The organism is Sphingomonas sp. UYP23, assembly GCF_054059235.1.
Map to the genome: position 1 here is coordinate 3,952,756 of NZ_JBSSBX010000001.1, position 57,080 is coordinate 4,009,835.

Sequence of the window (57,080 nt, forward strand, 5' to 3'; positions counted from 1 at the left end):
TCGTCTAATCATACAGCAGCGCGGGCGCTACATGCTGGCCACCATCGAGCGAGGAGCGCAGCATGACGAGTATCGACAAGGCCGGGACGTATCGCCTGGGCGAGCGCCGGGTGAAGCGGTTGGGGTATGGCGCGATGCAACTGGCGGGGACGGGCGTATTCGGCCCGCCCAAGGATCGCGACGCGGCGATCGCGGTAGTACGCGCCGCCGCCGAGGCGGGGGTCGATCATATCGACACGAGCGATTTCTACGGCCCGCACATCACCAATCAGCTGATCCGCGAGGCGCTGGCCCCCTATCGCGACGATCTGACCCTCGTCACCAAGATCGGGGCACGGCGTGGTGCCGATGCGTCGTGGAACCCGGCCTTTTCCGAGGCCGACCTGACGCGGGCGGTCCACGACAATCTGCGCAACCTCGGGGTCGAAAGGCTCGACGTGGTCAATCTGCGCCTGATGCTAGGCGATGGGCATGGCCCGGCAGAAGGGTCGCTCGAGGCGCCGCTCACCGTGTTGGCCGAGCTGCAGCGGCAGGGGCTGGTGCGCCATATCGGGCTCAGCAATGCGACGGCGACCCAGATTGCCGAGGGCCGGCGGATCGCCGAGATCGTCTGCGTCCAGAACCAGTACAATCTCGCGCACCGCGAGGACGATGCGCTGATCGACGCGCTGGCGGCGGACGGGATCGCCTATGTTCCCTTCTTTCCGCTGGGCGGTTTCTCGCCGCTTCAGTCGAGCGCGCTCGACAGCGTGGCGCACGAATTGGGTGCGACGGCGATGCAGGTTGCGCTGGCCTGGCTGCTGCAGCGATCGCCGAACATTCTGTTGATCCCGGGCACCTCATCACGCGTGCATCTCGCGCAAAACCTCGCAGCCGCCGAAATTGACTTGCCCGAGACGGCGGTCGCGGCGCTCGATGCGATCGCGTCGACGGAGGCGTATTCCTAAGCGCGGATTCGCGCGGGCCGCAGCGTGAGGATCAACTACGCTGCGGCTTGCACGCAAGGCCGAAGTCGATGCATTGCTGCCGCATGGCCCATTTGCTTTCCTTCGGTGCGGCAGGCGTGAGTTTGCTCCTCGCGCTGCCGGCTGCGGCGCAGGACGCCGCGCCTGTGGCGATGAGCTTCGAGGCGGCATCGCAGGCGCTGGGCAAGGGCTCGCGCGCGCTGAGCGCGGCGGATCATGAGGTGCGCGCGGCACAGGCGACGGCCGATGCGCTCAAGGCATTGCGGCGGCCAGTCGTGTCGGCCTCGGCGAGTTTCGTCGAATATCAGAAGACGCTGGCGATCGACCTTTCGGGGACGAAGAACGATCTGACGGGCGTGACGAGCGATTTCCTTGCCGGTTTGCCCGGGCAATTCCCGCCGGGCTTTCAGGAGATCGTCACCCAGGTGACACAGCGCGTCGGCGCGGCGCTGCCCGGGCTTTTGTCGGCAATTCCCGATACGCTCCGCTTCCAGACGCGCGATTCGGCCTTTCGCCCGACGGTGACCGCCGCGCTGCCGCTCTACACCGGCGGCGCGATCCCCGCGATCCAGCGCGGCGCCCAGGCCGGGGTTGCCATCGCCGAGGCAACGCAGGCGCAGGGGCGCGATCTGTCGCAGCTCAATCTGGTACGCACCTATTTTGGGCAGCAAGTCGCCGAACAGCTCGCCGCCTCGACGCGTGCGACGCGCGAAGGTTTCGACCGCCACCTTTCCGACGCGCGCAAGCTGGAGCAGCAAGGCGTCCTGTCGCACGCCCGCGTGCTCGAAATCCAGGTAGCGCGCGATGCCGCCGACCGTGCCTATCTGCGCGCCGATCTCGAAGCGACGACTGCGCGCGATACGCTCGCGCGGTTGTTCGATGCCGAGGGCGGGGTGCAGCCGACCACGGCCTTGTTCGTCAACGCGCAGCCGCTGCCGCCCAAGGCCGAGTTTCTCGCCGCGACCGATCATCCGCAGGCGCGCGGCGCCGACGCGGCGCGCGCGGTCGCGGCGGCGGGGGTTGACCTGGCGCGCTCGCGCTATCGCCCGCAGGCGTTCGCGTTCGGCGAGTATAATTTTAACCGCAACGACGCGCTGCCGACCGAGCCCGACTGGATTGCAGGTGTCGCGGTGCGGATGACCTTGCTGTCGAACGTCGACCGCCGAAAGACGCTCGACGCGGCGCATGAACGCGAGCGCGCCGCCGCCGACAGCGCGGCCGAGATCCGCAAGACGATCGCGACGCAGACGATCCGCGCTTATGATCTGACCGAGACCGCGCGACGCACCTTCCTCTCGCTCGACAGCAGCGTTGCGGCTGCGGAGGAGAATCTGCGCGTCCAGGCGCTGTCGTTCCGCGAGGGCGAGGCGACGTCGGCGGCTGTCATCGATGCCCAAGCGGCGATCGCAACCGTCCGTACCCAGCGGATCGCGGCGGCGTATGAATATGATCTCGCGCTGGCGGGGCTGCTCGTTGCCAGCCACCAGCTCGACAGTTTCGGCGGCTATCTCGCGCGCGCCGACCACCGCCTGGGGCCAGTGACGCCATGACCGACAGTCCGCGTAGCAAACGCAACCTCCGGCCGCTGTTCTACGCCGCGTTGATCCTGGTCGCGATCCTGCTCGCGATCGGCCTGTGGCTCGCCAGTCGGCCCGCGCCCGAGCAGTTGCAGGGAATGGTCGATGCCGACGAGGTCAATGTCGCGACCAAGGCGCTGGCGCGCGTCGATCGACTGTTCGTCGACGAGGGCGCTCATGTCCGCGCCGGGCAGGTGCTCGCCGAGCTGTCGAGCCCCGAGATTGCCGGCGGGCAGGCGCAGGCCAAGGGCGCGTTGCAAAGCGCGCAGGCGGTGCAGTCGGAGACCGAGCAGGGCGCGCGCGCTGAAGACGTCGCGAGCGTCAAGGCGGTCTGGCTGGCGGCGCAATCGGTGGCCAATCTGGCGCAGGTCACCAGCCGCCGGTCCGAGACGCTCTATGCCGAGGGCGTGATCGCGGCGCAGCGGCGCGACGAAGCCGTCGCCGCTCGCGAAAGCAGCGCGCGCCAGGCCGAGGCCGCACGCCAGCAATATCTCAAGACGCTGGCGGGCGCGCGGCCGCAGAACAAGGCGGTCGCTGCGGCACAGGTCGATATCGCCCGCGCCGCGCTCAATACGGCGACCGCGCTTGGCGGAGAAACGCGGCTGGTCTCGCCGATCGCGGGCGAGGTTTCGCGCAAGCTCGTCCAGCCGGGTGAAGTGGTCAGCCCGATCGTTCCCGCCTATCAGGTGATCGACGTCGCGCATCCCTGGGTGTCGATGACGGTGCGGGAAGACCAGTATCGCGGCATCGCCATGGGCAAGATGCTGAGCGGCAAGGTCCCCGCCCTCGGGACGACCGCGACATTCCGCATCTACAGGATCGCACCACGCGCCGATTTCGCGACGTGGCGCGCGACGCGGCAATCTTCGGGCTATGACGTGCGCTCGTTCGAGGTGCGGCTGCGTCCCGTCGGCACGCTCGCCAACCTGCGGCCCGGCATGAGCGTGTTGTTCGACTGGCCGCAATGAGCGCGTTCGGGAGCGCGTTTGCCCGCGCGCTGTCGGCGGAGTTGGCGCATCTGCGCGGGTGCCGCTGGGACCTGGCGATGCTGACGCTGATGCCCGCCGCCCTGCTGTTCGCGATGGGGGCGATGCTCTTTGGAGGCGTCGCGCGCGACCTGCCGATCGCGGTGGTCGATCATGACGCGACCAGCGCGAGCCGGGCGCTGGTGCGCGCGGTGGATGCCTCGCCGGCGGTGCGGATCGTCTCGGTCGGGGGGGATCTGCCGGACGCGCTGACACTGGTCCGGCGCGAGCAGGCCTGGGCGATCGTCGAGATCCCGCGCGGCGTCGGGCGTGGGCTTGCGCGTGGCACCGCGCCGGCGATCCACATCCGCTATCAGGCGAGCTTCCTGTCGACCGGATCGCAAGCGGTGCGCGGCATCACGAGTGCCGTAACAGCGGAAAGCGCGGATCTCGTCGCCGCGCAGTTGAGCGCCCACGCGCTGCCGGTGATCCGGGTGACGCCGCTCACCGTCCAGGTCACCGCGCTCTACAACGCTGCGACGAGTTTCGAATGGTATCTGCTGTCGCTCATCAACCCGGCGGTGCTGCACCTGCTGACCGCCTGCGTGACGGTGATGGCGCTCGGCCGCGAGCTCCGCGACAAATCGCTCGCCGCCTGGGCGTACGCGAGCGGCGGGGTTGCGCCGGCACTGCTCGGCAAGATGCTGCCCTATGTCGCAGCGATGAGCCTGTGGGGCGTGGTCTGGCTGCTCTATCTGACGCTTGCGCGCGGATGGCGGGTCGAGGGTAGCATCGCGCTGATCGTCGCGGGGCAGTCGCTCTTCTATCTCGGCACCGCGGGCATTTCGGTGTTGCTCGTCGCGGTGACGCGCGAGACCGCGACCGGACTTTCGGCAAGCGCCGTCTATGCCGGCTCGGCGCTCGCTTTCTCGGGCGCGACCTTGCCGCTCGACGGCGGCAGCGGCTTTGCCCGTGTCGTCAGCGCGATCCTGCCGTTGACGCATTATCTCGCGCTGCAGATGGGGCAGTTCGTCGGCGATGCCGCGTCCTCCGCGGGTGGGCCGATGCTGACGCTGACCGCCTATGTCGGCCTTGCCGGAGGGATTGCGGTCCTGCTGATCGCGCGCAGCGCCCGGAGCGCGGCATGAGCTTTCGCGCAGGGTTCGAGGAAACCTGGCGTGCGGTGCTGACGTCGCGCACGCTGGTCAGCACGATGCTGCTCGCGGTCGTGCTCTACGCCTTTTACTATCCCGCGCCGTATGCGCACGAAGCGGCGCAACGCGTTCCCGTGCTCGTCGTCGACCAGGAGGATAGCGGGCTGACGCGCGACGTGCTGCGCGATCTCGCGGCGACGCGCGGGGTGCGGATCGTCGATACCGTCGCCGACATGCCCAGCGCGACCGCGCGGATGCGCGCGGGCGAGGCGGACGGGATCATCCTGCTGTCGCGCGGCGTGACGCGGTCGCTGTTGACCGGTGCGCCCGGCGGCGGGGTCGGCGTGTGGGTCAAGGCGGCGTATCTGCTGCGCGCGAGCGCGATCGGCGAGGCGGTGAGCGCGGCGCTCGCCGGTGCGGCCGAGCGTCGGCTTGGAAGCGCGGCGCGCGCCCTGGGTCTGCGCACCCCGGTCCGCGTTATCCAGGAGCCGCTGTTCAACACCAGCGCCGGCTATAAGGACTATGTCTTTCCCGCGGTGGCGAGCGTGATCCTCCAGCAGACGCTGCTGTTCGGCGTCGCGACCTTCGTCGCTGGACGGCGGGAGCATGGTGCCCCGCCGATGCGCCGCGCGGCATTTTTCGGGGCCTGGGCGGCGATGACACTGCTCGGCGTGTTCGCCGCCTTCTTCTATTTCGGCTTCATCTTCTGGCTGCAGGACGTGCCGCGCGGCGGCAACATTCCCGCCTTGCTGCTGACGGTGCCGCTCTTCGCCGCAGCGGTGGCGGCGCTCGGGCTGTTCCTCGGCGGGCTGTTCGATCGCTCGGAGCGCGCGATGGCGGTGCTGGTGCCAACGTCGGTGCCGCTCTTTTTCCTGACCGGTTCGGCCTGGCCGCTCGACCAGATGCCCGCCTGGCTGGCGGCGCTGGCGCATCTCGTGCCCTCGACGCTCGCAGTGCATATCTTCGTGCCGCTCAACCAGATGGGGGCGCGACTGAGCGACGTTGCGGGCGATGCCGTCGCGCTGGCGGCTGAGGCACTGGTCTATGGTGCGCTCGCCGCCTGGCTGCTGACGCGTTGCGCGGCGGCGACCGATCCCGAACGTTAGCGCGGCGCGACCGAGAAGCGGTAGACGATCACGTTACGATAGGTCTGCCCCGGGTCGAGCCGCGCCGACCCCAAAGTCGGCTGATTGGGCGTATCTGGAAACACCTGCGGCTCGAGCGCGATGCCGTCGCCCTGGCGATAGGCATGGCCCGACTTGCCAACCGCGGTTCCGTCGAGGAAGTTGCCGGTATAGAGTTGGACGCCCGGCTGGTTCGACAGGACTTCCATCGTGCGCCCGCTCACCGGATCGGAGACGCGCGCCGCAAGCCGCGGCGTCGCGCTGACGGTGCGGGCGAGCACGTAATTCTCATCATAGCCCTGGCCAAAGACAATCTGCGGATCGCGCGCGTCGCGGATCCGGCTGCCGATCACCATCGGCTTGCGGAAGTCGAACGGCGTCCCGGCGACTGGGCGAAAGCTGCCCGTCGGGATCAGCGTGGCATCGACCGGGGTCGTGGCATCGGCGGGGATCGTCAGCACCGCGTCGTAGATCGACCGCTGCGCCGCTTCGCCGCCGAGATTGAAGAAGCTGTGATTGGTGATGTTGACGACGGTCGGCTTGTTCGTCGTCGCGCGATAATCGACCGTGAGTTCGTTGGCGTCGTTGAGCGAATAGGTCGCAGTGACCTGAAGCTCGCCGGGATAGCCTTCCTCGCCATCGGCGCTGGTATAAGCGAGCGTCACGTGCGGGGTGGCGCCGCTCGCGACTTCGACGATCCGCCATGGACGCTTGTCGAACCCCTTCACGCCGCCATGCAGCGCGTTGGTCTTGTTGTTGAGCGCAAGCGTATAGCCTTTGCCGTCGAGCGTGAAACGCCCCGCCTTGATCCGGTTGGCATAGCGCCCGACCGTCGCGCCGAAATAGTTGGGCGCGGCAAGATAGCCCTGCATATCGGCATAGCCGAGCGTCACGTCGGCGAGCTTGCCGTCGCGGTCGGGAACATCGACCCCCTGCAGGATCGCGCCATAGCTCAGGATTCGCGCGCGCATCCCGTGGCTATTGGTCAGGGTAACCACCTCGACCGGGCTGCCGTCGGCAAGCGTTCCAAAGGGCGCGCGATCCGCACTTGCGGCAGTCGCCGCCGTGGGCGCGGCAAAGCCGAGCGCAAGCGCCGCGAGCGCAAAATTCCGAGGCATGGCAATCCCTTCCAGGAGTCTAGTGACGCGGGGCGGTCGATGCGAAATCGACGCGAACCCCTCGTGCTTATAGTCAGACAACAGAAGGCAAAGCGCAAGGCCTCGTTGGCGTCGGCGTTTGGAGACGGTGACGGCTACAGGACCGAACCGAGCGCGTCGCCGCGCCCGGCTTGGTACGCCCGATCAGCGCGTCAGCGCGATCTGTGTCGCCCGCACCGGCGCGGCGACGGTGAAGGCCAGCGTTCCCGCAGCGCCGTCCAACTGCCCGGCGATCGGCTTGCCATTCTGCGACACTTTGGCGACGCCGGTCCAGCCATGTACCGTAACGGCGATCTGCTTCCACCACGGGGTGAAGCTGCCCTCGCGCGCGTCGAACGCGATCGTCAGCCCGTTCGCGGTCGCGCTGCAACGGACGGTCTGGCGCAAATAGCCGCGGCGCTGATAGGCGAGCGTGGTGCCGTCATCCTCGTAGAGAGTGCCGACGCAATCCTCGCCCGGATAGAGATCGAGCATCAGCGGCCCCGACGGGGTCTGCGCGGTGCTCTGGACGAGCGGCTGGCGCGGAAGGATCGTGCCCGCGCGGACGAACACCGGCAGGCGATCGAGCCGCGGGGTTTCGCTGACGCGGTCGCCCTTGGCATGTTCGGTGGGCACAGCTTGCGTCGCCGACTGGATCGGGCCGGCGGTGGTCGGCTCGGGCGTGCCAGCGCGCTGGCCCGTCCAATAATCATACCAGCCGCCAGCGGGGAGGCAGACGTCGTAGCGCTGCGGTGATTCGGGGCTTGGCGGCGGTGCAATGAGCAGCGCCTTGCCGAGCGTGAACGCCATCGACTGATCGCAGCCCATGTTCGCCGCGCTTGGGTAATCGTAGAAGACGGGGCGCATGATCGGATCGCCCAGCCGGCTGTTCTGGTCCGCCAGCGCATAGAAATACGGCATGAGACGATAGCGCTCCTCGACGAAGCGGCGGCGGATCGCGAGATGATCGGGGCCGTCGACCCACGGCTCGACCCGCGGCGTGCCGGTTGCCGAGTGATCGCGGAAGACGGGGGTGAACGCGCCGATCTCGAACCAGCGGGTCAGCAAATCGGGGCTCGGACCACCGGCAAAGCCGCTGACGTCGGCGGCGCTGTAGGCGAAGCCTGACAGGCCGAGGTTGATGATCTGGTGGACCGAGAGTTTCAGATGGTCCCAGGTCGCGCTGTTGTCGCCGGTCCAGGTAACCGAATAGCGCTGCCCACCGGCATAGCTAGCGCGCGTCATCACGAATGGGCGCTCATTGGGGCGCAGCGCGAGCAGGCCGTCATAGGTCGCGCGCGTGTTCTGCATGCCGTAGACGTTGTGGATCTCGCGATGATCGCCGGTGCGGCCGGCGAAATCGTCGCTGGCGATGCGGTGCCGTGTGTCGAGCGGCATCGTCTTGGTCGGCGTGTTGAAGATCGCCGGTTCGTTCATGTCGTTCCAGAAGCCCGCGATACCGTCGTCGAGAAAGCCCTTGTAGAGTGTGCCCCACCACTTGCGCGATGTGGTTTGGGTAAAGTCGGGGAAGACCGACGGTCCGGGCCAGACCGGCGCGACATAGTCGCTGCCGTCGGGATTCTTGACGAAGGCGTCGGCCGCCTTGCCGCTGGCATAGGGCGCATAGCCGCTATCGACCTTGGCGATGTGGAGATCGGTGATCGCGACCAGCTTGATCCCCTCGGCCTTCATGTCGGCGACGAGCTTGGGCAGCTCGGGGAAGGTCTTGGGGTTGGTGGTGAAGGGGCGGTTGCGGTCCTGATAGTCGATGTCGAGCCAGATCACGTCGGTCGGCACGCGGTCGGCGCGCAGGTGTCGCGCGATCTCGCGCACCTCGTCGGCGGACATGTAGCTGTAGCGCGACTGCTGATAGCCGAGCGCCCATTTCGGCGCGAGCGGCGCGCGGCCAGTGAGCCCGGCATAGCGCCGCGTCACGTCGGCAAGCGTCGGCCCGGCGAGAAAATAATAGTCGATCGGGCCGTCGGGGCCGCCGAACGCGAGCGTCTCGGCATCCTTGTGGCCGAAATCGAACCAGGTGCGGTAGGTGTTGTCGAGCAGGATACCATAGCTGCCGCCCGCACCACCGGTCGCGGCGAAGAACGGGATCGACTTGTAGATCGGATCGTCCGAGCTCGAAAAGCCGAACGCGTCGGTGTTCCAGTCGACGAACGCCTTGCCGCGGCGGTCGAGCCCGCCGGTCTTGTCGCCGAGGCCGTAGAAATGCTCGGTGATCGGCAGCCTCTTGGTCAGCGTGAAGGCCTTGCCGTCGACGGTCGCTGGCGCCGCATCGGCGGAGATGATCTTGCCGTCGAGCGTCTCGAACGTCACCGCGCCCCCAGCGCCGATCCGCACGCGAAGCTTGTCGGTGGTGAAGCCGTCCGCGGTTGGCGTGACCGCCACGCGGGTCTTGCGCTCCGCGGGGAGGACCGCCCAGCTGGCGTCCTCGGGATAGACGCCGCCACGCGCGATGCGGACGCGGACGAGATCGTCGCCGAGCGCGATCAGCCGCATCTTCAGCGCGCCCGCGGTGACTTCGACGCCGTCTTTTGCCGGAGTGAGGGTCGGCGCGGGGGCAGCGCTCTGGGCGTGCGCGACGACGGTGGTGAGCGGCAGCGCGACGGTCGCGAGCAGCAGCGCGAGGGGGAGGCGTTTCATGACAGGTCTCTCAACAGATTACCGGGGGAGGTGGTCGGTATGGGGGCGGAAATTGAGTGCGCAGCGGCGCAGGAAGTCGTCGATCTTGGCCATGTCGATCCGCTCAATATCGGGGCCGGGGGGAACAAGCCGGGCGTCCTCTGGAAAGGTGCCGTAGCCCGCGAAGAGGCAGTGCCAGCTGATCGCGTTGTAATAGCGTGCGATGTCGCGCTGTTCGACCTCAACGGCGAGATCGGCGCCGGTGAACCAGGCCGACATCACGCACTTGAGCGTGTCGGACGGCTCGATCGCGCGCGCCGCCGCCCAATAGCCGTGCGGGTCCACCTGACGCTGGTTGAGACGATAATGCGCGACGATATAGTCGCGAACGCCGTCGTAGCGCGCGGCGATGCGCGCGTTGAAGGGGGCCCGCGCCTCGGGGGTGAAGCCGTCTGCGTCGACCGCGTCGAGGAATGCCTCGACCGTGGCGATGACGATGTGCAGCGCGGTCGCCTCGAGCGGCTCGAGGAAGCCCTGCGCGAGCCCGACCGCCAGCGCATTGTGCGACCAGCTTTCGGCGACACGCCCGACGCGCATCGAGAGATGCCGCGCGGTGCCTTCGTCGCCGACGTCGAGATACGCCCGCAATTCGGCCTCGGCCTGGTCGCGGCTGAGGTGGTGACCGGAATAGACGTAGCCGTTGCCAGTCCGGCTGGTCAGCGGGATACCCCACACCCAGCCGGCCGATAGCGCGGTGGCGCGCGTCTGGCTTGCCACCGGCGCCGCCGCATCGCGCGGGGTCGGCATGACCACCGCAGAATCGTTGAACAGCGAGTCGCCATAGCCGACGAACGGGACACCAAGCGTGCCCTCGAACACGAGGCTGCGAAAGCCGCTGCTGTCGAGGAAGACATCGCCTGCGATCCGCTCGCCGCCGCCACACAGCAACGCCGCGATGCCGCCATCTGCGCGGCGCTCGACGCCTTCGACGCGGTGCTGGAGGTGGGTGACGCAAAGCTTGGCCACCGCGTGCCGGCCGAGGAACGCGCCGACCTTGTAGGCATCGAAGTGATAGCCGTAGCTCACTTCGAACGGAAAGCTTTCGGCGGGCTGCGGCGCGCATCCCGCCGCCGCGAGCCGTGCCGGGAGCAGGAACTGGTCGGGGTGCGCCGCGACGTCGCGGCCGGTGCGGCGGGCGCGCGTGTTGTAGAAGAACGCGCTTGTCGTATGGCTGTTGAGCGCGGTCGGGAAGGGATGGAAATAGCGCTCGAACCCCTGACGATCGGACCAGCCGTCGAACCCGATGCCGAGCTTGTAGGTCGCATCGCACGCCGGCATCCACTCGGCTTCAGCGATGCCGAGTTGGTCAAAGAAAGCTTTCAGTTGCGGGGTCGAGCCTTCGCCGACGCCGACGATGCCGATCTCGGGGCTTTCGACGAGCGTCACTCGCGCGTTCGGCCAGCGATGCGCGATCAGGCACGCCGCGATCCAGCCCGCGGTTCCGCCGCCAAGGATCACGATCGCCGTGTCGCGCGCGAAGTCCTTGGGGGCAGGGCTCACAAGCGCAGCACCAACCCGGCAAAGGCGGGAAGGGTGGTTGCCGCGGGCTCGTCGGTGGCGAGCAAGGTCGTGCCGGGCTGCTCGACACCCGCCGGCCAGGCACGCGCGGAAGCGCTCATATTGAAGAGGCATAGCAACCGCTCGCCGTCGTCCTCGCGTTCGAACGCCAGTACCGCCGCGTCGCTGTAGCGCATGCGCAAATTGCCCGACCGCAACGCCGGATGCGCGTTGCGCGCGGCGATCACGCGGCGGGTCCAATTGAGCTGCGAGTCCGGATCGGCATCCTGCACGTCTACCGCGAGCGTAGCGTGATCACCACCGAAGGGCAGCCACGGCGTCGCGCTGCCGAAGCCGAGGTCGAGCGCTGCGCCCGTCCACGGCATCGGCGTGCGGGCCCCGTCGCGCGACAGCGTCATCGGCCAGTTGGCGATCGCCTCGGGATCGAGCAGATCCTCGAACGCGATGTCGACCTGCGTCAGACCGAGCTCCTCGCCCTGATACAGGAAGATGTTGCCGCGCAGGCACGCGAGCAGCAGCAGCTTCATCCGCGCGAACGCCCGTGCATGGTCGGGGCTGGTCCAGCGCGACACCGCGCGTGGCGCGTCGTGATTTTCGAACGCCCAGCTCGGCCAGCCGATCGTCGGATCGTTCGGCCAGCGCGCGAGCGAGTCCACGACGAGGTCTGGCGTCAGCGCTTCGGCATAGAGGAAATCGAAGCTGTACGCGCTGTCGAGCCGCTTGCCGCCCGCGGTGAACAGTTTCATCTCGCGATCGCTATCCTCGCCACCGATCTCGGCGACGGTAAAGCCCGCCCCATACTCGTCGAGCAACGCCCGGATCCGCTCGAGGAACGGCGGAATGTCCGAATGGCCTTGATTGTGGAGCTTGAGCTGGAAATCGAAAGGCCGTGTCCGTGCGCGGTTGGTGGCAGGGGCAGGCGGGTTATCCGTCAGCGCCGGATCGTGCATCGCAAAGTTGATCGCGTCGAGCCGGAAGCCGTCGACCCCGCGATCGAGCCAGAAGCGCGCGGTGTCGAGCAGTTCCTGCTGCACCGCCGGGTTGTGCCCGTTGAGCTGCGGCTGTTCCTTGAGGAAGTTGTGGAGATAATATTGCTGGCGCCGCGCGTCCCAGGTCCAGGCCGGGCCGCCGAAAACGGATTGCCAATTCGATGGCGGGCTGCCGTCGGGCTTGGCGTCGGCCCAGACGTACCAGTCGGCCTTGTCGCCCGATCGGCTCGCGCGGCTCGCCTCGAACCACGGGTGCGCGTTCGAGGTGTGCGAATAGACCTGGTCGATAATGATCCGCAGCCCGAGCGCATGCGCTCGCGCGATCAGCGCGTCGAAATCGGCGAGCGTGCCGAAGATCGGGTCGACATCGCGATAGTTCGCAACGTCATAGCCGAAATCCTTCATTGGCGAGGTGAAGAACGGCGACAGCCAGACCGCGTCCATTCCGAGCGAGGCGACGTGCTCCAGATGTGCGGTGATGCCGTTAAGGTCGCCGATCCCGTCGCCGTTCGAATCGGCGAAGCTGCGCGGATAGATCTGGTAGATGGCGGCGCCCTTCCACCAGGGGGCAGGGGCGGCGGGATCGGGCTGGACGGCAGGGGCGGGCATAGGACTCATTCGCTGGGGAGGCGGGCAGGAGTGGCGGCGCAGATGGCGTAGCCGAGCGGCGGGAGTGTGATCGCGGCCGAGCCGGGGGCGGTGACCTTGGCGGGGCAGGCGCCGGCCAGCGTGGCGAAGCCGGCCGAGCGCGCACCGACTTCGACATTGGCGGTGAGCGGCTGGCTTGCGGTGTTGAGCACGACGAGGATCTCGTGTCCGTCATCGTCGCCGCGCGTGAAGGCGAGCAGGCCGGGTTTGTCCGACGCGAAACGGACGACGGTGCGGCCGTGGCGCAACTTCGCATGGGTCTGCCGGATCTGCGACAGACGCGCGATCGTCCGGAAGATTGGATTGTCGGTGCCGAAATGCGGCGTCGCGGTCGTACTGGTGGTACCGATCAGGCGGTTGTCGTTATAGTTCGCGACCTGGCTCGCGAACAGGTCCTCGCGCGCATCCTGGTCACCGCCATGGCCGGTGAAGCCCTGCTCGTCGCCCGAATAGATCGTCGGCACGCCGCGCGCCGAGAGCAGCAGGACGTGCGCGAGTTCGAGCCGCTGGAGTCGCTCGGCGTCGGTCGCCTTGGGCCAGGCCAGATCGAGCATATGCCCCATCCGGCCCATGTCATGATTGCCGAGAAAGGTCGGCAGCCGCAGCGCGGTGGCGTCGCCGCCCTGATACAAAACGTCGCCGTCGATCAGCTTGGCGAAGACGTCGGTCCCCGCTTTGCCGCTCAGCATCGCGCGGGCAGCCGCCTGGAACGAGAAATCGAGCACTTCAGGATAGCCGTCGCGGCGCGTGAATTGCGCGGTGTAGCCGGGGTCGACGGCTTCCGAATAGACTTCGCCGAAGATCGGGAAGTTGGGGATACCGCGCGCGGCGGCGCGCGACTGCATCGCGGGGATGAACGCCTGCCAGAATTCGGGGTTCACGTGGCGCGCGGTGTCGATGCGGAAGCCGTCGACGCCGAAGCGATCGATCCAGCCGCCATAGATCGCGATGAACCCGGCGATGACGCGCGGATCCTCGGTCATCACGTCGTCGAGCCCGCTGAAATCGCCGTAGCGCGCGGATTCGCCGGCAAAGGTCGAGTCGCCGCGATTATGATAATAGCGCGGGTCGTTGAGCCAGGCCGGGACCTTCACGTTCGCTTCCGCCGCCGGAACGAACGGGGTGTAGGCATAGGCGGGATCGGTCAGCTTCGCGAAATTCTCGGGCGTCTGCACCGCATCGCCGGCAAAACCGGCGTTGATCGGTTTGCCCGTGACGCCAAGGCGGCGCTGGTATGGATAATCCGCCTTGCCGCGATACGCACAACTCTTGCCGACGCATTCGCGGTACTGGATCACGTCGGCAGTGTGGTTGGCGATGATGTCCATATAGACCTTCATCCCGCGCGCGTGCGCCGCGTCGACGAACGCCGCGAATTCGGCGTCGGTGCCGAAATGCGGATCGACGTGCGTGAATTCGGTGATCCAATAGCCGTGATAGCCGGCGCTCTCATGCCCAGCCGCGCCCTGTACGGGCTTGTTCTTGAACACGGGCGCGACCCAGATCGCGGTGACGCCGAGCGCCTTGATATAATCGAGCCGCCGCGTCAGCCCCTTGAGGTCGCCGCCATGATAGAAACCCTTGGCGGTCGGATCGTAGCCCGTCGTCAGCCGGTCGCCGGTCAGCCCGCCCTTGTCGTTGGCCGTGTCGCCATTGTCGAACCGGTCGGGCAGCACGAAATAGATGATCTCGTCCTCGGGCAGGCGCGCACGCACCTGCTCGACGGGGATCGCGGTCGTCGGGCCGGCAAGCGCGAACAGTAAGGCGGCGGCAAGGCTCATGCCGTCACCGGCGTCGGCGCGGCGCAGTAGCGCGCGATGAAGTCGGCATGGCTTGGCATCTGGGCAACCTCGCGGGCGTTGAGCTGGTCGATCGTATCGAGGAATTCGGCGAGATCGGTGGCCGGAATCGCGTCGGCGAGCGGGTGGTGGCCCGCCGGCATCACGCCCTGTCCCGCGAACACCTGAAGCCAGCCGACCTCGGTGAAGAGCTCTTCATGTTCGCGGGTGATGTGGCCGTTGCCGCGCCACAGGTCGATCTTGGCGGCAAGCGTTTCGGGCAGTTCCGCCTCGCGGCACATCCGCCAGAACGGCTCGCTCCGGTCATTGGCGTGATAATGCAGAATGATGAAGTCGCGGATCCGTTCGTACTCGAAATCGCTCTGGCGGTTGAATTCGTCGCGGTCGGCTTGCGGTATGGCGCGGCCGGGCAGCAGCTTCATCAGTCGCGCGATCGCCGACTGGATCAGATGGATGCTGGTCGATTCGAGCGGTTCCATGAAACCGCCCGAAAGGCCGATCGCGACGACGTTGCGGTTCCACATTTTCCGCCGTTTGCCGGTACGGAACTGGATCGGGCGCGGGTCGGCGAGCGCTTCGCCGTCAAGCCCGGCGAGCAACGTCGCGGTCGCCTCGTCGTCGCTCACATGCGCTGAGGAATAGACCAGCCCGTTGCCGGTGCGATGCTGCAGCGGGATGCGCCATTGCCAGCCCGCTGCCTTTGCGGTCGAGCGCGTATAGGGGGTGAACGTCTTGCTACGCTCAGACGGCACCGCGATCGCGCGGTCGGCCGGGAGCCAGTGTGTCCAATCGTCATAGCCGGTCTCGAGCGTCTGCTCGATCAGCAGCCCGCGGAAACCCGTGCAATCGATGAAGAGGTCGGCGCTGAGCGTAGTGCCGTCCTCGAGCAGCAGCGTCGAGATATCGCCGCTCTCGTCCTGATCGACGCGAACGACCTTGCCCTCGATCCGATTGATCCCGCGCGTTTCGCTGTATCTGCGCAGATGGCGCGCATAGAGGCCGGCGTCGAAATGGAAGGCCGACGGCATGTCGGGTAGCACCCGCGCGGTCCGCGCAGGTCCACGCTGCATCCGGTCGGCCAAGGCCGCCTGGTTGTTGAGCGAATAGGCGACCAGGTCTTTAGCGCTGCCGAGAGCTTTGGCGCGCAGCCAATATTGGTGGAACGGCAGCAAGCCGACATCGCGCCCGACCGCGCCGAACGCATGCATGTAGCGATGCCCTGGACGCAGCCAGTCGACGAACTCGATGCCAAGCTTGTAGGTGCCCTGCGTCGCGCGCAGGAATGCATCCTCGTCGAGCCCGAGCGCGTCGTTGAACAAGCGGATCTGCGGGATCGTCGCTTCGCCGACGCCGACGGTGCCGATCTCATCGGATTCGACCAGATCGATCTCGAACCCGGTCTCCAGGAAGCGTGCGAAGGTGGCCGCCGCCATCCAGCCTGCGGTGCCGCCACCGACGATGACGATCCGGATCGGCCCGGTCGGCTCGGATAGATTGACCATGGTCCGCGTCCCCGCTTCTTCAACACCCGACTCGCGGAACGGCGGACAGCGAAGGATGTCGCTGTCCGCCGTCGGTCGCGGTCAGAACTTGTAGGTTACGCCCAGGTAATAATCACGACCGTAGCGCTGGTAATCGATCACCTGGCGCGGGTCGTCATTCTGGTACGTTACGAACGGGCGGTCGGTCAGGTTCTTCGCCTGGGCGAGGATCGCGAAGTTCTTGAGGAACCCGCTCTGGAACTCATAGCCGATCTGCGCATCGAGAATGCCCTCCGACCGCGCGGTACGATAGGTCGGTGCCGCCGACAGACCCGCGACTTCGGCGAGGAACGACGAGCGGTAGCGATAGTTCACGCGCGCCTGGAAGCCGTGCTTCTCAAAATACACGGTGCCGCTGCCGGTCCATTTGGACAGGCCGGGCAGGGTGATCGCCTGAGTCGGGTTGCTCGCGAACTTGATCTCCGACTCGGTGTAGTTGCCCGAGACGAACATGCCGAAGCCGTCGAGCGCTTCACTGACCATCTTGAACGGGAGCGAGATCGTCCCTTCCACGCCGATCACGCTGCCGCGACCGGTATTGGCCGGCGCGCTGACATTGCCGATCGCCAGCTTGTTCGCCGTGACAATCGCCTGCTGCGCCGGCGACAGCGCGCCAAGCAGCGAGGAGAAGTCATAAGCATAGCTGTTGTTCGGATCGACGAAGTCGGTCAGGTGCTTGTAATACCCCGACAGTGCGACATAGCCGCCACCCCGGAAATACTGCTCGAACGACATGTCGATATTGGTCGACTGGTACGGCTTGAGCGCGACGTTGCCACCCGACGACGTGAAGACCGGATTGAGGCCGGGATTGAAATTGTTCGGCACGATATTGGCGATGTTGATCGCCACGTCCTGCGTGACGCGCTCCTGGTCGAGACGCGGGCGCACCATCGTTTGCGACGCGCCGAGCTTGACGTAACCCAGCGGCACCAGCTCGACCGCCATCGTCGCCGAGGGCAGGACGTTGGTGTAGCTGATCTTCTGCGAGGCCGGCGCAATCGTCACGACGCCGTTGACGACGCTCGCGATCTGGCCGGTCGACCGCTGCTCGCTATGCACGACCTGCGTGCCGATCGAGCCCTTGAGCGCCTTGCCGCCGACATCGCCGTCGATATTGATCTTGGCATAGCCGGTATAGACGTTCTCGGTCACGACGTTGTCGCGCACCAGCGACGACGGGCGGTTGTCGTAGAAGGTGTTGTAGCTGTTATTGTAGAGATACAGCGGATCGAGCGCGAGCACCGCGGGAACGCCGAGATAGTCGAGCGGGATCTTGCCGAGGATCGCCTGGGTCGGGATCGGTGCCGAAGTCGGCGTGCCGCTGGCGACGGTGCAGTTGCTGCCGGTGCCCTTGGGGCACAGGAAGAACGACTGGTACGCGCTGGTCTTCTCGCGGCGGCTGTAATTGGCGCCGGCTTCCCAGCTCTTGACGATGCTGTTGTCGAATTCGCCGTTGAGGTTCGCCCGGAGCGACTTGAGGTCGTCCTTGAAGCTCGGTCGGTTGAGGAACCCCGACTGTACGACGGCCTGCGTGCCGTTATAGCCCCAGCCCTGCGGATCAGTCAGCTTGAACACGCTGGTGTTGGTGTAGTCGAGCGTCGGCACGATCTTGTAGGTGCCGTTGCCCTGCTGCGAGACCCTCACCGTGTCGTCGGGCCCCGTGCCGCCGTACCCGACGCCGGTATAGGTCTCGAGCAGGAAGTCGGTGCGCGTCGCATGGCTCCAGCTCGCATCCACGTTGAGGTGGATCTTGTCGCTGAGCTTGAGATCGTTGTTCCAGCCGAGCGAGAAATTCTCGGCCTTGCGCTGGTTGTAGTCGTTACGCTGGATCGCATGGACGCCCGTGAAGGTCGTCGCGGTGGCGAAGCCGTTGGCGACGGTCACGCCGCTCTGCGTCGGGCTCGAGAAGCCGAGCGGGAATTCGATCCCGCGCAGATGCTGGGTTTCCTCGAAGTGCGAATAGAGCGCATCGAAGGTCGAATGGAACACGTCGGACGGACGCCATTCGATCGTCGCGACACCGCCATAGCGCTTGAGCTCGTTCGACTGGACGTAGGGCTTGGCGCCGCCGAGCACGAACGGGCTCGCCGCGGTGCCCGAGCCGGCATAGCCCCAGGCATTGTAGCGCTCGTCCTGCGACGGGGTGAGCGTCGCCGATGCGCCGAGCGCGATGCCGAGCGTGTCGCCCGCGAACTTGTCGACATAGGTCGCCGACGCGCGATAGCCGTAGCGTGAGCTGTCGGGGTTAAGGTTCTTGATACCGTTCATCTGACCGCGCGCGCTGACCGCGAGGACGCGCTTGGCCTGATCGAGCGGGCGCAGCATGCGCAGGTCGACCGTGCCCGAGATGCCGGCAGCGACGAGCGAGGCGTCGGCCGACTTGTAGACATTGACCGTCTTGAAGAATTCCGAGGGATACTGGTCGTATTCGACGCCGCGATTGTCACCGACGGTGACCTGTTCGCGGCCGTTGAGCAACGTGGTCGAGAAATCGGGGCCGAGGCCGCGGATCGACAGGCGCTGGTCGCGGCCTTCGAGGCGCTGTGCGGTGACGCCGGGAAGGCGCGCGAGCGAGTCGGCGATCGACACGTCGGGCAGCTTGCCGACGTCTTCGGCCGAGACCGAGTCGACGATCAGGACCGACTGGCGCTTGATCTTGGCCGAGGAGTCGAGGCCGGCGCGGATGCCGGTGACGACGATGTCGCCGTCGGGCGTGGCGCTCGCGGTGGGCGCAACATCGGCGGCGGTCACGGGTGCTGGCGTCGTCGGCTGCGGCGTGGGATCGGCCTGGGTCGGGATCGCCTCGGCCTGCGCCTTGGCGGTCGGATTGGCGTTCGGCGTGGTCGTCGCATCTTGCGCGAAGGCGGCCGACGGCAGCAGCAGCGCCGCGGTGATCGCGGCGGTGCTGGTGTACAGGCCAAGGCGTGCCGTCATCGAAATGCGGCGCAGCGGCGCGCACGCGCGATCCGCGCGGCTCGACTCGAAATCAGTCATGTGGTGTTCCCCATCAGGCGGGCCCGGCCCGCACATCCTCGCTTCAGTTTCCTCGACGTCGTGAAACAGCGTCGATTGGCCCGGCACGGCTATATTTCCGGCGGTAACATTCGGAAAGGATCGGGCATACGTATTCACGAATAGGCTGTCGTCAGCCGATCGCTTGGCGCAGTATCGCTGGTGCCAAGCAGCGCAGGACTCGCTTTTCCCGATGGCCAGACGACCGACCTCCCTTGATATCGCACAGCTGGCGGGCGTCTCGCAGCCGACAGTGTCGCGTGCGCTTCGCGGGGTGAAGTCCGTCAATCCGCAGACGCGCGCGCGGATCGAGGCGATCGCGCGCAGTCTGCATTATGCGGTCGACAAGAACGCCTCGAGCCTGCGCAGCCAATCGTCGAACACGCTCGCGCTGCTGTTCTTCGAGGAAGCGGCCGATGACGATGCCGCGATCAATCCGTTTTTTCTGTCGATGCTCGGCTCGATCACGCGTGCCTGTGCCAAAGCGGGGTATGACCTGCTGATCTCGTTTCAGCAGCTGTCGGGCGACTGGCACGTCGATTATCAGGACAGCCACAAGGCCGACGGGATCATCCTGCTCGGCTATGGCGATTACGAGGCGTATCGCGCGCGACTCGATCATCTCGTCGAACAGGGCACGCACGTCGTGCGCTGGGGCGCGGTCGGCACGGGGCCGGCGGGGATCACGGTCGGATCGGACAATCGCGGCGGCGGCGCGCAGGCGACCGCGCATCTCATCGCGCAGGGACGACGCCGGATCGCTTTTCTCGGATCGGCCGACAGCCGCTATCCCGAGCTCGAGGAGCGCTATCGCGGCTATCTCGATGCGCTGGCGGCGGCAGGGTTGGTGCCCGATGCCGCGCTGCGCGTCGATGCGACGACGGCGGAGGAGCCGGGGCAGGCGGCGGTCGAGACGCTCGCGCAACGGGGCGTGGCCTATGATGCAATTTTTGCGGCAAGCGACAGCATCGCGATCGGCGCGATGCGTGCTCTGGCGGCGGCAACGCGGCGCGTGCCCGACGATGTCGCGATCGTCGGGTTCGACGATATCCCCTCGGCGTCGCTGACCAGCCCGCCGTTGTCGAGCGTCGTGCAGGATACGCGGCGCGCGGGGGAAGTCCTGGTCGACACGCTGCTTGCGCAGTTGCGCGGTGGGACTGGCGAACCCGCGCCGCTCCCGACGCGGCTCGTGGTGCGGGCCAGCAGCGCGCGATAACAGGCGACGTCCGCCGCGCGCCTCAGTCGTCGAACAGGAACAGGTTGAGCGTCAACCGCCCCGCAAGCGGATCCGCGCTCAGCGCCACCTCGGGCGGGAGATAGGCGCAGTGCAGGGTGTTGCCGGGATAGACGAGCGCGCGGTTGTATGCGCCGGACTGCAGCGCGATCTGCTCATAAAGGGGCGTGTCGCCGGAGATGTAACTGGGCTCGGGCATCCCGTGGAGGCGCACATCGTCTTCGAGCGTCGCGGTAAAGCGTGCGAGCCGCTCGGCATCGACGCTCTCGAAACCCGTTTCGCGCTGGCGGTAGAATGCGGTGCCACCCTGCGCGCCATGACCGAGGAACAGCAGCACCGCGATCCGACGCGGCTCGACCCCGTCGAAATGCGGCAGCCGCTGGATCGGCGCGAGCGCCGTGGGCGGCGTGGTGACGAGCGAATAATAGGCCTCCGACACGCCGGGCGCAGGATCGAACCCGAAATGCTCGGCGAGCATCGGCGCGATCTTGCGGCGCATCGTCTCGGCGAGGCGGGCGGGCACTTCGACACGGACGCCGGGATAATGCGGGCCGATCGGCCCCATCCGCAACGCCGCGGCGTCTTCGCGCAGCATGGCGGGATCGGCCCAGAAATCGTCGATGACGAGCAACGGGCGGCCTTCCTTGCCCTGATGATGGACGCTGACACTCTTCATGACGGGCTTCATGGGACGCCCAACGGGGGCTCGGCAAGGCCTTGCACCGCTTTGCGCATTCGTATGCAGGCTTGTGCCGTCTTCGGCTTGGCGCCACGCAGCGGGACAAACACCCCGGGCCGATCGTCAGGCGCCGGGCGGGGGAGGCAGCGTTGAACGAAAAACCGGTGCAGGGCTTTGGCGGCCTGTGGAACATCAGCTTCGGCTTTTTCGGCATTCAGATCGGCTTTGCGCTGCAGAACGCCAATATGAGCCGAATCTTTCAGACGCTCGGCGGTTCGCTCGACGATCTGTCGTATCTGTGGGTCGCGGCCCCGCTGACCGGACTGCTGATCCAGCCGATCATCGGCCATTACAGCGACCGCACCTGGAACCGCCTCGGCCGGCGGCGCCCCTATTTCCTCGCCGGCGCGGTGCTCGCGGCGCTCGCTTTGTTCGTCATGCCCGAAGCCAAGATCCTGTGGTTCGCGGCGCTGACGCTGTGGGTGCTCGATGCTTCGGTCAACGTGTCGATGGAGCCGTTCCGCGCGTTCGTCGGCGACATGCTGCGTAAGGACCAGCACACCGCGGGGTATGCGCTGCAGACCGCGTTCATCGGAGCAGGCGCCGTGGTCGGGTCGATCTTCCCGTTCGTGCTGGCGCATCTCGGCGTGTCGGGCGCGGCGCTCGGTGGAGTGCCCGATACGGTGCGCTACAGCTTCTGGTTCGGGGGGGCGGCGCTGCTGCTGGCGGTGTTGTGGACGGTCGGCAACGTCAAGGAATATAGTCCGGCGCAAATGGCCGCGTTCGGCGAGCGCGATCCGGTCGAGGGTCTCGACGAACCGATGCGCGCGCTTGCCGCGCGCGGACTGGGGCGCAGCCTCGCGTGGATCGTCGGCGGGGTTGCGATCGTCGCAGGCGTTCCGCTGCTGGCCCTGCAGAAGGAAGTCTACCTGCTCGGCGCGCTGTTGATCGCTTATGGGGTGGCGAGCGTGGTTGCGATCCGGCTGGCGCGCGCCGGCAATACCGACAACGCGCTCAGCATGATTGTCGGCGATTTCGCAGGCATGCCGCTGGTGATGAAGCGGCTGGCGCTGGTGCAGTTCTTCAGCTGGTCGGCGCTGTTCATCATGTGGATCTTCACGACCCCCGTTGTTGCGCAATATATGTTCGGCGCGAACGACCCGAAAAGTACCGCGTACAATGTTGGCGGGGACTGGGTCGGCGTGCTGTTCGCCGTCTATAACGGCGTGGCGGCGCTGGCCGCCTTGCTCGTCCTGCCGCGGCTCGCGGCGCGGATCGGCAAGGTCAGGACGCATATCGCGTGCCTGCTGTCCGGGGCGGCCGCCTATGCCAGCTTCTTCGTGATCCGTGACCCCAACTGGCTGATCCTGAGCGAGGTCGGCGTCGGCATCGCTTGGGCATCGATCCTGGCAATGCCGTATGCGATCCTCGCTTCGAGCCTGCCGCAAGCCAAGCTCGGCATCTATATGGGGTTGTTCAACGTGTTCATCGTCGTCCCGCAATTGCTCGTCGCGACGGTGATGGGATCGGTGCTGAAAGCTTTCTTCCCGACCGAGCCGATCTGGACGATGGCGTTTGCTGCGATCGTGATGGCGCTGGCGGCGCTCGCCATGCTGCGCGTTCCGGAGACCGGAGAGCGCCGCGTCAGTTGAGCGCGATCGCGGCGATCAAATCGCCGTGGTGGACCGGTTTTTCGAGCACGGCGGCAAAGCCCGACGCGCGCGCGCAGCGTTCCTGCTCGAGCGATGGCGTGCCGGTGATCAAGACCGCGCGCCCCTCCCACCCGCGACTTTGCAGGATGCGCAGCACCGCGATGCCGTTACTGTCGGGCGGGGCATAATCGGTGATCAGGATGTCGGTGGCATCGCTGTAGCCGCCCTGCAGCACAGGCGCTGCCGTCCCGAACGAGCGAACGTCATAGCCGTGCCAGTCCAGCACCAATTGCAGCTGACGGCGGACGCCTTCATCGGCGTCGATCAGGAGGATACGGGGGCGGCGGCGCGGAACGGCAACGGAAAGGTAGGTCATAGGCACCCGGTGGATCAGAGCGTCGATACTGCTCGGACATGGTCGCGGCGTCGTTACGTAATGCTCCGGGGGTGGCTCCCCTCCGGCGCGTCGCGGACGGTAAAATGGAACGCTGCGCCACCTTTCGGGGAGGGCACGGCCCAGATCCGCCCGCCATGGGTTTCCACGATCGTCCGGCAGATCGAAAGCCCGAGGCCCATGCCGTTCTGCTTGCTGCTGGCAAAGGCCTGGAACAGCCGCGGCGCGACCGCCGGATCGATCCCCGGGCCGGTGTCGGCGACGATGATCTCGACCATCTCGGCAGGCGCCGCGCGGACCCGGATGGTCACGTCGCGCATCAGCGACGTCGCGACCGCTTCGACGGCGTTTCGGACCAGATTGACGACGACCTGCTGGATCTGCACGCGGTCGACCAGCGCGTGCGGGGCTTCGCTCTCAAACTCGAAAAACGCGCGGACGCCCCGTTCGCGTGCGCCGACCAGCGCCAGCGCACTCGCCTCCTCGATCAGCGGGCGTAGCGCCACGACGCGCCGGTCGACCTCGCCGCGCGTGACGAAATCGCGCAAGGCACGGACGATGTCGCCCGCCCGCAACGTCTCCTTGGCGGATTGATCGACCGCCTCGCGCAGATAGCCGAGCGTGTCGGCATCGGGCGCGTCGAGCAGATCGCGGCTCGCCTCCATGTAATTGGCGATCGCGGTGAGCGGCTGGTTGAGCTCGTGCGCGAGAGTCGAGGCCATCGTGCCCATCGCGCTCAGGCGCGAGACGTGGATCAGCTCCGACTGGAGCTCCTTCAGCCGCAATTCGCTGCGTTGCTGTTCGGTCAGGTCGCGGATGAAGCCGGTGAAGATGCGGCGGCCCCGACTGCTCGCCTCGCCGACCGCGAGTTCCATCGGGAAGACGCTGCCATCGCGCCGTGCGCCGACCACGACGCGGCCGATCCCGATGATGCGGCGTTCGCCCGTCGTCAGATAGTGGCCGAGATAGCTGTCATGGCGGTCGCGATCGGGGCTGGGCATCAGTGTGCTGACGTTGCGGCCGACCAATTCGGCCTCGGTATAGCCGAACAGCCGCTCGGCGGCGGTGCTGAACGACAGGATCCGGCCGCGCTCGTCGATCACGACCATCGAGTCGGGCACGGTTTCTAGGATCGAGCGGACGTGTTGCTCGCTATCGGCAAGCGCCGCCTCGGCCGCGCGGCGGGCGGTCACATCGTACACGCTTTGGCCATAGCCGAGCAACGCACCCGCCGGGTTGCGCAACGCGACGAGGGTCGAGTCGGCGAGAAATTCGGAACCGTCGCGCCGAATTCGCCACGCTTCCTTGCGTGTCGTCACATGCTCGCATGCCTGCGCCAGATCGGCGGCGGGAGCGCCGCGCTCTGCGTCGGCAGGCGGATAGAATACGGCGAGCGACTGGCCGAGGATCGCGTCGGCGCTCCAGTCGGTGAGGATCTCGGCCCCGCGGTTCCAGCTCGTCACCAGCCCGGCTGGATCGAGGAGGAATTGCGCGCGGTCGGTGGTGCTGTTCACGAACAGCGCAAAGGCATCGGCCAGCGGATCGGTCGCGGTTACCGGAATGTGCCTATCTCCCCTTCGACGAACCGGATTCGCCCGACCACCGCGAAGAAGAATGCGGTCGACCAGCCGAGCAGGATGACACCGTTCGCGCCTTCGATCGCGCCGATGATCCGCCAGCTACGGTCGAGCACGATATCGCCATAGCCTATCGTGGCGTAGGTCGATGTCGAGAAATACAAAGCGCTTTCGAAATCGGGCAGTGCGTGCGTCACGGTATAGAGCGCCGCATAGCTCCAGATCTCGATCGAATGGAGAACGAACAGCCCGATCGCGGCGCTGACGATGCCGAGCCCGTCGCGAACGACGACGCCGCCTTTCGGCTGGCTGCGCGCACGGTGATGACGCAGAACAGTCAGCAACAGCGCGATCCCTATGAGGTGGATGCCGACGGTCAACGCCACCATTCCGGTTGCGACCAGGAGTTCGAGGACGAGGTTCACGCGACAAGTGAAGGTCAGCCGGGCCAGCCGCGCAGTTGGGAAATGTACGTAGCAGGCGTAGCAGGCAAGGATATGCCGATCTCGCCGCACCAGTGCGATCGCGCAAGATCCGCTAGCGGATGTCCTGATAGCCCTTGGTGGCGGGTTTGCCGCGCAGCATGATCGAGGCGTAGTTCGCAAGATAGATGCCGGCGATCTTTGCGAACCCCTGCTTCTGCATCCGCCGGCCCGAGGTCGGCATGACGAAGCGCGGCGAGAACAGAACCTTACCCTGCTGCTTGGCGCGTTTCGCGATGTCGACGTCCTCGCCGTAGAATTCGATCGAGCTGTCGAAGCCGCCCATCTTCTCGAGAACGTGGCGCGGAATAGCAAAATTGCCGCCGACCATCAGATAGCCGGTGATCCCGTAAATCGACCGCGCTGCAACGAACCACGCGGTCGACACGCGGTTGCGCAGCCCGCTCAGGTCGTAAAAGCTGTAGGGGCCTGACAGGCAGGCGAGATCGCGGTTCGCGGCGAACTGCTCCCAGATCTGTTCGATCCACCCCGCCGGTGGATGCGTATCGGCATCGACATAGGCGAGGATATCGCCGGTCGATGCGGTAAAGCCGCGCTGCCGGGCGCGCGTGATGCCCTTGCTCGGCTCGAACACGTATGTGACCGAGGGGTAGCGCTCGACCACGGCCTTGGTGCCGTCGGTGCTGTTGTTATCGACGACGATGATCTCGAACGCCTTGCCCGCGACGTTGCGCATGACCGCGTCGAGACACGCGGGCAGATAGGCCTCCTCGTTATAGGCAGGAATGATGAGGCTGATTGTCGGCGTTCGAACATGGGGTAAGCCGGTCATGTCGGCGCAGGTGCCCGATTCTCGGCTTTAACGCCAGCGCGGATCTCGCGGAACGCGTTGGATTTGGGCAGGGATGGGACATTTTCCGTGCCGACGCGGGCGGCCGGTCGCGGCTTCCCCAGCGTTTGGTGGATCGGCGATTGCCCGATCCCGGTCGGGCAATTATATGATCGATCAGACATTACGGGCCATTGGCTCACGATCGGAGAGCATCTGTGCCGCAAAGTCGTTTGGTTTGGCCGATCGAGGCGACCCTGGGCGAGGGGCCGGCCTGGATCGATGAGGTGCTGTGGTTCGTCGACATCAAGGCGGGAGTGCTGCATCGCTACGATCCCGTAGCCGATGCACGCGACAGCTATGTCGTGGGCGGCGCGCCGAGTTTCGTCGTGCCGACGGTGGACGGCGCGCTGCTCGTCGGCAATCGCGATGGGCTCCATCTTTTCGAGGGCGAAGCGCTTGCGCCCCCGCTCGCGACGGTGTCGATGCCGGCGCATAATCGTACCAACGATGCGACGGTCGATGCGCTCGGGCGCCTCTGGTTCGGAACGATGGATGACGCGGAGTCGCGGGCGAGCGGCGCGGTGTATCTGTTCGACGGCTCCAGCATCAGCGCGGTCGGCGGCGAGTGCACGATCACCAATGGGCCCGCGATCAGTCCCGACGGGCGCCACCTCTATCATGTCGATACGTTGGCCGGGACGATCCACCGCTTCGACATCGCCGCCGACACGCTGTTGCGCGACGGCACGCTGTTCGCGACGATCGCATCCGAGGATGGCAACCCCGATGGCGTGACGGTCGATTCGGAAGGCTGCGTCTGGGTCGGGCTGTGGGGCGGCTGGGAGGCGCGCCGCTATGCGCCCGATGGCGAATTGCTGCTGCGTGTCGCCTTGCCCTGCGCCAATGTCACCAAAATAGCGTTTGGCGGGCCCGATCTGCGCACCGGCTATGTCACCACCGCGCGCGCCGGCCTGTCCGACGCCGCGCTGGCCGAACAGCCGCTCGCCGGCGGCCTGTTCGCGTTCGACGCGCCAGCGCCCGGGCTGCCGCTTGCCGGCGTGCGGATCGCGCGATGAGCTATCGCATCGTCGGCGATTGGGGCACCAGCCGGCTCCGTTTGTTCGGCATCGAAGCGGGCAGCGTCATCGCGCGGGTCGAGGCGGCGGGGATCGGCGCGCTCGAGGACACGCCCGAAGCGACGCTGCGCGCAGCGATCGCACCGTGGCGTGCCGATGGCGATCCGCAGGCCATCACGCTGTGCGGCATGGTCGGCTCGCGCAATGGCTGGATCGAGGTCCCCTATGCGGCGTGCCCGGCCGATGTGGCGGGTTGGGCGGCGGAGGCAGGGCGGATCACGCTCGACGGCGTGCCGGTCACGATCCTGGCGGGGCTCGCCTGTACCGCGCCGTCGGGCGGCCCGGACGTGATGCGCGGCGAGGAGACGCAGCTGTTCGGCGCGATCGCGCGCGATCCCGTGCTGCGCACCGGGCGGCATCGGCTCGCGCTACCGGGGACGCACAGCAAATGGGCGACGATCGAGGACGGGCGGATCATCGCCTTCCAGACCTTCTTCACCGGAGAGCTGTTCGCCCTGCTGCGCGATCGCTCGACGCTGTTGCGCGCCGCGGCCAGGAGCGACTCCGATCCCGCCGCCGAACAGGCGGGTTTCGCGCATGGCCTGATGCGCGCTGGCGATGGCGATCTGCTGCTCGGCGCGCTGTTCGAGGCGCGCAGCGCGCAGCTCATTGATGGCCGGTCGCCCGATTGGGCGGCGGGCTATCTGTCGGGCCTGCTGATCGGCCGCGAGATCGCCGAGCTCGCGCCTGTTCCGGGCGAGACGGTCGGGCTCATAGGGGATCCGGCGCTGTGCGATCGCTACGCCCGCGCGATAGCCGCGCGCGGGATCGATACGAATTTGCTCGACGGCGATGCCTGTGTGCTCGCCGGCCTGGCGCTGATGGAGACGGACCGATGACGATCGACGAATTGCTGGCCGGCGGCGCACCGCCCGTCGTCGCCATCCTGCGCGGGATCCGTCCCGACGAAGCGCTGCCGGTCGCCGAAGCCCTGATCGACGCCGGCGTACGCATCATCGAGGTGCCACTCAATTCGCCCGATCCGTTCACCAGTATTGCCGCGATCCAGCAGGCGTTCGGCGATACGGCTGCGATAGGCGCCGGCACGGTGCTCAACGTCGCTGCGGTCGAAGCACTCGCCGCGACCGGCGGCACGGTGATGGTCACCCCCAATACCGATCCCGCGGTGATCGCCCGCGCGGTCGAGCTCGGGCTCGAGCCGATGCCGGGTTTCGTGACGCCAAGCGAGGCGTTTCGCGCGATCGATGCCGGCGCGCGCCGGATCAAGCTGTTCCCTGCGGTTGCGCTCGGCCCGGACTATCTGAAAGCGATCCGCGAGGTGTTGCCGCGAGATGTTGCGGTGTGGGGCGTCGGTGGCACGGGTGCCGCCAACTTCGCCGACTGGCTCGCGGCCGGGGCGGAAGGGATCGGCGTCGGCGGCGGCGTCTATCGGCCGGGCGACGATGCCGCGGCGGTCGGCGCCAAAGCGCAGGCGCTGGTCGCGGCGTGGCAGGCGACGCGCCGAGCCTTGTGACCGACAGCGCGATGAGCGATCCTGCCGCCATGACACCCCTGCCGCCGCACGATGTCCGCAGCTCGCTTGGCCGCAACCTGACGCACGGGATGCTCGATGCGCTCGGCCGGGCGATCGTCACGGGCGTCTATACGGGCAAGCGCTTCCCGACCGAGGCGGATCTGACGCTGCAGCACGGCGTCAGCCGCTCGGTGACGCGCGAGGCGGTCAAGATGCTCACCGCCAAGGGTCTGCTCTCGGCGCGGCCGCGGCAGGGAACGATCGTCCAGCCCGCCGAATCATGGAACCTGTTCGATCCCGACGTGCTCGGGTGGCTGCTCGACCGGACCTTCTCGCTCGGGCTGTTGCGCCATTTCAACGAACTGCGGATCGCGATCGAGCCGGCTGCGGCGCAGCTGGCGGCCCGCAATGCGGGCGACGCCGGGCGCGCGGCGATCCGTGCCGGCTATGCGCGGATGGTGGCAGCCGAGGCAGGGGAGGACGATCCGCTCGATGCAGACATCGCCTTCCACGTCGCGATCCTGCGCGCCGCGGGCAATCCGTTCTACGCGCAATTCGAGGAGGTCGTGACGACCGCCTTGCGTTCGTCGATTCGCTTCACCAACCGCTTCAAGGGCCGCAGCGCCGATCTGGCGGCGCACGGCGCGGTACTCGCTGCAATCGAGGCGGCGGACGGGATCGCGGCGCACCGCGCTATGCAGCAGATCATCGCCGACGTCCTGGCGCTGATCGTCGAACGCGACCAACACGCTGAGCCATCCCCCGCCTAGGCGTCGCTCGCCGCCGCACCCGCCACGACGCTAGGCCGTGGGCGGCGGGGCTTGGGTACCCGCTCGAGCGCCTCACGCTCGATCTTCTCGAGTTCGGCGAGCGTTTCGGCGATCGCTTCCTGTTGCGCGGCGAGGCGGTCGATCCGCTGCCGACAGCGCCCCGCCAGCGCACGCATCTGTTCGACATGCTGCGGGTCGGCATCGTAGAGGTCGAGGAATTCGACGATGTCGCGCAACGTGAAGCCCAGGCGCTTGCCGCGCAGGATCAGCCGCATCCGTGCGATCTCGCGCCGGGTATAGACCCGTATCGCGCCGACCCGGCACGGCGTGATGAGGCCCTTGTCTTCGTAAAATCGCAATGTTCGCGGCGTGATGTCGAGCATTCGCGCGACTTCGTTGATACCCGTCAGGTCCTGCAACGCGTCTTTCATCCACATCCTCAATCCGGCGGCATCGACCCTGGCCGGACGACCGGCGAGCGACGGACACGCTCCTTTGTCGAATGCGTGCCGATCAACGTCTTGTCGCGAGTGTTGCGGATTTCGTCGCATTGGGGAAGCGCGATGTTGGTGTTGCCTCGGTTCGATGCGACCGAGCGCGGCCGACAAAGGCTTGACTTGTCGATAGACAAATCTACTGCGGGCCGAACTGCCGCATACGTCAACGCGCTCGCGATTAGGGCCGAAACGGAGCGACGATAGAACCGACCGTGCGGGCATATCCAAGCACGGCAAACGACTGCACCGTCGCGATGACGGTGCTTGGAGAGGAAAGACATGTCCCTGTTGCTCATCGGCGCCCTGCTGGCCGGCGCGACCCCCACCGCCGATACCGTGATCGGTCGGTGGAAAACCGAAACCCTCAACGCGATCGTCGAGATCAGCCATTGCGGATCGTCGATCTGCGGCAAGATTGTCACGTCCGACGCGTTACGCGCCAATCCCGCGCTCAAGGACGCCAACAATTCCGACGTCAAGCTGCGCATGCGCCCCGTTCAGGGGATGCTGATGCTGAGCGGCTTCGCGCCCGACAAGGACGGCGTCTGGGCCAACGGCCAAGTTTACAACGCTCAGGACGGCCGCACCTATAGCGGCCGCATCACGCCGCTCGGCAGCGACCAGCTCAAGCTGCGCGGCTGCGTCTTCTTCCCGCTCTGCAAGACGCAGACGTGGACCCGCGTGCGCTGATCGCCCGCGTCTTCTTCCCCTCGAAAAGTACATTCAGGAAATTATCATGGTAATCCGTTGCAAGGCCCCGTTGCTGGCCGCGTCCGCACTCGTATCGACCGTCGGCTTCGCCGGCGTCGCGCATGCCGATGCGTTCTACCTCCAGTCGCAGACCACGGTCGGCGCGGGCCGTTCGTTCTCGGGCGAAGTCGCCGACACCGGGCCGTCGTCGCTCTGGTGGAACCCGGCCGCGATCGCCGGGATCACCGATGCCGAGGTTCAGGTCAGCGCGACCGCGATCCTGCCCAAGGGTGACGTCGTCGACAACGGCACGCTGATCTCGCGTCCCGGCCAGCCCTTCACCGCGATCGGCGGACAGAGCCGCTCGCGCGACCCGATCAACAACGGCGTGCTGCCGAGCGGATCGTTCGCCTATCCGATCAACGACCGGATCGCGGTCGGCCTCGCGGTGACCTCGCCGTTCAGCTTCACCACCGATTACGACGCCAACAGCTGGACGCGCTACAGCGCGGACAAGACGCGGCTGCGCACGATCGATATACAGCCGTCGATCGGTGTGGTCCTGACCGACTGGCTGCGCGTCGGTGGCGCACTCAACGTCGAATATACCGATGCCTATCTTAGCAACGCGCTCCCCAATCTCTCGGCGGCGCTCCCCGATGGCAGCCAGACGCTGAAGGGCGACGGCTGGGACTTCGGCTGGACCGCGGGCGTGCAGCTTCACAACAAGCTCGTCTCGGTCGGCATCAGCTACAAGTCGAGCATCAAGCACACGCTCAAGGGCGATCTGACCGTTGCCGGGCTGGTCGGTCCGCTCGCGTCGCAGAACCGCTCGCTGTCGGGCGTGACTGCGCAGTTCAATACGCCGGGTCAGGTGATTGTCGGTGGCCGCCTGCGCGCGACCGAGGCGCTGACGCTCAATGCGCAGGTCGTCGCGTATAATTGGAGCAAGTTCGACGCGATCCGCCTCGGCGCACCGATCAACGTCGCGCTGCCCGAGAATTATCGCGACAGCTGGAGCCTCGCCGGCGGCTTCGATTACGCCGTCAGCCCCAAGGCGACGGTACGCGCCGGCGTGCAGCGCGCGGTGACGCCGACGCAGGACGGCCTGCGCGACGCGCGCGTGCCCGATTCGAACCGCTGGACCTATTCGGCAGGCGGCAGCTATCGCATGAGCAACCACATGACGATCGATGCCGCGGCGAGCTATGTCGACTTCAAGGACACGACGATCGACCGTGCGACCGCGGCCTATGCCGGCACCGCCGCGCAGACGGTGATCCTGACCAAGGGGCTGCTGCAGAACGCGCATGCCGTCGTGCTGTCGCTCGGCGGGCGCTTCAGCTTCTGATCGCAACCAACGGGGACCTTGCAATCCCCCGGGGCGTCACCATCTCCTTGTCATCGTTCAACAATGGAAAGGAGGTGGTCGAATGTCTCATTGTCTCACGCCGCAGTCGGCACAGGTTTTGGGTTCGGTCTTCCTCGTGGAGGGCGGTCTCGCCTGAATATTTTGCCGGCTTGAGGCCGACAATGGAAAGGCCGTCCCGCAAGGGGCGGCCTTTTGTCTTTGGATCGATGATGCTGGACCTGTTCGATACCCCGATCCTGCCCGGCCTGACCGCGGTCGAAGATTTCGTGTCCGAACTCGAGGCGGCGGCGCTGATCGCGGCGATCGATGCGACGGAGCTGGAACCGTTCCGCTTCCAGGGGTGGCTCGGCAAGCGGGTGACGCACAGTTTCGGCTGGCATTATGATTTCGACACCGGCGGGATGGGAGAGGCTGCGCCGATCCCGGAATGGCTCGATCCGCTTCGCTGCCGCGCGGAAGCGATGGCGGGGTTGGCGGAGGGATCCCTCGTCCAGGCACTGGTGATCCGGTACGATATCGGTGCCGGGATCGGCTGGCACCGGGACCGGCCACACTTCGAGCATGTCGTCGGCATTTCGCTCGGCGCGCCTGCGACGCTGCGCTTCCGCCGCCGGATCGGCGACGGCTTCGAGCGCGCCAAGGCGTCGCTGACCCCACGCGGTGCCTATCATCTGAGCGGCGCGGCGCGGCATGTGTGGGAGCACAGCATCGCTAAAATGGAAGCGCAGCGCTGGTCGATCACCTTTCGCAGCCTGTCCGACAAGGGCAAAGCGTCGATCGCGGCCCGGAGTCGCTAAGGCTGTGGACAAGGCCTGCCCGAAAACTGCTATGCGGGACGCCGTGTCGTCTGCCGAATTCCCATCCCCGCCGCCCGATTTCGTCGTGATCGACGTCGAGACCGCCTGTTCGCGCGCGAGCAGCATCTGCCAGATCGGCATTGTCGGGTTTCGAGATGGTCGCGAAGTCTTCGAGCATGAAACGCTGCTCGATCCCTGCGACGAGTTCAACATCTTCAACACCCGGATCCACGGGATCGCCGCGCACCATGTGGTCGGGCAACCGCGCTTCGGCGACGTCCATGCAATCGTCGAGCGGCATCTCGCCGGGCGGACGACGGTCGCGCATTCGTTCTTCGACAAAAGCGCGCTTGCCGCGGCGTGTCGCCAGCATGATCGGCGGATGATCGAGACGACATGGCTCGACAGCGTCCGCGTCGCCCAGCGCGCCTGGCCCGACCTCGAGAACCACAAGCTCGGTGGCCTCGCGCGCTATCTCGGGATCGAGCATCGCCATCACGACGCGCTGAGCGACGCGCGTGCGGCGGGCTGGGTGATCGTCAAGGCGATCGACCAGACCGGCATCTCGCTCGACCAATGGCTCGCGCCACCGCGCAAGCCTGGGCCGCCACCCACACCGGCAGAAGCGGGGCCGCTGCTCGGCGAGCGGATCGCGATCGTTGGCGAGCCGCGCGATGGGCTTTTGGCGCACCGGCTCGCTTCGCTCGGGGCCAAAGTGATGACTTCGGTAGGTACGAGCACGAACGTCCTCGTCGTCGCCGGGGGGGATCGCTTCACGCGCGCGACGCTGACGAGCCCGGCATATGGCAAGGCCGAGGCGCTGCGCCGCGCGGGCAAACCGATCCGGATCGTGTCGGAACAAACGCTGCTCGCCGCGATCGGCTGATCAGAGCATCGCGAGCGGCGTGCGCGACCGCGGCGGCGGGAAGGCGGCGTCGAGCGCCGCCAGCGTTTCCGCGTCGAGTTCGAGATCGAGCGCAGCGCGATTGTCGCGGACGTGTTCGACGCTGCCCGCCTTGGGGATCGCGATCACATCGTCACGCCGCAGCGTCCAGGCCAGCGCGAGCTGCGCCGGGGTGGCGTCGCGCTCGGCAGCGATCGCCGCCAACGCGCGGTGGGCGAGCAAGCGGCCTTGCTCGACCGGGCTGTACGCCATGACCGGGATACGCCGTGCCGCGAGCCACGGGAACAGATCATGCTCGGGCCCGCGTCGCGTGAGATTGTAGAGGACCTGGTCGGTCGCGCAGCCTTCGCCGCCCGCTTCGATCAGCTCTTCCATATCGTCGGTGTCGAGATTGCTGACGCCCCAGCGCGCGATCAGGCCAGCATCGCGGAGTGCCTCCATTGCCCCGACCGTCTCGGCCAGCGGGACAGAGCCCCGCCAGTGGAGCAGATAGAGATCGAGCCGGTCGGTCCCGAGTCGTTTGAGGCTCGCCTCGCACGCCGCGCGCAGCCGCGCCCGCCCGGCATTCTGCGGATACGCCTTGCTGACGAGGAACACCTGGTCGCGCAGGCCCGCGATCGCTTCGCCAACCAAGGCTTCGGAGTCGCCATCGCCATACATCTCAGCGGTGTCGATCAGCGTCATGCCGAGCGCAATCCCCTCGCGCAAAGCCGCGATCTCGGCGCTGCGTTTCGAACGGTCTTCGCCCATCATCCACGTGCCTTGGCCGAGCGCGGGCACGCTCGTGCCATCGGGAAGGGAAACCTGTTGCATCATCGCTCCTGCCGGCGTGTCAGGACTGCCAGCCCCCGCCAAGGGCTTTGAACACATCGACTTGCCGATCGACCAACAACGCGTTCGAGGCGGCAAGGTTCGCCCGCGCCGTGGTGAGCGCCGCCTGTGCGCTGAGCAGCGACAGGAAGTCGGTCCGCCCAAAGCGGTAGAGCGTGCCCGCCTGGTTGGCGGCGGTGGCGGCACTCGATTGTGCGCGGGCGAGCGCGGCATTGCGATCGGCCTCGCGCGCATAGGCCGACAGCGCGGTTTCGGTCTGGCGCAGCGCCTCGAGGGTAACGGAGTCGAACTGCGCGAGCGCGCCATCGGCGGCGGCACCCGCCTGTGCGATCTGCGCGCGGACGATCGGCCGGTTGGGGAAGCTCCAGCTGATCAGCGGCCCCAGCCCGACATGGAAGGCATCGCCCGAGCCGAACGCCGAGAGCGGCCCGGTCAGCCCGACCGATCCGCCAAGGCTGACCTGCGGATACAAATTCGCGGTCGCCACGCCGATTCGCGCGGTCGCGGCAGCGAGCGAGCGCTCGGCGGCGCGGATATCGGGACGCCGCGCGATAAGGCCGGCGCCATCGCCGATCGGCAGCGGCTTGCGCATCGTCGGTGCGGTCGCGCAGCTTGCCACGTCCTTCGGATAGTCGGCCGGCGCGCGGCCCATGAGCGTGGCGAGCCGGTATAATGCGGCGGTGCGCGTCGCGATCGTCGAGGGGACCAGCGCGGCGCTCTGATCGACGGCGCTCTGCGCACGCGTTACGTCGAACGCGGTGCCGCGCCCGCCGCGCTGGAGCCGCTGGGTCACGCCGAGCGTCTGGCGCTGGAGCGCGAGGACGCGGTTGTTGGCGGCGAGGACCATGTTGGCGGTGCAAGCGGCGGCATAACTGCGCGCAATCTCGGCGGCGACCGTCACGCGGACATTGTCGCGTGCGGCGGCGACGGCCTCGGCATCGCCCTGCGCAGCCTCGATCCCGCGACGAATCCGGCCCGACAGATCGAGCGGGTAAGCCAGCGACAGCCCGACATCGTACCCCACCGTCCCCGGCAGCGATCCGCCGGTGCCATAGGGCAGCGACAGCGTCGCGCTGCCGCCAAGCGAAGTCGACAGCGCCCGCCCCGCCGCCACTTCCGCCACGACGGCATCGGCACGGCGCAGATTAGCGTCGGCGACGCGCAGATCGGCATTCGCGGCGAGCCCCTCGGCGACGAACCCATCGAGCCGCACATCGCCGTACAGCTGCCACCAATGATCGGGCAGCGGCACGTCGGCGAAGCGCTTTTCCTTGCCGCTGTCGAACGCGCCCTGCGCGCTCGGCCGGTTGACCACGGCTGGATCAGGCAGCGTGTAGTTCGGTCCGGCGGTGGTGCAGCCCGCCAGCAGCAGCGCGCCCGCACCCGCGAAAAGGCCGCGTCTCACGTGCGCACCTTCGGCGCCTGCGGGACGACCGTCACGGTCGCACTGCGCCCGACGATCAGCGCGACGCCCTGCGGCACCGCGACCAGCTTGACGCGGACCGGGATACGCTGCGCGAGACGAACCCAGGTGAAGGTCGGGTTGACGGTCGGCAACTGGTTGGCGCTGACGCTGCGCTCATTGTCGCTGATGCCGGCGGCAATGCTGTCGACTCGGCCTTTCAGGGCGCGCGGCTCGCCCATCAGATGGACGACCACGGGATCGCCGAGATGAATGCTGCCGAGCTTGGTTTCCTCGAAATAGCCCTCGACGCGGATCGAGTCGGCATCGACCAAGGCCATCGCCTGCGCGCCCGCCGCGATATAGTCGCCCGGATGCAGATCGAGATTGGTCACTGTACCGTTGACGCTCGCGCGCACCGTGGTCCGCGCCAGATTGAGCGCGGCGGTAGACCGCGCACTCTGCGCCTGCGCCAGCGCCGCGCTGGCGGTCGCGACGCGCGCGACGTTTTGCTCGTGCGTTTCCTTGGCGACCAGATCGCCGAGCGCCAAATCGCGCTGCGCCTCGCGTCGTGCCTGGAGCAATGTCGCGCGGGCACTCTGGATCGCCGCGTCGGATTGCGCGAGCGTCAGCTCGAAGCGCGGGCGATCGACCACGAACAGGATGTCGCCCGCGTTGACCCGCTGATTGTCATGCACCGCGACCTGCGTGATCAGCCCGCCGACATCGGGCGTAATGCGGACGACATCCGCGCGGATATGCCCATCGCGCGTCCACGGATCGGTCTCGTAGCGATGCCACAGCCAGATGGCGACGAGGATCGCGAGCAGGACGATCACGATTGTCACGGCGGAACGGCCAAGCGGGGCGAGCAGCGATTTCATAGCGAGGGTCCGGTCAGCAAGGACAAGAGTCCGAGGAGAAGGAAGAACAGGGCAAGATCGACGAGCGGGCGGTAGGCGATGAAGCGATAGGCGCCGAATGCCGTCAGCAGCCGCGTCACCACGCCGGTCAGCACCAGGGCCGCGACCGCCAGCAGCAGGATCGTCGGGACGAACACCCCGCCGATCGAGATTTCGCCGATCATGCTGCGACTCCATACGCCGGCGCGCCAGGGAACAGGTTGCGGCGCAAGGACGTCAAGGCCAGCACTCCGGCGCGCGCGCGGGCGGGTTCGGAACTGCCGGCCAAGCTTCCGATCGCGCTGTCGAGATCGGCGAGGAGCAGCGGTTCGGGCGGGGCCGGGCGGTCGGGCCGCAAGGCGCGATAATGCGCGCCGACGCCCAGCAACACCGGCGTGATGTTCGCCGCATCGTCCGGCGTGCCGTCGAGCCGCAACTGGCGCAATTCGCCGATCGCGACGCCGACGCGCAGGTCGCTCAAGGCATCGAGCAAAGGCTTGCCCGGATCCTTGTCCTGCAGCGCGAGGCGCGGCGCGAGCAGGCCGATCCGATCGAGCATCCGCGCGACCCAGCCAGCGGCGTCGGGCGGTCCCTTCGCGTTGCTGCGCTGGGCCAACTCGCGCCAGCCTGCGCGGATCAACCGGCGCGCGGCGGTGTCGGCACCGATCGTCTGGAACAGCCCGACGGTGACGACCGCGAAGATCGTGCCGATCAGCTGCGAGATGCCGCCATTGACGAAGGAGTCGAAGCTCCCGCCGTAGCGATCGTTGAGGCCGACCGTGTTGATCCCGCCGAGCAACGCGCCGAGCGTGACCAGGGTCGTGCGCGGACGCGACAGGAACACTCCGCCGATGAGCATCGCGGGCGCGAGCACGGCGATCAGCGTCACGAAATCGGTAACGCGCGGCAGGATCGCAAAGGCGTAGATCGCCGCCACGGTCAGGCCGAGGATCGTGCCGTAAAAGAACGCCATGATCGAAGGTGCGGGATCATCGCTATTGCCGAACAGCGCGCAACACACCCCCGCGATCAGCACGGCGCCCGCACCATCGGCCCAGCCAGTGCCGATCCAGAACAGGCAGCCGATGAGGATCGTTGCGACCGTTCCGGCCGCCGCGCGCAGCGCGATCCCGCGATCGCGGTGGAGTGGGCGCCGCGCGGTCCGCGCCAACAGTCTTGCAACACCAGGGTTGAGCGGCGCCCGCAACGGAGAGCGCATCTGATCGAGCAGGTCGCGCGCGTTGCGGTGCGCGTCGATCAATTCGGCCAGCCGCGCGAGCAGGCTGAGGCGCAGCGCATCGCGCCATAGCAATGGTTCGGCGACCGACGGCTCGAGCGCGCGCGCGCGCGCGATCAACGCGTCGGCAGCGGCGTTGCGTTCCGCCATCGGCGGCGCCGCCGCGAGCCAGGAGCGAACGTCCTCGATCAGCGCAAGCGCCTCGGGACGCGGCGCGTCGGCACCGCGCAGCAATTCGCGGATCCGGTCGTCGACTGCGCTGGCGAGCGGCAACAGCATCGACAGCTCGGCCTGCAACGCGCGGAGCGTGCGGACGCGCGGCTGGAGCCGAGCGGTGTCGAACGGCAGATGAATCGAGAGCTGGTGCAGCTCGTTGATATCGAGCGCGAGCCGCCGCCGGTCGCGGTCGAGCCGGCTGTCGGCCAACCCCGCGAGCGAATCGCGCGACCAGCGTTCGGCATCGGCAAGGATCGCATTGACCCGCGAGAGCAGCGTCGCGGTGACGGTCTGCGGGAAGACGAAGCCGTGAATCAAGGCGCCGCACAGGATTCCGATTGTGATCTCCTGAACGCGGAGCACCGCCGTGGTGAAAATCGCGTCGGGGGCCGCTACCGAGGGAAAGCCGATGATGCTCGCCGTATAGCCGGCGAGCAGGAAGACATAGGCGCGCGGCGTGCGGTCGAGCAGCGAGATATAGAGACAGACGCCGAGCCAAAGCGCCAACCCGAGCGAGAGCAGTTCGGGCGCGTTGACGAGGTTGGGCACGAGCACGACCGCGGCGGCTGCACCCAACACCGTCCCCATCACGCGGAACGCCGCCTTGGACAGCGCGGCACCCGCCAGCGGTTGGGCGACGATGTACGAGGTCGTCACCGCCCAATACGGACGGGTGAGGCCAATTCGCAGCGCGATGTAATAAGCGAGCACCGCCGCGATCAGACATTTGACCGAGAACAGCGCTTCCTTCCAGCCGAAGCGATCCCGCATCATCGGCTGCGCTTCCGGGTAAAACGCCCCTCAAGCTGCTCCGCGACCCGCAGCGCGGTGGCGAGATCGGCATCGGGGACGTCGGCGAGCATCTCGCGCCGCAAAGCCTCGAACGCCGCTTCGATTTTCGCAACCAGCGCGCGCCCGCGCTCGGTGAGGCGCACGCGGCTGACGCGTGCATCGACTTCGTCGCGCTGACGATCGACGAGTTCAGCTGCGACGAGTTGGTCGATCACGCGGACGAGGGATGCGGCGGAAACGTCGAGCTGTGCGGCGAGGTCGGTCTGTCGTACATCGTCGCCGAGGCGCCCGACTTGGACGATCGTCCATCCACCCGAGGCCGACAGACCAAGCCCGCTCAACGCACGATCGGCCGACTGCCGCCACATACGCGCGAGCGGCAGGAGGGTGCGCGCGTACGCGGCTTCGACGTGAGATCGTTCGGACATCATTAGCGTGCTAAGTAATGATGCATGGCGCAATCGCAACCCTCGAGGACGGAATGCGACGGCAACGAAACGAAAACGCTTTGGGTCCGCGATGGGCGGAATTTTACGCGTCGACGCTTAGGCGCTCCGGTGGTCGACCTTTCTCCCGGGCTTGCGACTGCGCCTTGCCATCGGGGCTCGCGATCGATCGGCGATTTCACGCCCGTCGGCGCGGGGTACCCGCGCCGTCTCGCGGGCGCGGCGCCCCCGCGGGATCAGCTTCGCGCGGCTTGCCAACCGCCCCCCAGCGCGCGGAACAGGTCGATCTGGGCGTCGGCGATCCGCGCGTCGGCAGACGCCAGCTCGGCGTCGCTATCGGCAAAGGTCCGCTCGGCATCGAGGACTTCGAGAAAGTCGATCGTCCCCTCACGCTGACGCGCGCGCGTGATCCGCGCAGCGGTTCCGGCGTTGTCGCGTGCCGATTGCAGCTGAGTGCGTCGGTCGAGTTCGCGCGCATAGGTCGAGAGCGCGGTTTCGGTCTCTTCGAGCGCGGTCAGCACGCTGCCGTCGAAGGTCGCAAGTGCGCCGCGCGTCTCGGCCTTGGCGCCCGCGATTTTCGCGCGCGCCGCCGACTGGTTGAGCGACCAGTTGAGCAACGGGCCGAGGAGCCAGCGCACCGGGCCACCGGTGAAGATGTCGCCAACGGTGGTCGCGGTCGACCCGATCGATGCGCCGAGCGAGATTTGCGGATAGAGTTGCGAGGTTTGCACCCCGATCCGCGCAGTCGCCGCGGCGAGGAGGCGTTCGGCGGCGCGGACGTCGGGCCGACGTCCGAGCAATGCCGCCCCGTCGCCGACCGGGATCGGCTGGTCGAGCCGCGGCGTGGTGGCGCGCGCGCCGGCGGTCGCCGGAAGGTCGCGCGGCGTGCGGCCGGTGAGCGTCGCCAGGCGGAACAGCGCGGCCTGGCGCTCGCTCTCGATCTGCGGAATGAGCGCGGCGCGCTGATCGCGGAGGGCGGCGATGCGGACCTGGTCGAGCTTCGTCGCGCGTCCAGCCTCGACGCGCTTGCCGGTCAGCGTGGTGGACTTTTCGAGCAGATCGACGATTCGCCGCGCGACCGCGAGCCGCTCGGCCGAGGAGGCGGCATCGACATAGGCGCGCGTGGTCGCCGCGACGATCGACACGCGCACCGCATCGGCATCGGCCTGCGCCGCCCCCACATCCCCGCGCGCTGCCTCGACGTTGCGGCGGACGCGGCCCGACAGATCGAGTTCGTAGCTGACGTCGAGCCCGACATCGTAGGTTGCGCGCTCGCGTGCAAAGCCCGGCAAGCTCTGCAACTGTGATGCCCGCGCGTAATTGCCGCTCGCGCCAAGATCGATCTGTGGCTCGCGGTCGGTCTTGGCCCCGCGCAGCGAGGCGCGTGCCGTGTCGAGCCGCGCGACCGCGACGCGCAGGTCGGTGTTCGCCGCAAGCGCATCGATGACGAGGCCATCGAGCACGGGATCGCGGTACATCCGCCACCAGGTCTGGTCGGCATCGGCGGTGACCGTCGCCGCATTCGCCGTGACGAACGGCGCAGCGGCGGTCGGTGGGGGCAGCGGGGCGACGTAGGTGGGCCCGGCGGCGCAAGCAGAGAGCGCGAGCGCAGAGAGGCTGGTGAGCAGGACGGTTTTCATGGATCGTTCCTATTCGGCTGGCTGCAGCGCAGGCGCGGCAGCGGGGCCAGAGGTCGCATCGGGCGCCGGGCGGCGGCGTTCGAGCCGCTGCGCCAGCGCGCGCGCGACGACGTAGAAGGTGGGGGTGAAGAGCAGCCCGAAGCCGGTCACGCCGATCATCCCGAAGAACACCGCGGTGCCGAGCGCTTGGCGGAGTTCGGCGCCAGCCCCTTCGGCGATCACCAGCGGCACTGCGCCGAGGATGAAGGCGAAGCTCGTCATCAGGATCGGCCGCAACCGGTCCGTGGCGGCGCGCACTGCCGCTTCGATCGGCGACAGGCCATCCTCTTCCTCGGCCTGCTTGGCGAACTCGACCACGAGGATCGCGTTCTTGGCGGCAAGCGCGATCAGCACGACCAGCCCGATCTGCGTCAGGACGTTATTGTCCATCCCGCGCAGGTTCACGCCCGTCATCGCGGCGAGCAGGCACATCGGCACGATCAGAATGATCGCGAGCGGCAGCGTCAGGCTCTCATATTGCGCAGCAAGGACGAGGAAGACGAACAGCACCGCCATGCCGAAGACGAGCCCTGCCGTGCTGCCAGCCGATTTCTGCTGGAAGGCGATGCCGGTCCATTCATGCGCATACCCGGTCGGCAGGGCGGTGTCGGCGAGCTTCTCCATCGCGACGAGCGACTGGCCCGACGAACTGCCTTTGGCGGTGTCGCCATCGACCTCGACTGCCGGGAACAGATTGTAGCGCACGACGCGATACGGCCCAGTCTTGTCGCGGAAGGTCGAGACCGCGCCGATCGGCACCATCTGCCCGGTGTTCGACCGCGTCTTCAGATTGGCGATATCGGCGGTGGTGTTGCGGAACGGCGCATCGGCCTGTGCGGTGACGCGGTAGGTGCGGCCAAGCAGGTTGAAGTCGTTGACGAACGCCGAGCCGAGATAGACCTGCAGCGCCTCGAACACGCGCTCCGGCGGAACACCCAGCATGTTCGCCTTGGTGCGATCGACATCGGCGAAGATGCGCGGCGTGGCGGTGTCGAAGAAGGTATAGACCTGCGCCAGCCCCTTGGTCTGGTTCGCCTGGCCGATCAGGCCGTAGGCGGTCTTGCTCATCTCCTGATAGCCGTGGCCCTGCAGGTCCTGCACCATCAGGCGATAGCCACCGGCCGAGCCGATCCCCTGGATCAGCGGCGGCGGCACGATCAGCAGGCGCGCCTCGTTGATGTCGGCGGTGGCCTTCTGCGCCTCGCCCATGATCGAGGCGAGCGTCACGCCGAGCTTGCGGCGTTCTTCGAAACTCTTGAGCGGGATGTAGGCCGCCGCGCTGTTGGGCGCGAGCGTCTGCGATGGGCCGTCGAACCCGGCGAGCATCACCGCGCCCTTGACCCCGGCGAGCGGCAGGATGCGCTTGGCGACCTTCTGCATCACCGCATCGGTGCGATCGACCGCCGAGCCCGGCGGTAGCTGGATGATCGTCAGGAAGTAGCCCTGATCCTGCGCGGGAACGAAACCCGACGGCGTGATCGTGAAGACGACGGCGGTCAGCGCGATCAGGGCGCCGTACGCCAGCATCATTTTCCGCGGGGCACTGACGAGGCGCAGCGTCATGCGGCCATAGGCCTCGCTCATCCGCTCGAACCCGCGATTGAAGGCGTCGCCCGCGCGACGGACGAGGCGTGTCAGGCGCCAGCCCGAATCCGCCGGGGTATGCGGCTTGAGCAGCATCGCCGCGAGCGCGGGCGACAGCGTCAGCGAGAGCAGCAGCGAGATGATCGTCGCGGTCGAGATCGTCACCGCGAACTGGCGGTAGAAGGCGCCCGACAGGCCCGTGAGGAACACGGTCGGAATGAACACCGCGCAGAGCACGAGCACGATCGCGACGAGCGCACCCGACACCTCGTCCATCGATTTCCGCGCCGCCTCGAGCGGGGAGAGCCCGTGTTCGAGGTTGCGCTCGACATTCTCGACCACGACGATCGCGTCATCGACGACGATGCCGATCGCGAGCACCAGACCGAACAGCGAGAGGTTGTTGAGCGAGTAGCCGACCGCCGCGAGCACCGCGAAGGTGCCGATCAGCGAGACCGGGATCGCGACGATCGGGATGATCGCCGCGCGCCATTTCTGGAGGAAGACGAGGATGACGAGCACGACGAGGATCATCGCTTCGATCAGCGTATGCTTCACCGCGTCGATCGACTGGGCGATGAATTCGGTCGGGTTGTAGATGACCTTGTAGGCGAGCCCCTTTGGGAACTTCTTCGACATCGTCTCCATCTCGGCCGACACCGCCTGCGCGGCGGCGAGCGCGTTCGAGCCGGGGCGCTGGAAGACGGCGGCGATGACGGTCGGCTTGCCGCTGAGATAGGTGTTGGCGCCATAATCCTGCGCGCCGAGTTCCACGCGGGCGACGTCGGAGACCTTGACCTGGCGGCCGTCCTTGTCGGTGCGGATCACCACGTCGGCGAACTGCTTGGGGTCGGTGAGGCGGCCCTGCGTCTCGACGTTGAGCTGGAAGGCCCCAGAACCGCTTGGGCCGGTGGCGTAAGGCGGCTGGCCGAGCGTGCCCGCTGCGACCTGGACGTTCTGGACGCGAAGCGCCGCGACGATCTCGCCCGCAGTGAGGTCGAGCGCAGCGGCACGACCGGGGTCGATCCACACGCGCATCGAATAGTCGCGCGCGCCGAACAGCTGCACGTCGCCGACGCCGTCGATGCGGCTGAGGCGGTCGCGCACCTGCGTCAGCGCGTAATTGGAGATGTAGCCGCGATCGAGCGAATTGTCGGGCGAGACCAGATTGACGACCATCAGGAAGTCGGGGCTGGTTTTCCGCGTCACGACGCCAAGCCGCTGCACGTCCTCGGGCAGCCGCGGTACGGCCACCGCGACGCGGTTCTGCACCAGCACCTGCGCGGCATCGAGGTTGGTACCGATCTTGAAGGTGACGGTGATCGTCACCTTGCCGTCGCCGGTCGATTGCGACGACTGGTACAGCATGTTGTCGACGCCGTTGATTTCCTGTTCGATCGGCGCGGCGACGGTTTCGGCGACCGTCTCGGCCGAGGCGCCGGGATAGGTCGCGCTGACCGTCACGGTCGGCGGGACGATGTCGGGATATTGCGACACCGGCAGGCTGAAATAGGCGATCAGCCCGACGATGCTGATGATAACCGCGATGACCCCGGCGAAGATCGGCCGGGTGATGAAGAAGCGCGAGAAGCGCATGATGCATGTCCTTGGACGGCGCCCACGACCTGACCTTCCCCGGCAAAAGGCCGTGGGGCAGGGGCGGAACGGCAGTTTCTAAAGCCGAGAGGGCATCCCAGCTGCGCCCCGGCCGATGCCGGGGAAGAGGCGCTTATTTCGACAGGGTCGCTTCGCCCGCGATCGGCTGCGCGGTCGGCGCCGTGGTATCGGCCGACACCGCGATCTTGCCGAGCGTCGGCGCAACCTTTGCCCCGGGCATCGCCATCTGCGTGCCCTTGATGATGATGCGATCCTGCGGGCCCACGCCCGATCGGACGACGCGCATCCCATCGACCACTGCACCGAGCACGACCGGTTTGGCGGTCACGACATTGTTGGCGTCGACCGTCAGCAGGATCTTGCGCGCCTGGTCGGTCTGTACCGCATCGTCGGGAACGAGCAGCGCCGCCTTGGTCCCGGCGCTCGCCAGCCGCATGTTGCCGAACATTCCCGGGGTCAGGAACAGCCCGGGATTGGACAGCACCGCGCGCCCGCGGATCGTGCCCGAATGCGTGTCGAGCCCATTGTCGGTGAAATCGAGCTTGCCCTTCCAGCGATGGCTGGTTTCGTCCTGGAGCTGGATCTCGACTGCAGGCGCCGCGGCGCCCGGCTGGCGATTGCGCTGCGTCTTGAGGAACAGCGCCTCGGAGCCGTCGAAAGTGAAGTAGATCGGGTCGAGCGCGTTGATCGTCGTCAGCACCGTGCCGCCGGTGCCTTCGCCGCCGGCGACCTGGTTGCCTGCATCGACCCGGCGGTCCGAGATGCGCCCGCCGATCGGCGCGCGGATCTGGGTGAAAGAGACATCCAGTGCGCGCGCGCGGACGCGCGCCTGGGCGGCGGCCAGTCCGGCTTGTGCCGCCTGCAATTTGCCACGCAGCGCATCGACTTCACCAGCCGACACCGCATCATCGGCAACCAAGCGCGTGGCGCGGCCGAGATCTGTTCGCGCCAGCACCAGCGCGCTCTGCGCACTGGCTTCGTTGGCGCGCGCCTCGGCGAGCGCGGCGGCGAAGGGGCGCGCGTCGATCGAGAAGAGCAACTGGCCCTGCTTGACGACGTCGCCGTCGTGGAAATGTACCCCGGTCACTTCGCCTGCGACGCGCGGACGGACCTCGACGCTGCGGCTCGGGGCGAAGCGGCCAACATAATCGTCCCACTCGCTGATCTGGCGCACCAGCGGGGTCGCGATCGTCACGGCGGCGGGTGGCGGAAGCGCCGCGACGGCGTCGGAATGATCGAACAGCCTGACCCCGATGACCCCGGCGATCGCGATCGGGACGACGATGAGCGCGCGCTTCTGCCAGCGATTGCGATGCCTTGGAGGGTGCGCATCGGAACCGCTGCGAAGATCGTGCGGCGTGTCGATCGGTGTTATCATGTTCATGCGAAGGTCCTCCGGTCGGTTCGGCCGACACGCATTCCGGTCACGCTGGTAACCAGCGTCTCGAGTTGCGCTTCGCTGAAGCCGACCGAATGGAAATGCGCGACCTCGGACGAGGGCAGGGCAAAGCCACGATGGCGTGCATGGACCGCGGCGCGGCGTAGCGCTTCGAGTTTCGGATCGGCGAGCCGTGACGTGGTGCCGCCGCCGAACAGGCCGCCAAGCGCGCGTGACAGCCGTCCCGGCGTGTTGAGACTGCCGAGCGTGTCGCGCTGGGCGAGCGCGATGACGCTCCACTCGAGTGCGGAGAAGCCGGCGGCCTTGACCGCCGCCGGCGACTGGGTGCGGCTGGCGACGGGCGCGGCGAACATGTTGTCGAGGTCCAGATAGGCCATGAAATTCCCCCTATGGGTCTTTGGCGGACGGATGAGCGACCGGCGTTGCGGAGCGACGTTCGTCCGCAACGGCCGCCCGATGGGCGTGACAAGCCACTGCAGGAAGCGCGTGCATCCTGCCGATTGGCCAATAAAATTTTCAGAAAAGCCCAGCGGTTGGCCGCCGGGCTGTGGGTCAGGTGATCGGGATGGTCATGGGCGCAGACCCTTTTGCCGCTACCGGGTCCGCGTTAGGATCCAGCTTCAATACCAATCGGTATATAAAGGGGTTGTGCGGTGCGTCAACTGCATTCTGTACCGGTCAGAATAATTTGCAGCAAGTTTTTATTGGGTCGGCCAAACCGCCATGCTCGTTTCGACGAGTTGCGACAGCTCGGCGCAGGTCGCGCCCGATCCGCCTTGCAGCGCAATACCTTGCAGGATCGCGAAGAGAAACCGCGTGAGCGCCTCGGGGGTCATGCCGTCGGGAAATTCGCCAGCGCTTTGCGCCTCGGCGAAGCGCTTGATCAGCGCAGCCTCGGACGATGCGCGGCGTTTGACGACTTCGGCCTTGATCGGCTCGGCCTCGGCGCCGCACGTCGCGGCGCTGATCACGCCGAGACACCCCTTGGGGTCGCAGGTGCTCATCTGCATCTCGAGCGATCCACGGAGCAGCCGCTCGGCGACGGCGCGCGCAGTCGGCGCTTCGAGCGCCGAGGTCATATAGGCGAGCTTCTCGCGTTCGTAGAGGTCGAGCGCCTTGTGGAAGAGCTGCTCCTTATTGCCGAACGCGGCATACAGGCTCGGCTTGGTGATCCCCATCGCGGCGGTCAGTTCGGTCATCGACGCGGCTTCGTAACCGTTACGCCAGAACACCAGCAAAGCCTGGCCCAGCGCCACGTCGATGTCGAACTCGCGTGGCCTCCCTTTCGGGGGCGAGATGGAGCAAACGCTATTCATACCATTCGGTATATAGGCGTTCGCGGCGAAACGTCCAGATGTGTCACAATCGCTGCAGGCCGTGGCATGTCAGCGTTCGACGACCACGCGCTTCATCGGCGCCAGCTTGGCGAGAAAACGGTTCTGCGCGGGGAAGGCCACACCTTCCCGGCGCATCGCCGCCTGCAGGTCCTCGACCAGCGCGCCGACATCGGCGGTCTGCAGGCCGAGATTCTTGTGCCCCTCGCGCATCGTCCGCCCGCTATAGGCGCAGCCGCCATTGAGAATGTAGCAGAACTGCTCCTTGAGCAGCCGCCGCAACCGCACTTCGTCCTGTCCCTTGAAGATGTCGGCGATTCGTTTGTCGGCCACGATCCGCGTGACGAGATCGTCGGCGATCCGTTCAATCCCCGCACGGCCGTGGAACGCGGTGAGCATCGCGGTTCCCGTGAACGGGGTCGCGCCGGCATTGGCATTGCTTTGCGGATAGGGATCGACCGGGTCCTCGCCGGGCGGGGTGGTCTGAAGTGCGAGCGCCAAAGCGAGAAGCAACATGGTCGAGCACCTATCTCAAAAACTGGCCTGGATCGACAGGAATGCGCCGCGCTGGCGCTTGACGGTCGCGATGCTGCCGAGATCGACATAGGCCGCGGTTACCGCCAGATGGCGCTGAAATTGCCACGCCGCAAAGGCATCCACCGCTTTCTCTTCGCGCGCGAAGCCGAGATTATCGGGCTTGGTGCGGATCTCGGCGCCGAGCAGCAGACGCGGCGAGACCAACAGCCCGGCCGACCCTTCGAACGCTGCGTGATAGGCATTGCTCTGGTCGCCGCCGAAGCCGAGCAGACCGAACTGGTTGGCCTTGGTGACGCGCAGCGTCGCGTCGAGCACGAGGCTGCGCGCGAGCACGACTTTGGTCGCGGATACGAGGAAATCGGTGCCCTGCGCGTGCCGCCCGCCGACCGCGGCGATCACCGGCGCCTTCTCGGCACGATGATATTGCACCCCGATCGCGATTTGCGGGAGGATGCGATCCTGATCGTAGACCGCATCGCCGATCACGCGCAGCTTGGCGCCGAACACGTCCTGCCCGAAGGTGAAATTGCGCCCCAGACCCAGCGCCGCGCCCGCCTGGCGCGTATCGAAGCGCTGATGCGCGTAGGACAGCTCGATCCGATTGTGGAACCCGATCGCGCCGCCGATGCTCTTGAGATCGAAATCGGGCAGCGCGACGAGCGTTGCATGCGCACTGCCGCCGATCCCCGCATCGGTTTCGTTGCCCGCGATCAACGCCCAGGTCGCCAGACCGCCGCCGGCTGCGCCCTCAACGGTCGAGACTCCGCCGGTCAGCAGCAGTTTGCCGCCTTGTCGCAACTCGCGCGCCTGGGCAGGCTGCGCGCCGAGCAGGCTCGCGAGGACCAGGCCGAGCACCGCGACCGTCAGACATCTTACAAAAGCACGCATGGTACGCCCCGTCCGCAGCGGGAAACAACCGCTGCGGTGGTGCTCCGGCTAGCGCGGTTTCCTTGTCTTTTCGTGAATGCGGGATTCAGGAATTCTCTACGGATCGCCCCTATCGACGAGTCGATGGATGGATGTTTTCTAGCGTACGCAGTCGTTTTCGCGACTGTCTTTTTGCCAGCCGAAGCGATCGCCGCGACGGTCAGCGTCGATGTCCGCGGGAGCGACGGCAAACCCCTCGCCGGCGCGGTCATAACGCTCGACACGCCGCGCAAACCCGCCGGGCCGATCAAATTCGACCCGCCCTACGCGATGGCGCAACAGAATATCGCGTTCGTCCCTCATGTCCTGATCGTGCCGGTCGGCGCTACGGTGACCTTTCCCAATCGCGACAAGGTCAGGCATCACGTCTATTCCTTTTCCAAGCCGCGCAAGTTCGATCTCAAGCTCTATGGCAAGGACGAGACCCGTTCGGTGGTGTTCGACAAGCCCGGCGTGGTCGCGCTCGGATGCAACATCCATGACGCGATGAACGGCTATGTCTTCGTCGTCGAGACGCCCTATGCGGTGCAGACCGACGCGAACGGCCATGCGACGATCACCGGCGTCCCGGCGGGCGGCGCGACGATCCGGGTATGGCATCCATCGATCCGGGCACCCGACAATATGCTGATCCAACCCGCCACGATCGCACCGACCGGCTTTGCCACCACCTATACAATCCGGGGACGCTGACATGTCCCTTGCCGCGGCCCTGCCGGCGCTTCGACGCTGGCGCTTCCGGCACCTGCGGACGCGGCTCGCCGTGCAATATGGCGTGCTGTTCGCCGTCTGCCTGCTGGCCGTCGCGATCGTCGGGCAGCTCGTCATCTGGGGGCAGGCGCGCGATGCGGTCCGCGCCGAGCTGCGCACCAGCGGCAGCGTCTATGATCGGATCTGGGCGATGCGCGCGCGCGCGCTGGGGGACAGCGCCTCGGTGCTGACGCGCGATTTCGGTTTCCGCTCGGCGGTTGCCAGCGGGGATCGCCCGACGATCGAATCCGCGCTCGGATCGCTGCGCGCACGGGCCGACGTGCCCCAGGCGTTTTTCGTCGATCCCGCGGGGCGGGTCTTCGGGTCCGGCCCCGCCGACGTCCGGCGTGCGGTGGCAGGCGTACCGACGACGCTGGCGCCGGGGCGGACCGACGCGGTGATCGTGACGAAAACCGGAGTGTTTCGGCTGATCGTGGCGCCAGTGCTTGCGCCCGATGACATCGGCTGGGTGATATTCGCGCTTCCGCTTGATCTTCGCGAAATGGCGGCGTTGCAGCACTTCTCGTCAATCCCGCTGACCGCGACGATCCTGGCGCGCGATCCGCAGGGATCGTGGGCCGGCGTGTCGGACTGGATCAAGCCCGGACCCGCGCTCGACGCCTTCGCCGCGACCGCGATCGGCGGTCGCAGCGAGCCCGGACTGCTGTCGCTGCCCGGCGGCGATGCGCTCGCACTGGCCAAGCCGCTCAACGGCCCCGCCGGGAAACCCGTTGCGATCCTGCTGCTCAGTTACCCATGGGCTGCGGCGATGGCAGGGTATCGCACGATGCAGATCGGCATCGCCCTGGCCGGGATCCTCGGCCTGCTGCTCGTCCTGCTCGGCAGCCGCCGCCTCGCCAACGGGATTGCCCGTCCGATCGCCGCGCTCGACGCTGCGGCGCGTGCGCTCGAGGAGGGCAATCGTACCGAGTTGCTGATCGAAAGCGACGACGAGGTTGGTCGGCTTGCCGCCAGCTTCAACCTGATGTCCGCCGGGATCGTCGAGCGTGAACATCGCATCACGCATCTCGCCTTCCACGATACGCTGACCGGCCTGCCCAATCGGACGTATTTCTGCCAGCAGCTCGAAAGCGACCTGCTGCGCTCGCTCAAACGCGGCGAGCGAACGACCCTGCTGTGCCTCGATCTCGACGGGTTCAAGGGGATCAACGATTCGCTTGGCCACCCGATCGGCGACGCATTGCTGCGCTGTATGGGCGCTACGCTGTCGCGCCTCGCCAATGACGCCGTCGTCGCGCGGCTGGGCGGCGACGAGTTTGCGATCATCCTCGACGATCGCGGCGATACGGATCGCCCACGCGCGCTCGCCCAGGCGATCCTCGACGAGATGCGCACGCCGATCACGGTCGCAGGGCATCAGATCGCGACCGGGGTCAGCATCGGCATCGCGATCAGTCCGAACGACGGCGCCGATAGCGACGCCTTGCTCAAGAATGCCGATCTCGCGCTGTACCGCGCCAAGCAGGACGGGCGCGGCGTGTTCCGCTTCTTCGAGCCCGCGCTCGATGCCGCTGCGCGCAAGCGCCGCATGCTCGAGCTCGATCTGCGCGAGGCGATCCAGGGCGGCCAGTTCCGGCTCAACTTTCAACCGATCTTCGATCTCAAGCGGGACCGGATCGGCGGGTTCGAGGCGCTGCTGCGCTGGGAACATCCGACGCGCGGCAATGTCCCGCCAATGGAATTCATCTCGGTCGCCGAGGAAACGGGGCTGATCATCGCGATCGGCGATTGGGTGATGCAGGAGGCCTGCCGTCAGGCAACCGCCTGGCCCGAGCATGTCCGTGTCGCGGTCAATGTCTCGCCGCTGCAGTTCCGCAATTCGGGCTTCCCGAACGTCATCTTTCAGGCGCTCAGTCATAGCGGCCTTGCCCCCAACCGGCTCGAGATCGAGATCACCGAGTCGGTATTCCTCGACGGCGAGACCGTCGTTGTGACGCTGCTCCACAAGTTGCGTGCGATGGGGGTCCGCATCGCGCTCGACGATTTCGGGACGGGGTATTCGTCGCTCAGCTATCTGCGCAGCTTTCCCTTCGACAAGATCAAGATCGACAAGAGCTTCGTCAACGCGGTCGCCGAGGACAAGAGCGCCGCCGCGATCGTCCGCGCGATCGTCGATCTCGCGACCGCGCTCCACATGGAGACGACCGCCGAGGGCGTCGAGGACCGCGACCAGTTGAGCGAGCTGCGCGGCCAGGGCTGCAGCAGCATTCAGGGCTATCTCTTCAGCAGACCGATCGAAGGCGAGCTGGTCGAGGCGATGATCGGCAGCGCAATGAGCGCGGCGGCCTAGAAACTGGCCTGGACGTTGAATTCTAGGAAGCGCGCGACGTGCTGGGCGGAGGCCAGCGCGGTCGGCGCATTCTCGAGGACGTCGCCTTTGTAGAGCAAGGCGAAATTGCTTTCGAGCCGCAGGTGCTCGGGCACCAGCCAGTATCGCAGACGTCCCTCGAGTTGTTGACCGCCGAAATCGCCCGAACGCCCGGTCGCGTCGGTGACGCCGTAGAATCGATCGTAGCGCGAGGCGAGCCAGATGCCGCGATAGTCGAGCAGCGCTTCGACGCGCTTGCCGGGCTTGGCCTCGAAACGGATGCCCGGTGCGCTGATATTCTCGCGCGCGAGCCCGGCATAGGTGCCCGATGGCCCGAGATCGTCGCGTCGGCTGCCGAACAGCGTGTCGAAGCGGTTCAAGCTGCCGCCCCGGCCGTTGCCGCTTGCATAATCGTAGAACACGCCGATCCGCGGCTTGAACGGCATGGCAAAGCTGTAGCCGATCGCCGCGTGCGCGAAGCCCGCCGCGACATCGCCGGAGCGCGCGGTCGCCAGCGTCGATGCGCTGGCATGGCCGAACTGATACGCGCCCTCGAGATCGTAATCGACCGCGCTCGCCTTCGCCTCGCTGAAGATCCGGCCATCGATCGTGTGGAGGCGGCGGTCGGCGGTCTCGCGACCGGGCGAGTCATGTTCGGCGAGGCGATAATAGGCGAATTCGACCTGCGCCGACCCCAGCGCCTCCTTGCGATGGACATAGCCGCCGAACAGCACGTCGTCGAACGTCTCGCGATCGAACACGACCATGTTTGCTCTGACCGCAGCGTCGGCGTCGGGGAGGCGTTCCTGCGGGAGCACGTAGAAAAGTGTCGCCTCGAGCCGTTTTCCGAGCTTGAGATCGCCGCGCAGACCGGTGAAGCCGTTGACGGTGTTGCGATATTCGTCGGTCGCGATCAGCCGGCCCGATCCGAGATTGATCAGGAACCGGCCGCCCTCGACGCTCAGCGTGTTTCCGCGACCGAGCGCGTCATGTAGCCGCAGCTTGAGATACGCCTGCGGCAGTTCGAGCGCATCGACCTCGTTCGTCCCGATCGCGGTCCGCGTGCCGGTAAGATAGGCGCGGCTGTCGATCAGCTCGCCCCCGATCGAGAGCGGGCCGGGGCCATATTCGACCGCGATGCCGGTGCGCAGCTCGAGCGCATCCTCGGCGGTGGCGAGGCCTGGCCGCGGGCGGCCATCGACGGTTTCATAGCGCAGCCGGCTCGACGCGGTGACGATCAACCCGGTCTCGTCTTTTTTGGGCGCCGTCTCTTCCTTGCCGGGTTTCTCGGTCGAGGAGGCGGGCGACGCTGGAAGCGACTGGGCGTGCGCAGCGAGTGGCGCCAGCGAAAGGCCGAACGCCGTCGCCGCCAATGAAAGCATCTTCATCGCGCTATCCTTGGTTTGTCTTGCAGCCGAAGAGCGTGGCGATCAGGTGTCCGGGCGGTCGAACAAGCGGCTGTACTGGCGCGGTTGCGAGCGTAGATACTGCTCGGGCGCGACCACATGCGCGCCGAGATGCGCCGCGGCATGCCATGGCCAGCGCGGATCGTAGAGAATCGTCCGCGCCAGCGCGACCATATCGGCGTCGCCCGTCCCGACGATCGCCTCGGCCTGGTCATATTCGGTGATCAATCCGACCGCGACGACGGGCATCGCGACCGCCTGTTTGACCGCGCGTGCAAGCGGGACCTGATACGATGGCCCGACCGGAATCGCCTGGCGCGGATCGAGCCCGCCGCTCGACACGTGGATCGCCGCGCACCCGCGGGCTTCGAGCGCTCGGGCGAAGGCGACGGTGCCCGCAATATCCCAGCCGCCCTCGACCCAATCGGTTCCCGAGACACGCATCGTAACCGGCTTGTCCGCCGGAAAAGCCGCACGCACCGCGTCGAACACTTCGAGCGGAAAGCGCATCCGGTTCTCGAGGCTGCCGCCATATTCGTCATCGCGCCGGTTCGACAAAGGCGAGAGGAATTGATGCAGCAGATACCCATGCGCCGCATGGAGCTGGACCAGATCGATCCCGAGCCGCGCCGCGCGTGTGGCGGATGCGGCAAAGGCGTCGCGGACCTGCGCCAGCCCGTCGCGATCGAGCGCGACCGGAGCGTTCTCGCCCTCGGCAAAGGCGGTCGCGGAAGGCGCTTCGGTCTGCCATCCGTTCGGGGCAGAAGGCGCGATCTGCTTGCCACCGCGCCACGGCAGCTCGGTCGATGCCTTGCGACCGGCATGCGACAGCTGGATCGCGATCGGCATGTCCGAATGGCGGCGAACCCCCGCGATAACTCCAGCGAGGGCCGCCTCGGTAGCGTCATCCCACAGCCCGACATCGCCATAGCTGATCCGGCCTTCGGGCAGGACCGCGGTCGCTTCGATCGTCAACAGCGCCGCGCCCGACAGTGCGAGATGGCCGAGATGGATGAGGTGCCAATCGGTCATTGCACCGTCGACCGCCGAATATTGGCACATCGGGGCGATCACGATGCGGTTGCGCAACGCAAGCGTGCCGACGGCAAGCGGCTCGAACAATTTTGGGCCTGGCATGAACGTCTCCCCGGTGACGTCGCTGCAACGCACGAACCAGAATTTGGACGCACCAGGTCACACCCGACCCAGCGCTTATTTGACGGTTTGTTTCTCGAGCTTACGCGCCAGCGTGCGCCGGTGCATCCCGAGCTGCCGTGCGGTCTCGGAAATGTTGAAGTTGTTCGCCGCGAGCGTCTGGTGGATATGCTCCCATTCGAGCGTCTTGATCGAGGTCGGGCGATTGGTCAGCGGCGTGTCGATATTGCCAGCCGTCGCGCCGTCGGTGTGGCCGAACGCCGCCTCGATATCGTCGGTGTTCGACGGTTTGGCAAGATAGTTGCTCGCACCGAGCTTGATTGCCTCGACCGCGGTCGCGATGCTCGCATAGCCCGTCAGCACGACGATCCGCGTCGTTGCATCATGCGCATGGATCGCCTGGACGCACGCAAGCCCCGAAGTCGCGCCGAGCTTGAGATCGACCACCGCAAATTCGGGGGTGCGTTCGGCGAGCGCGGTCGTCACCGCTGCCTGGTCCGCGGCAACCTCGACGACATATCCGCGGCGCTCGAACGAGCGTCGCAGCGTACGGGCAAAGGCACCATCGTCCTCGACGATCAACAGATGCTTGTCGCTCATGCTCCATTCCACTCCAGTGCCGAGAGCGGCAATGTCAAGGTCACCACCGCGCCGCCAGCCGCGCGATTGCGCGCCTCGACCGTCCCACCGAGCTTGCGCATCGCGTTGACGACGAGGAAGAGGCCAAGCCCGCTGCCGAGCCGGGCGCGGGTCGAGTGATATGGCTTGCCGATATTGGCCAGCATTTCCGGCGCGAAGCCGGGCCCGGTATCGCTGACCGCGAACAGCAGCGACGGACCGTCGCGTGCGACCTCGAGCGTGATCGGCTGCCCCGAGGCTTCCTTGGCATTGTCGAGGAGGTTCCAGATCATCTGCTTGACCGCGGTATCGGCGACGATCGCGCGATCGCTGCCGAAGCGGTTGCGGAAGACGATCGCCTCTTCCGAATTCTGTACGCGCCACTCGGCGACGACTTCATCGCAGAAGCGATGGACGCTGGTGATCGTCGGATGCTCGCCACGTGCCTCGCCTGCCGCCATCAGGATGCCGGTGACGATCGTCTTGCAGCGCGTCAGCGCGACGCGCATGTCCTCGATCTCCTCCGCGAGCCCGGGCTGCGCGCGCAGGGCGGGGGAATGGCCCCAATCGTTGACGATCACCGAGAGCGAGGCGAGCGGCGTGCCGAGTTCGTGCGCCGCGCCGGTCGCGAGCAGCCCCATCCGCACGATATGGTCCTCCTCGGCCGCCTGCTGGCGCATCGTCGCGAGGCGTGCGTCGCGCATGCTGAGGTTGCGGTTGATCCGCGTGACGAACCCGACGATCAGCACCGCGATCAGCACGAAACAGATCAGCGAGCCAAGCACGTACAGGTCGCTCCAGCCATAGGCGAAGCGTTGCGGCAGCAGCAGCGGCATGTGCACCTCGGCGAGCAACGCGAAGGCCGCGCTGGTCACCGCGACCAGCGCCCAGCTCGACCAGGCCTCGAGCAGGATGGCGCCAAGCACGATCTGGACGAGATACAGCGCGATGAACGGGTTGGTCGCGCCACCGCTCTGATAGAGCAACGCGGTCAGCGCGCCGACATCGAGCAACAGGCTGGCGAACAGTTCGCCATTCGAGATCGCGACGCGGCGCGGCAGTTGCGAGAGACTGACGATGTTGAGCAGGACGAGCCCGCCGATGACGAGCAGCATCGGCACGAGCGGCAGCGTCAGCCCCATGAAGAATTGCGCGACGAGAACTGTGGCGAATTGGCCCCCGACGGCGAGCCAGCGCAGATTGATCAACTGCCGGAGGTTGTCGCGCCCGGTAGTGTCGAGCGGGGGGAGCGGGGCAGTCATGCCGCGCCGCGCCGCTGGCTGCGAACAAGCATCGCGGCCGCGCCGGCGACCATCGCTGCGAGCGCGAACCAGGTTAGCGAATAGACCAGATGATTGTTCGAAAAGCGGATGACGGTGAGCCCACCGACCGGCACGCGACCCGGAGGTCCCACATCGGCGTCGATGAAATAGGGTGCGACCGGGCCAAGCTTTCGGGCCGCGGCGATTGCCGCGACATCGCGCGAATACCAGCGGTTCGCAGCGGGATCATTGCTGCGCAGGAAGCCGCCGCCGGGTTCGCTTGGGCGTAGCAATCCCGAGACGCTCGCGGCACCACCGGCCGGAGCCTGGCGCGTCGCGACGAAGCCGCGATTGATCAGGACAGTGAAACCACGGTCGGACAGGAGTGGGGTCATCGCCCAGAAACCGGGGCCGCGCTCGGTCACTGCCTGGACGAACACGGTCGCTTCATCGCGATAGCGGCCGGCGACTCGCACGTGGCGATAACCGTCCTGCGCGGCGGTGACGGCGGCCCATCGATCAGGGCCGGGTGCCGCGATCGGCGCGGCGTGGACGCGCTGTTCGACCGAAGCGATCAGCGTCCGTTTCCAGCTCAGCCGTTCGATCTGCCAGATACCCAGCCCGATCAAACCGGCGCACAGCGCCCCCGCGACGACCAGCAGCGCGGCCATCGTCGCGGGGGATCGCCTCATTGCTGGCTCATCGTCTCGGACGACATGGAGGGGCTCATCGGCATCATGTTGGCGTTCATGTGATACATCACCCAGATCGATCCTGACAGCGTGATGACGATGACGATCAGCGTGAACAGCAGCGCGAGGAACGACCAGCCGCCTTCGTTGCTCGTCTTCATGTGCAGGAAGTAGATCATGTGGACGAACACCTGGATCAGCGCCGAGCCGAGCACCAGGATCGCAGTCCATGTGTGGTCGAGCGCCCCGGTCATCACCAGCGCGAACGGAATCGCCGTCAGGATGACCGAGAGGACGAAGCCGATGACGTAGTCGCGCATCGAGCCGTGTGGCACGTCGTCGCCATGCGCGTCATGGTGTCCGCCGGCGCCGGCGTCATATTCGGGCGC

49 protein-coding genes (1 of these 49 running past the window's edge) are annotated in these 57,080 nt (G+C 66.9%); 17 read left to right on the forward strand and 32 right to left on the reverse strand.

Annotated elements, in window-relative coordinates; translation table 11 throughout:
* Positions 1 to 62 precede the first annotated feature (62 nt).
* From ACVWYO_RS19505 to ACVWYO_RS19525, 5 genes are all read left to right on the forward strand, one after another.
* Positions 63 to 947, forward strand: coding sequence for an aldo/keto reductase family oxidoreductase (locus ACVWYO_RS19505; protein WP_457353627.1), 885 nt, complete (start codon positions 63 to 65; stop codon positions 945 to 947).
* Positions 948 to 1,063: 116 nt separating this feature from the next.
* Positions 1,064 to 2,515 (forward strand): TolC family protein, encoded by a 1,452-nt coding sequence (locus tag ACVWYO_RS19510; protein ID WP_457353629.1) that lies wholly within the window; start codon positions 1,064 to 1,066, stop codon positions 2,513 to 2,515.
* Complete coding sequence (locus ACVWYO_RS19515; RefSeq protein WP_457353631.1) at positions 2,512 to 3,510, forward strand: HlyD family secretion protein; 999 nt, start codon at positions 2,512 to 2,514, stop codon at positions 3,508 to 3,510. The genes ACVWYO_RS19510 and ACVWYO_RS19515 overlap by 4 nt, the downstream gene beginning before the upstream one ends.
* Entirely contained in the window at positions 3,507 to 4,655 is a 1,149-nt protein-coding gene (locus tag ACVWYO_RS19520; RefSeq protein ID WP_457353633.1) for an ABC transporter permease, read from the forward strand. Before ACVWYO_RS19515 ends, ACVWYO_RS19520 begins: the two co-directional genes overlap by 4 nt.
* Complete coding sequence (locus ACVWYO_RS19525) at positions 4,652 to 5,767, forward strand: ABC transporter permease (protein ID WP_457353636.1); 1,116 nt, start codon at positions 4,652 to 4,654, stop codon at positions 5,765 to 5,767. Before ACVWYO_RS19520 ends, ACVWYO_RS19525 begins: the two co-directional genes overlap by 4 nt.
* On the opposite strand, the gene ACVWYO_RS19530 is transcribed toward ACVWYO_RS19525, so the two are convergent.
* The 7 genes from ACVWYO_RS19530 to ACVWYO_RS19560 form a co-directional block, all read right to left on the reverse strand.
* Positions 5,764 to 6,903, reverse strand: coding sequence for an aldose epimerase family protein (locus tag ACVWYO_RS19530; protein ID WP_457353638.1), 1,140 nt, complete (start codon positions 6,901 to 6,903; stop codon positions 5,764 to 5,766). The two genes, ACVWYO_RS19525 and ACVWYO_RS19530, sit on opposite strands and share 4 nt — an antisense overlap.
* A gap of 183 nt (positions 6,904 to 7,086) precedes the next feature.
* Positions 7,087 to 9,576, reverse strand: a complete 2,490-nt coding sequence (locus ACVWYO_RS19535) for a TIM-barrel domain-containing protein (RefSeq protein WP_457353641.1) — start codon at positions 9,574 to 9,576, stop codon at positions 7,087 to 7,089.
* Positions 9,577 to 9,594: 18 nt separating this feature from the next.
* Positions 9,595 to 11,115 (reverse strand): tryptophan halogenase family protein, encoded by a 1,521-nt coding sequence (locus tag ACVWYO_RS19540; RefSeq protein WP_457353643.1) that lies wholly within the window; start codon positions 11,113 to 11,115, stop codon positions 9,595 to 9,597.
* A complete protein-coding gene (locus tag ACVWYO_RS19545; RefSeq protein WP_457353645.1) occupies positions 11,112 to 12,731 on the reverse strand; it encodes an alpha-amylase family glycosyl hydrolase in 1,620 nt (539 codons plus the stop codon). The genes ACVWYO_RS19540 and ACVWYO_RS19545 overlap by 4 nt, the downstream gene beginning before the upstream one ends.
* A gap of 5 nt (positions 12,732 to 12,736) precedes the next feature.
* Positions 12,737 to 14,551 carry an alpha-amylase family glycosyl hydrolase gene (locus ACVWYO_RS19550; RefSeq protein ID WP_457353647.1) on the reverse strand — a complete coding sequence of 605 codons (1,815 nt, stop codon included), beginning with the start codon at positions 14,549 to 14,551 and terminating at the stop codon, positions 12,737 to 12,739.
* Positions 14,548 to 16,071, reverse strand: coding sequence for a tryptophan halogenase family protein (locus ACVWYO_RS19555; RefSeq protein WP_457353649.1), 1,524 nt, complete (start codon positions 16,069 to 16,071; stop codon positions 14,548 to 14,550). The genes ACVWYO_RS19550 and ACVWYO_RS19555 overlap by 4 nt, the downstream gene beginning before the upstream one ends.
* A gap of 81 nt (positions 16,072 to 16,152) precedes the next feature.
* Positions 16,153 to 19,107 carry a TonB-dependent receptor gene (locus ACVWYO_RS19560; protein WP_457353651.1) on the reverse strand — a complete coding sequence of 985 codons (2,955 nt, stop codon included), beginning with the start codon at positions 19,105 to 19,107 and terminating at the stop codon, positions 16,153 to 16,155.
* A 211-nt stretch (positions 19,108 to 19,318) separates the two neighbouring features.
* On the opposite strand from ACVWYO_RS19560, the gene ACVWYO_RS19565 reads away from it, so the two are divergent.
* Complete coding sequence (locus tag ACVWYO_RS19565) at positions 19,319 to 20,341, forward strand: LacI family DNA-binding transcriptional regulator (protein WP_457353653.1); 1,023 nt, start codon at positions 19,319 to 19,321, stop codon at positions 20,339 to 20,341.
* A gap of 22 nt (positions 20,342 to 20,363) precedes the next feature.
* On the opposite strand, the gene ACVWYO_RS19570 is transcribed toward ACVWYO_RS19565, so the two are convergent.
* Complete coding sequence (locus ACVWYO_RS19570) at positions 20,364 to 21,035, reverse strand: DUF6445 family protein (RefSeq protein WP_457353655.1); 672 nt, start codon at positions 21,033 to 21,035, stop codon at positions 20,364 to 20,366.
* Between the two features lie 152 nt (positions 21,036 to 21,187).
* On the opposite strand from ACVWYO_RS19570, the gene ACVWYO_RS19575 reads away from it, so the two are divergent.
* On the forward strand, positions 21,188 to 22,690 hold the full coding sequence (locus ACVWYO_RS19575) for an MFS transporter (protein WP_457353657.1): 1,503 nt from the start codon (positions 21,188 to 21,190) through the stop codon (positions 22,688 to 22,690).
* Here the strand turns inward: ACVWYO_RS19575 and ACVWYO_RS19580 are convergent.
* The 4 genes from ACVWYO_RS19580 to ACVWYO_RS19595 form a co-directional block, all read right to left on the reverse strand.
* Entirely contained in the window at positions 22,683 to 23,066 is a 384-nt protein-coding gene (locus ACVWYO_RS19580; protein WP_457353659.1) for a response regulator, read from the reverse strand. The genes ACVWYO_RS19575 and ACVWYO_RS19580 overlap by 8 nt on opposite strands.
* Before the next feature lie 53 nt (positions 23,067 to 23,119).
* Complete coding sequence (locus ACVWYO_RS19585) at positions 23,120 to 24,604, reverse strand: PAS domain S-box protein (protein WP_457355063.1); 1,485 nt, start codon at positions 24,602 to 24,604, stop codon at positions 23,120 to 23,122.
* A 32-nt stretch (positions 24,605 to 24,636) separates the two neighbouring features.
* Positions 24,637 to 25,086 (reverse strand): ion channel, encoded by a 450-nt coding sequence (locus ACVWYO_RS19590; RefSeq protein WP_457353661.1) that lies wholly within the window; start codon positions 25,084 to 25,086, stop codon positions 24,637 to 24,639.
* A gap of 112 nt (positions 25,087 to 25,198) precedes the next feature.
* Entirely contained in the window at positions 25,199 to 25,936 is a 738-nt protein-coding gene (locus ACVWYO_RS19595; protein ID WP_457353663.1) for a glycosyltransferase family 2 protein, read from the reverse strand.
* A gap of 215 nt (positions 25,937 to 26,151) precedes the next feature.
* Between ACVWYO_RS19595 and ACVWYO_RS19600 the strand changes: the two genes are divergently transcribed.
* Genes ACVWYO_RS19600 through ACVWYO_RS19615 form a run of 4 tightly spaced genes read left to right on the forward strand, consistent with a single transcriptional unit; the run spans position 26,152 to position 29,316 of the window.
* A complete protein-coding gene (locus ACVWYO_RS19600) occupies positions 26,152 to 27,012 on the forward strand; it encodes an SMP-30/gluconolactonase/LRE family protein (RefSeq protein ID WP_457353665.1) in 861 nt (286 codons plus the stop codon).
* A complete protein-coding gene (locus ACVWYO_RS19605; protein WP_457353667.1) occupies positions 27,009 to 27,911 on the forward strand; it encodes a 2-dehydro-3-deoxygalactonokinase in 903 nt (300 codons plus the stop codon). Before ACVWYO_RS19600 ends, ACVWYO_RS19605 begins: the two co-directional genes overlap by 4 nt.
* Positions 27,908 to 28,546, forward strand: a complete 639-nt coding sequence (locus ACVWYO_RS19610; protein WP_457353669.1) for a 2-dehydro-3-deoxy-6-phosphogalactonate aldolase — start codon at positions 27,908 to 27,910, stop codon at positions 28,544 to 28,546. The genes ACVWYO_RS19605 and ACVWYO_RS19610 overlap by 4 nt, the downstream gene beginning before the upstream one ends.
* Before the next feature lie 29 nt (positions 28,547 to 28,575).
* Positions 28,576 to 29,316: a FadR/GntR family transcriptional regulator gene (locus tag ACVWYO_RS19615; RefSeq protein WP_457353671.1), complete on the forward strand. Its 741-nt coding sequence runs from the start codon at positions 28,576 to 28,578 to the stop codon at positions 29,314 to 29,316.
* Here ACVWYO_RS19615 and ACVWYO_RS19620 read toward each other — a convergent pair.
* Positions 29,313 to 29,747 (reverse strand): MerR family transcriptional regulator, encoded by a 435-nt coding sequence (locus tag ACVWYO_RS19620; RefSeq protein ID WP_457353673.1) that lies wholly within the window; start codon positions 29,745 to 29,747, stop codon positions 29,313 to 29,315. The genes ACVWYO_RS19615 and ACVWYO_RS19620 overlap by 4 nt on opposite strands.
* 345 nt (positions 29,748 to 30,092) lie before the next feature.
* Between ACVWYO_RS19620 and ACVWYO_RS19625 the strand changes: the two genes are divergently transcribed.
* The 4 genes from ACVWYO_RS19625 to ACVWYO_RS19640 all read left to right on the forward strand — a co-directional run bounded on the left by ACVWYO_RS19625 (position 30,093) and on the right by ACVWYO_RS19640 (position 33,558).
* Positions 30,093 to 30,503 (forward strand): DUF2147 domain-containing protein, encoded by a 411-nt coding sequence (locus ACVWYO_RS19625; RefSeq protein WP_457353675.1) that lies wholly within the window; start codon positions 30,093 to 30,095, stop codon positions 30,501 to 30,503.
* 46 nt (positions 30,504 to 30,549) lie between these two features.
* On the forward strand, positions 30,550 to 31,854 hold the full coding sequence (locus ACVWYO_RS19630; protein ID WP_457353677.1) for an OmpP1/FadL family transporter: 1,305 nt from the start codon (positions 30,550 to 30,552) through the stop codon (positions 31,852 to 31,854).
* A gap of 227 nt (positions 31,855 to 32,081) precedes the next feature.
* A complete protein-coding gene (locus ACVWYO_RS19635; RefSeq protein WP_457355065.1) occupies positions 32,082 to 32,672 on the forward strand; it encodes an alpha-ketoglutarate-dependent dioxygenase AlkB in 591 nt (196 codons plus the stop codon).
* Between the two features lie 31 nt (positions 32,673 to 32,703).
* On the forward strand, positions 32,704 to 33,558 hold the full coding sequence (locus ACVWYO_RS19640; protein WP_457353679.1) for an exonuclease domain-containing protein: 855 nt from the start codon (positions 32,704 to 32,706) through the stop codon (positions 33,556 to 33,558).
* On the opposite strand, the gene ACVWYO_RS19645 is transcribed toward ACVWYO_RS19640, so the two are convergent.
* From ACVWYO_RS19645 to ACVWYO_RS19705, 13 genes are all read right to left on the reverse strand, one after another.
* On the reverse strand, positions 33,559 to 34,389 hold the full coding sequence (locus tag ACVWYO_RS19645; protein WP_457353681.1) for an aldo/keto reductase: 831 nt from the start codon (positions 34,387 to 34,389) through the stop codon (positions 33,559 to 33,561). It lies immediately after the preceding gene.
* 19 nt (positions 34,390 to 34,408) lie between these two features.
* On the reverse strand, positions 34,409 to 35,812 hold the full coding sequence (locus ACVWYO_RS19650; protein WP_457353683.1) for an efflux transporter outer membrane subunit: 1,404 nt from the start codon (positions 35,810 to 35,812) through the stop codon (positions 34,409 to 34,411).
* Complete coding sequence (locus ACVWYO_RS19655) at positions 35,809 to 36,693, reverse strand: efflux RND transporter periplasmic adaptor subunit (RefSeq protein WP_457353685.1); 885 nt, start codon at positions 36,691 to 36,693, stop codon at positions 35,809 to 35,811. The genes ACVWYO_RS19650 and ACVWYO_RS19655 overlap by 4 nt, the downstream gene beginning before the upstream one ends.
* Positions 36,690 to 36,896 (reverse strand): DUF1656 domain-containing protein, encoded by a 207-nt coding sequence (locus ACVWYO_RS19660; protein WP_457353687.1) that lies wholly within the window; start codon positions 36,894 to 36,896, stop codon positions 36,690 to 36,692. The genes ACVWYO_RS19655 and ACVWYO_RS19660 overlap by 4 nt, the downstream gene beginning before the upstream one ends.
* The gene (locus ACVWYO_RS19665) at positions 36,893 to 38,938 is read right to left on the reverse strand and encodes an FUSC family protein (RefSeq protein ID WP_457353689.1); all 2,046 of its coding nucleotides are present in this window, start codon (positions 38,936 to 38,938) and stop codon (positions 36,893 to 36,895) included. Before ACVWYO_RS19665 ends, ACVWYO_RS19660 begins: the two co-directional genes overlap by 4 nt.
* The gene (locus tag ACVWYO_RS19670; protein WP_457353691.1) at positions 38,935 to 39,384 is read right to left on the reverse strand and encodes a MarR family winged helix-turn-helix transcriptional regulator; all 450 of its coding nucleotides are present in this window, start codon (positions 39,382 to 39,384) and stop codon (positions 38,935 to 38,937) included. Before ACVWYO_RS19670 ends, ACVWYO_RS19665 begins: the two co-directional genes overlap by 4 nt.
* 254 nt (positions 39,385 to 39,638) lie before the next feature.
* Entirely contained in the window at positions 39,639 to 41,042 is a 1,404-nt protein-coding gene (locus tag ACVWYO_RS19675) for an efflux transporter outer membrane subunit (protein WP_457353693.1), read from the reverse strand.
* 9 nt (positions 41,043 to 41,051) lie between these two features.
* Positions 41,052 to 44,261: an efflux RND transporter permease subunit gene (locus ACVWYO_RS19680; protein ID WP_457353695.1), complete on the reverse strand. Its 3,210-nt coding sequence runs from the start codon at positions 44,259 to 44,261 to the stop codon at positions 41,052 to 41,054.
* Positions 44,262 to 44,394: 133 nt separating this feature from the next.
* Positions 44,395 to 45,666 carry an efflux RND transporter periplasmic adaptor subunit gene (locus tag ACVWYO_RS19685; protein WP_457353697.1) on the reverse strand — a complete coding sequence of 424 codons (1,272 nt, stop codon included), beginning with the start codon at positions 45,664 to 45,666 and terminating at the stop codon, positions 44,395 to 44,397.
* Complete coding sequence (locus tag ACVWYO_RS19690; RefSeq protein WP_457353699.1) at positions 45,663 to 46,058, reverse strand: hypothetical protein; 396 nt, start codon at positions 46,056 to 46,058, stop codon at positions 45,663 to 45,665. Before ACVWYO_RS19690 ends, ACVWYO_RS19685 begins: the two co-directional genes overlap by 4 nt.
* Positions 46,059 to 46,382: 324 nt before the next feature.
* Positions 46,383 to 46,997: a TetR/AcrR family transcriptional regulator gene (locus ACVWYO_RS19695; protein WP_457353701.1), complete on the reverse strand. Its 615-nt coding sequence runs from the start codon at positions 46,995 to 46,997 to the stop codon at positions 46,383 to 46,385.
* 69 nt (positions 46,998 to 47,066) lie between these two features.
* Complete coding sequence (locus ACVWYO_RS19700) at positions 47,067 to 47,531, reverse strand: group I truncated hemoglobin (protein WP_457353703.1); 465 nt, start codon at positions 47,529 to 47,531, stop codon at positions 47,067 to 47,069.
* Between the two features lie 15 nt (positions 47,532 to 47,546).
* Complete coding sequence (locus ACVWYO_RS19705; protein WP_457353705.1) at positions 47,547 to 48,440, reverse strand: DUF3034 family protein; 894 nt, start codon at positions 48,438 to 48,440, stop codon at positions 47,547 to 47,549.
* Between the two features lie 171 nt (positions 48,441 to 48,611).
* Here ACVWYO_RS19705 and ACVWYO_RS19710 point away from each other — a divergent pair, with 171 nt between their 5' ends.
* Entirely contained in the window at positions 48,612 to 49,172 is a 561-nt protein-coding gene (locus ACVWYO_RS19710) for a methylamine utilization protein (RefSeq protein WP_457353707.1), read from the forward strand.
* 1 nt (position 49,173) lies between these two features.
* Positions 49,174 to 51,540: a putative bifunctional diguanylate cyclase/phosphodiesterase gene (locus ACVWYO_RS19715; RefSeq protein WP_457353709.1), complete on the forward strand. Its 2,367-nt coding sequence runs from the start codon at positions 49,174 to 49,176 to the stop codon at positions 51,538 to 51,540.
* Here ACVWYO_RS19715 and ACVWYO_RS19720 read toward each other — a convergent pair.
* The 6 genes from ACVWYO_RS19720 to cyoD all read right to left on the reverse strand — a co-directional run.
* Complete coding sequence (locus ACVWYO_RS19720) at positions 51,537 to 52,946, reverse strand: alginate export family protein (protein WP_457353711.1); 1,410 nt, start codon at positions 52,944 to 52,946, stop codon at positions 51,537 to 51,539. The two genes, ACVWYO_RS19715 and ACVWYO_RS19720, sit on opposite strands and share 4 nt — an antisense overlap.
* 42 nt (positions 52,947 to 52,988) lie before the next feature.
* The gene (locus tag ACVWYO_RS19725) at positions 52,989 to 54,101 is read right to left on the reverse strand and encodes an NADH:flavin oxidoreductase/NADH oxidase (RefSeq protein WP_457353713.1); all 1,113 of its coding nucleotides are present in this window, start codon (positions 54,099 to 54,101) and stop codon (positions 52,989 to 52,991) included.
* 75 nt (positions 54,102 to 54,176) lie between these two features.
* Entirely contained in the window at positions 54,177 to 54,719 is a 543-nt protein-coding gene (locus ACVWYO_RS19730) for a response regulator transcription factor (protein ID WP_457353715.1), read from the reverse strand.
* Entirely contained in the window at positions 54,716 to 55,999 is a 1,284-nt protein-coding gene (locus ACVWYO_RS19735) for an ATP-binding protein (protein WP_457353717.1), read from the reverse strand. Before ACVWYO_RS19735 ends, ACVWYO_RS19730 begins: the two co-directional genes overlap by 4 nt.
* Positions 55,996 to 56,691, reverse strand: a complete 696-nt coding sequence (locus ACVWYO_RS19740; protein WP_457353719.1) for an SURF1 family protein — start codon at positions 56,689 to 56,691, stop codon at positions 55,996 to 55,998. Before ACVWYO_RS19740 ends, ACVWYO_RS19735 begins: the two co-directional genes overlap by 4 nt.
* Positions 56,688 to 57,080, reverse strand: partial view of a cytochrome o ubiquinol oxidase subunit IV gene (gene cyoD / locus ACVWYO_RS19745; RefSeq protein ID WP_457353721.1) — the 3' portion only. Its footprint extends 27 nt past the window's final position; 393 of the gene's 420 nt are visible here — the last part of the coding sequence; its start codon lies off the right edge, out of view — the gene reads right to left on this strand; the stop codon is at positions 56,688 to 56,690. The genes ACVWYO_RS19740 and cyoD overlap by 4 nt, the downstream gene beginning before the upstream one ends.

Bases quoted from the DNA above. Each gene is read 5' to 3' on its own strand.
- ACVWYO_RS19700 (WP_457353703.1), bottom strand. From the start codon at position 47,531: ATGTTGCTTCTCGCTTTGGCGCTCGCACTTCAGACCACCCCGCCCGGC.
- ACVWYO_RS19655 (WP_457353685.1), bottom strand. From the start codon at position 36,693: ATGAAATCGCTGCTCGCCCCGCTTGGCCGTTCCGCCGTGACAATCGTG.
- ACVWYO_RS19680 (WP_457353695.1), bottom strand. From the start codon at position 44,261: ATGCGCTTCTCGCGCTTCTTCATCACCCGGCCGATCTTCGCCGGGGTC.
- ACVWYO_RS19620 (WP_457353673.1), bottom strand. From the start codon at position 29,747: ATGAAAGACGCGTTGCAGGACCTGACGGGTATCAACGAAGTCGCGCGA.
- ACVWYO_RS19555 (WP_457353649.1), bottom strand. From the start codon at position 16,071: ATGGTCAATCTATCCGAGCCGACCGGGCCGATCCGGATCGTCATCGTC.
- ACVWYO_RS19550 (WP_457353647.1), bottom strand. From the start codon at position 14,551: ATGAGCCTTGCCGCCGCCTTACTGTTCGCGCTTGCCGGCCCGACGACC.
- ACVWYO_RS19560 (WP_457353651.1), bottom strand. From the start codon at position 19,107: ATGACTGATTTCGAGTCGAGCCGCGCGGATCGCGCGTGCGCGCCGCTG.
- ACVWYO_RS19545 (WP_457353645.1), bottom strand. From the start codon at position 12,731: ATGCCCGCCCCTGCCGTCCAGCCCGATCCCGCCGCCCCTGCCCCCTGG.
- ACVWYO_RS19665 (WP_457353689.1), bottom strand. From the start codon at position 38,938: ATGATGCGGGATCGCTTCGGCTGGAAGGAAGCGCTGTTCTCGGTCAAA.
- ACVWYO_RS19580 (WP_457353659.1), bottom strand. From the start codon at position 23,066: ATGACCTACCTTTCCGTTGCCGTTCCGCGCCGCCGCCCCCGTATCCTC.
- ACVWYO_RS19595 (WP_457353663.1), bottom strand. From the start codon at position 25,936: ATGACCGGCTTACCCCATGTTCGAACGCCGACAATCAGCCTCATCATT.
- ACVWYO_RS19645 (WP_457353681.1), bottom strand. From the start codon at position 34,389: ATGCAACAGGTTTCCCTTCCCGATGGCACGAGCGTGCCCGCGCTCGGC.
- ACVWYO_RS19730 (WP_457353715.1), bottom strand. From the start codon at position 54,719: ATGAGCGACAAGCATCTGTTGATCGTCGAGGACGATGGTGCCTTTGCC.
- ACVWYO_RS19740 (WP_457353719.1), bottom strand. From the start codon at position 56,691: ATGAGGCGATCCCCCGCGACGATGGCCGCGCTGCTGGTCGTCGCGGGG.
- ACVWYO_RS19640 (WP_457353679.1), top strand. From the start codon at position 32,704: ATGCGGGACGCCGTGTCGTCTGCCGAATTCCCATCCCCGCCGCCCGAT.
- ACVWYO_RS19670 (WP_457353691.1), bottom strand. From the start codon at position 39,384: ATGTCCGAACGATCTCACGTCGAAGCCGCGTACGCGCGCACCCTCCTG.
- ACVWYO_RS19690 (WP_457353699.1), bottom strand. From the start codon at position 46,058: ATGGCCTATCTGGACCTCGACAACATGTTCGCCGCGCCCGTCGCCAGC.
- ACVWYO_RS19685 (WP_457353697.1), bottom strand. From the start codon at position 45,666: ATGAACATGATAACACCGATCGACACGCCGCACGATCTTCGCAGCGGT.
- ACVWYO_RS19525 (WP_457353636.1), top strand. From the start codon at position 4,652: ATGAGCTTTCGCGCAGGGTTCGAGGAAACCTGGCGTGCGGTGCTGACG.
- ACVWYO_RS19565 (WP_457353653.1), top strand. From the start codon at position 19,319: ATGGCCAGACGACCGACCTCCCTTGATATCGCACAGCTGGCGGGCGTC.
- ACVWYO_RS19630 (WP_457353677.1), top strand. From the start codon at position 30,550: ATGGTAATCCGTTGCAAGGCCCCGTTGCTGGCCGCGTCCGCACTCGTA.
- ACVWYO_RS19535 (WP_457353641.1), bottom strand. From the start codon at position 9,576: ATGAAACGCCTCCCCCTCGCGCTGCTGCTCGCGACCGTCGCGCTGCCG.
- ACVWYO_RS19635 (WP_457355065.1), top strand. From the start codon at position 32,082: ATGATGCTGGACCTGTTCGATACCCCGATCCTGCCCGGCCTGACCGCG.
- ACVWYO_RS19725 (WP_457353713.1), bottom strand. From the start codon at position 54,101: ATGCCAGGCCCAAAATTGTTCGAGCCGCTTGCCGTCGGCACGCTTGCG.
- ACVWYO_RS19715 (WP_457353709.1), top strand. From the start codon at position 49,174: ATGTCCCTTGCCGCGGCCCTGCCGGCGCTTCGACGCTGGCGCTTCCGG.
- ACVWYO_RS19720 (WP_457353711.1), bottom strand. From the start codon at position 52,946: ATGAAGATGCTTTCATTGGCGGCGACGGCGTTCGGCCTTTCGCTGGCG.
- ACVWYO_RS19735 (WP_457353717.1), bottom strand. From the start codon at position 55,999: ATGACTGCCCCGCTCCCCCCGCTCGACACTACCGGGCGCGACAACCTC.
- ACVWYO_RS19505 (WP_457353627.1), top strand. From the start codon at position 63: ATGACGAGTATCGACAAGGCCGGGACGTATCGCCTGGGCGAGCGCCGG.
- ACVWYO_RS19615 (WP_457353671.1), top strand. From the start codon at position 28,576: ATGACACCCCTGCCGCCGCACGATGTCCGCAGCTCGCTTGGCCGCAAC.
- ACVWYO_RS19520 (WP_457353633.1), top strand. From the start codon at position 3,507: ATGAGCGCGTTCGGGAGCGCGTTTGCCCGCGCGCTGTCGGCGGAGTTG.
- ACVWYO_RS19705 (WP_457353705.1), bottom strand. From the start codon at position 48,440: ATGCGTGCTTTTGTAAGATGTCTGACGGTCGCGGTGCTCGGCCTGGTC.
- ACVWYO_RS19695 (WP_457353701.1), bottom strand. From the start codon at position 46,997: ATGAATAGCGTTTGCTCCATCTCGCCCCCGAAAGGGAGGCCACGCGAG.
- ACVWYO_RS19610 (WP_457353669.1), top strand. From the start codon at position 27,908: ATGACGATCGACGAATTGCTGGCCGGCGGCGCACCGCCCGTCGTCGCC.
- ACVWYO_RS19530 (WP_457353638.1), bottom strand. From the start codon at position 6,903: ATGCCTCGGAATTTTGCGCTCGCGGCGCTTGCGCTCGGCTTTGCCGCG.
- ACVWYO_RS19660 (WP_457353687.1), bottom strand. From the start codon at position 36,896: ATGATCGGCGAAATCTCGATCGGCGGGGTGTTCGTCCCGACGATCCTG.
- ACVWYO_RS19515 (WP_457353631.1), top strand. From the start codon at position 2,512: ATGACCGACAGTCCGCGTAGCAAACGCAACCTCCGGCCGCTGTTCTAC.
- ACVWYO_RS19605 (WP_457353667.1), top strand. From the start codon at position 27,009: ATGAGCTATCGCATCGTCGGCGATTGGGGCACCAGCCGGCTCCGTTTG.
- ACVWYO_RS19570 (WP_457353655.1), bottom strand. From the start codon at position 21,035: ATGAAGAGTGTCAGCGTCCATCATCAGGGCAAGGAAGGCCGCCCGTTG.
- ACVWYO_RS19625 (WP_457353675.1), top strand. From the start codon at position 30,093: ATGTCCCTGTTGCTCATCGGCGCCCTGCTGGCCGGCGCGACCCCCACC.
- ACVWYO_RS19675 (WP_457353693.1), bottom strand. From the start codon at position 41,042: ATGAAAACCGTCCTGCTCACCAGCCTCTCTGCGCTCGCGCTCTCTGCT.